We start from the raw sequence: 57671 nt of genomic DNA, 5'->3' as shown, positions 1-57671 counted from the left end.
GGTCGCCGGGGCAGCTTCAGTCCCATGTGTTCAAATTCCTGCTCCAGTCGGTACAGCGAGGAGTACATCATATATTTACATATTTTTAGGCGGCAATATGGCAGCAATGGCAGAAGGGGATGCAAAGCTCCCTGGAAGCACAGAGGGTTCTCTGGATGCGCACTCCACAACCGCCTCGGCACAGTTTTTGCAGACATAGGTGTAATACCGGTCTTCCCGCACCTAGAAACGGGCGGGCTCCATTTGCAGGGTGCGTCGGACCTCTTTACTGATTTTTAACATCTCAGTACCGCATATAGCGCAAATATGCTCCTCCTCCGGCAAATGGTGCTCCACCATCTCACACGAATATTACATCCGCTCAATGATGTCGGTGCGGTGCTTACAGGTGAGGGGCTTTACCTTAGTGACAGACTTATAGCTGGCTTGCTCCCATCTTTCGGCGTCATTAAACAATTGTGCAAACCGATCCACCATATTCTTCCAGGTATATCTATGAAAATCTCTCTAATCTGATAGACTCTACAAGCATTGAGAAAAACATTGAGAAACCATATGACTCATTAGATTCTTGGCGAGTCTGCATATTTTTGAGGTAATTCTCACTTACTGAGGCACATGCTACAAGACGGAGTATAATTTGGCGCTTATATATTTAGGAGCCTGAAATCATCCTTTGGTTTCTAACAGCAAAAGATTTATTATCCTTGCTTATCTTGTTCAGGGTCATGTCCATCATTATAGTTGTTGGACTGATGATGGTGGCCATCTAGACGTTCTGATGAATGGATATCTAGAATGCATTAGGACAAACCAGATTCTATATTAGCTCTTTGGTAGATCCAAATAGGTAAGTTACACAATTAAGTGACTGATTAAAATGTATGTTTTTAGAACAGGGCAAAATTTTGCGGCTTGTCAGGAATGCATAGAAGATTGATTGAAATTAGAAAAAAATTGTACAAAACACAAAAAATGGTTGAATGTTTTTATGATGTGGTGTATTATAAAGAAAAGAAGAAAAAAATGGATGTAATGGTAAGTGAAGACTGTGTTTGCGTGCACAGTGGAGAAAGAGTAAGGAGAGGTTTACATTAGGAAAAGAAAGATTTAAATTGCAGTAAAGGGAGGGGTTCATGTGATGTGTTTAGGGGTTGTTTTAATAATCTTAGGCCTTGTGTGCGCCGGATATGGGTATACGCAAAACAACACACTGGAGGCTCAGATTTCCAGCTTGTTGCAAAGTGGTGCTACAAATCCGGGCACAATTTTTATCTTTCTGGGCATTGGAGTGGCGATTGTTGGGGTACTACTGTGTATATATTCCATCGTCAGAAAAAAATAGAAGCAGGTCTGTTCAGAACCTCAGAAAGACAATGGTGCGGATGAAGTCTCTTGGATTGGATACAGGGGAATTTGTCCGCATATGTGTTTTTTGAGAGAATGTGGCTATGGCGCCTGGTGTTGCGGCGGCTAATCAGAATTATGGGCAAAGAGAGAATGGAGTGGTAGGAGTGAAAAGAAAAAGAGTGTTTTCTTTTCTCTGCACAATATGGATGTTGTTGGCTCTGATGCCAATGCCGACTGTTGCGCGAGCATCCACAGGAAAAGTCACACGAGAGAGGGCAATTGCAGTTGTGTTTGACAATTCAGGTTCCATGTACACGGGAGATGCCAACCAGAGCAAAGCTTGGTGTCGAGCCACCTATGGAATAGAAGTGTTTGCATCCATGATGAATCAAGGGGATATCCTAGAAATTTATCCGATGTCCCCTGTGGAGGTGGATGGAAAGTCATACTCTCAAAATAACCCATTGGTAATCGACAACGAAAACAAGGTATCCAAGATCCGAGACATTTACACACCTAAAGCAGGAGCAACCCCTATTGAAACGGTAACTGCTGCTTACGAAGGATTGAGTAAGTATACAGAAAGAGAACAGTGGTTGATCATATTGACAGATGGAGCCGTATTTTATGAAAATGGTCATGTGATTGGCGGAGATAACCAAAGTTCATCAGCTATGGTCAGCAGCACTCAAAAAACTCTCTCAGAAAAATTGACTCACTATAATAATCAAGTTAACGTGCTTTATCTTGGCATTGGAGAGGACGCCATTGAGATTAAAGTCGATGGGAGCAAACAGCATGGCTCTGCGGTATCTCGTAACACTGGGGATGTCCTGGATAATCTGACTTCCATGTGCAACCAGATTTTTGGACGGGATGCACTACCAAATACGGGGGAAAACATTAGTTTGGACTTGTCCATGGATAAGATGATCGTCTTTGTTCAGGGCAAAAACGTCAGTGATATTTCCCTCAAGAATAAAAATGAAAATTCTGGCCGTGTAGCCAATAGTTATTCGGTTCGATATGGTGAGAAGGGGGCAGGAAACTACAAACCCATTGTTATTGACAAAGATCTGCAGGGAATGATCGTGACCTATGAAGATTGTCCCGCTGGCGACTATGAGTTGGAGCTCAAAGGTTCGGCCAGTAACATCAGCGTCTACTACGAGCCTAACGTCGATTTGGCGGCGATCCTTGTGGATGAGGAGGGTGAACCAGTCTCGGGTAGCTGTACAGCGGGCACCTATTACATCCAGTACGGGCTAGTAGACGAAGACGGAAACTTTACCACCTCTCCGTTGCTTGGCAGCACAGACTATACCATCACCTATACCCTCAACGGGGAGGACCACACCACGGAGAGTGCTAAGGCTGGGAAGGTGAAAGTGGATCTTAAGGCCGGAGACACGCTGGATGTGCAGGCGGAGGCGTACTATCTGAGTGGGTACTATATCCATCGTAGCGGGGCGGATCTGGGCTGGCCCTCCGGGGGCTACCAGGTGGCGGCCAGACCGGCAGGGGAACTGACCATCCAGGTGACCGGAGGAGAGGACAGATACCTGCTCTCCCAGTTGGAGGACCAGGCGGTATACGACCTGAAGCTAAACTATGAGGATGCCACGTTGACCGGTGAAGCCCTGGATGCCGTCCAGATCAATGTGGACATGGGAGACGGAAATTTGAAACATGAGGTGGAGCAGACCCAGGACGGGCTGCGGCTGAAGCTGAAATACAGCCAGATACCCCAGGATACCCAGTGCGGGGACTATACCATACACCTCACCGCCACCTATACTACTCAAGATGGCCCACAGGCGATCAGTCAGGTGATAGACATTCCCTTCATCCTAGAGGATGATCGCCTCCACCTGGAGGCGGAACTGGAAATCCCACAGAAGTACTATCAGCTGTCCAAAATTGACCGGAGCGAGCCCATGATCCTCCATGTGACGAACCGGGGCCAGCCGCTGACGGATCAGCAGTTGGAGACGGTGAAGGTGGAGTGTCAGGCCGAGGACTTGACCCTGAACTGCACCCCCATGCCGGGCCAGTCCGCTTTCTCGGTGGAGCTGGCGGATCAGGAGGGCTATGCGTCCGGCAAGTATGAAGTTACCGCCCGAGCTACCGCTGAGGACTACTTCGGGCAGACCACCCAGGCGGAGGACGGCGGATGCATCGAACTGGGGCGGTTCCCCTGGTGGCTGCGCTGGGTGGTGCTGGCGCTGGTTCTGCTGGCCATTGTAGTATTGATCTGGCTGATCCTCAACCAAAAGATTCTGCCCCGGCAGATCTCGGTGCGCAGCGGAAGCACTCTCTTCAATGTGGACGGCAGCCGAGTAGCGGGCAACGCCAAGAGTGAGTTTACCGGCAAAAACCGACGAAACGGAGCGTTGACGGTGTCGGTGCCCAAATGCAGCGCCGACCCCCTGGTCAAGGGCGGTTTCAACTTGGAACTGGTGGCAGTGAGCCCCAGAAAAGTAAAGTCTGCAGCCAGACGGGCTGGAATTGTTCGGGTCAACCCCATCAATGGCACCACCATCCATACTATCCAGGTGGGCACCAGTACGTTCAAGAAGGATGCTCAGGGAAAATTCACTAAGGTTGGAGCCAGGCCCAAGCCCGCAGCGGCCACCAAGGGGAGCAAGCAGCAAAACCCGGTACTGTTTGAAGTGGGCAACAACGCCAATTGTGTCATCGCAGGGGAGACCGTAGCGGGCGCATCTTTCTCCTGCACCTGCAAGTTGCAGTTCCTTTGATAATCAACCATTCTAACAGTGAAAAATGGAGGGATCGAGATGAGCAGAGAAATCATCAAAGACAATGTGGTGGATGCCCCTACTCTGTTTGTAGGCGTAGGCGGAACTGGAAGCGATATCGTCAAAATGGTGGCCGAAATGTGCCGACCAGGAGAGGTGGAAAACATTAGCTTTGTGTGCTTGGACACCAATGTGAATGATCTGACCGGGGTGGCCAAGAGCAAGGCTGCCATCAAGGCGGTGCAGACCTCCAACACCCAGACGGTGGGAAACTACCTGGACTACGATCAGGACGCGCTGCAAAACTGGTTTCCCAAAAATGCGGTGCTCTATGACAAGACTGTGTCTGAGGGCGCCGGACAGGTGCGCGCCATCTCTCGCCTGGCCCTGAACAGCACGGTGAAAACGGGGAAAATCCGTCCCCTGTATGATGCTATCGACGAACTGTTTCGCAAGACCGGTAAGGCCATGAAGCAGGCCATGCGCTGCGTCATTGCCTCCACCGCCTCGGGCGGCACCGGTTCCGGCATTATGTTGCCCCTGGCTATGCTGATCCGGGACTATGTAAGGAACAAGTACCCAAACACGAGCCTCAATGTGCGGGCGCTGGTGATGCTGCCCGAGACTCTGGACAGCGTCATTGACTCCGCAGTGGAGCGGGATAGCCAGAGAAGAAATGCCTATGCCACCATCAAGGAGATCAACGCTTTTATGATGAAGGGCTCCGGCTTCTTCGACATCGATGAAGACCTGAAACGGTACAGCAACTTGCACATTGACTTCACCAACCCAGGTACCGATGAGCTCAGATCTCTGTCCCTGCTGCCCTTTGACTTCTGTTTCCTTCTGGACGGGCAAAATGCGGAAGACAGCACTCTGGTGAGTTTGCCCCAGTACAAGCTACAGGCGGCCCAGTCCTTGTATGAGCAGAACATCGGCCCTATGCAGAAAAAGGCGTTTTCTGTGGAGGATAACATCATCAAGGAGATGTCCAACCCCGGCAACTTCGGGCGCAACCGGTTCGGCGGTATCGGCGCGGGTGTGTTGCGCTATCCGTACGAGGACATTGCAGACTATGTGGCCTACGACTGGGCCATCTCCAGCATCGGCGGCGAGGGCCAGGCGGCGAAGTGGACCCGGTACGACAATGCCTTCGAAATCAAGCGCCGGGAGGCGCGCAAAAAGGGACTATCCGATACAGAGATTCCCAAGCGCAGCGAGGTGTACGTCAGTGAGTTGAAGGCCGGCACCGACCCCTTCTCCAAGGATTTGCAGAGCAAATTCCTGCGGGACGCCCAGAAGCGGGTGAGTAGGTATTTTGAGGCTCTGGCCGACCAGATGCATGAGTGCCTGAACAGTGACACCGCAATCCGCGGTGCCAAGGATATGGCCAACCACCTCTCGGAGGAGATCGACTATGAACACGACCCCTCCATGCAGGGCAAGGCTCGGGAGAACCTGGAGCTGTTGCGGGACTACGAGACGGTCATCAAGAAGAATGCCCAGAAGGTGGCGGAGAGCAATGCAGAAGCACTGCTCATCAACGAGGCCAAGACCATCAACGAGAACAAGCCCTACTGTCTGGAGTCGGTGATGAAAAACGCCTTCGGAGACATTTGCCATCCCAATGCGGCCCGGTATATGCTCTATTTGGTGAAGATGGAGATGGACAAGCGCGTCAACAGCGTGACCGCTGAGATCAACGATGTCATTACCACCAACCTGGAAAACTACTCTCCCGACGCCAACGACACGGGCTCCTTTGATGCCGGATATACTCGCAAGAAGAAGGAGAAGAACCTGGACGAGCTGTGCGCGGCAGAGAAGAGCGTAGGGCAGGACCCCTCCATTCTGGACAAGCTGGGTGGATACAAGGGGATCTATGCCAAGCTCAACGCTTGCTTCACAGACTACTATGCTAACATCACCGCCCTGGGTGATCGGACCGCCGAATTGGCCGCCTACAAGCTGGGGGCAGACTACCTGAAGGACCTGTGTGAGAAGTACGAGGAGTTCTACGAGACCTTCCCGGAGAAGGTGACGGCGCTGGTCCGCAAGCAGGAGGAGATCGTGGACACCCTGAAATTCGTCAAGGGCGACTCGGTGATGAACATCTGCGCTACCAAGGAGCTTCTAAAGGAGATCAGTCGCTCCAGTAACAGCAGCAGCGAGGAAGGCTCCATGATGGATAGCCAGCTCAATGGCCGAATTTTTGACGCAGTCAAGGCCAACGTGCGCTTTGCCCGGGAGATCCGCAGTGCAGATATTGTGGAGGATGACCGGCGTATTGATATCTTCGACAGCATCTTACTGGGCTACTTCAAGGAGGATGTGCGCCAGAACTGCGACAACATTGACCTGAACATTGTGGAGGCCATTGCCAAGGAGAACCGCCTCAAGGCCCGCATCAAGCTGCGGGAGCAGCAGGACGGCTCGGGAGACACCCAGGTGTTTGATAACGTTACCCACGAGGAAAATCTGCGCTATATCCGAGAGGTAATCGCCATGGGTGAGCGGCTGTCTGCCCCCGGCATCCAGCGCATTACTAACGAGGAGGCCAGAGAGGTCAAGCTGTGCGCTTATAACAAGAAGTTGCTGGATATGCGGGCCTACCGCATTCAGGATCTGGTGCCCAAGGGGGACGCTGTGGACACCATCTCCAAGTATGAGATCCACTTCTTCAATGCCCTCTACAACCTAACCCCCAACAAACTGAAAAAGTTTGCCGCCCCCTACTCTACGGAGACGGGGAGCAAGGATGCGGGGCTGTACCACACCGCCTACTTCAATTACTCCCGCCACATCGGGCCGGATTCCACCAAGAACATGATGATCTCCACTCATATTGACAAGCGGTGGGACTCAGTTGCAGTCATGCCTGAGATCGATTTTGCCTTCCAGGATCACCGGATGATGCGCATCCATCAGGCTATGATTTACGGCTTGGTGCACGGGGCCATCCAGCGGCATGATCTCTCCCTGGCTGCGCCGGGCAAGCGGGTGTACAAGTATGAGAATTCTGATGAGCGGTTCGTGGATCTGGTGGTGTCCAATGGCACCCTGTGCGATGAATTCTACGAGATCCTGGATGCGCTGTACATCAGTTCGGCCATTGTGGAGGATGTCCACTTCATCAAGAATAAGAAGCGCACCCGGGACGAGGTGAGAAACTCTAACTACCGGGATACCAACTTTGCCAAGGATCTGGACGAATTCTCCATTGAGGTGCTCCATCAAGGAAAGACTAGCCTGTTTGAAATCCCCTTGGCCTACTACAACTCTCTGCCCAACAGTCAGCGGTTTACCGGCGAGATCTCGGCCTTGGTAGATGCAGTCATCAAGACCTTCCGGGACGAGTTGGAGCACTGGGAGCGGGGCAACGACGCCAAGTTCATCCTCTGCCAGGTTTTGACCGAACAGTTTAAGCTGCTGATGAATAACTACCGGGACTATGACACACTGAGAAATAACATCGAGGCAAAGGACAATCCGGTCATCAACATGGCATATCGCAAGATCAAAAAATTGCTCCTGGAGGCGCCTGAGCCCGACGACTACGAGCAGACGCTGATGGAGATGAAAGCGATGGTCTTTTAAGATAACATGGCACCATTGTGTTTGGAAAGCTTGGCAAGATTTAGTGCGCGTTCTGAAAACCCATCCTGGATTGCCTCGAAACTGCACCAGTAGTTGAGCAAACTTAACGAATTATGCGGTGCTACCAAATCTGCCAACTTTACCTCTCTCCGGCCGGAGGGGCAAACTAATTAGCTACTTTGGGATACACGATCTCACAGCAGCGATGGAGGTGAGTTGAGATGTTTACGGTGGTCATTGCGGAACAAGAGCATATCAGCGCCATCGAGGAGTTCCATATGTTTTTGCAGCCCTTTTTGGCATCCACACAAGTTGCCTTTTGCCAGTGGGTCCCAGACGGCGCTGCGTTGGACGACATGGTGCCCCAGCTGCGCAAGACGGTGAATCGCCGGGAAGAATGGCGCGTCATCGTGGTGTGTGATGAAGGGGGACTCAAGCAGCAGAATCCCTTCAACCGGGTGGGATATACCCCGCCCCAGCATCAGCCGGGCCAGAGCCCGGAAGAGTACCTGGGCACGGTGTGGCAGCGCAAGCGTGAGGCCTTTGACCTGGCAGCCCAGCAGCCGCTGACCAGGTTGATGAGTTATCTCTGCCAAGGCCCTCTCATCAATGTGGAGAAGGGACAGACCTACCAGGACCCGGAGTTTGCCCTGTATCAGAAGGAGGCGGAGTACAAACAGGAACTGCGCAGGGCTATCACCGCAGGGTATGAACTGGAAATCGCGGTGCCCGCGCAAGTGCTGTGTCTGGCCAAACGAACCTACGTGGATGAGGAGCGTGCCCTGCGCACGCTGTGGACTTCCCACGTGGATCACCAGTACTCCCGGTTTTATGACTGGAATCTCTACTTTGATAAAATGCGCTACCTGGTCTTTGACATTCTGCCAAAGAACCATGAAAACTACACGTTTGACTACATCCGGTTTCTCTATGGGCTGCTGCTGCTGGCCAACCATGAGGTGCCCCAGGGCAGTTTACAGCCCCGGCGGCTCTATATCCTCAACAGCGAGGACGACGAGCAGCGGCTGCGGGAGTTGTTTGGCCGCTACGAGGGAAAATTGGCGGCCACGGACGAGATGCTTACTCAGAAGATACATCAGCTGGAGAATCGAACGAGGCGCCGCCTGTCTGACCAGGAGGCGGAGGCCATCTTTTGTGCCCACGTCACCGTTCCGGTGACCATGATCCGGGAGTTTGAGGAGACGGACCTCTACGTGGATCACCGGGGGCTGGGCCTGGCCACAGACTGCCCCACCAGTGAGCTGTCCGTGTGGAGCGCCGGGCACGCCCGGTCCAGGAAGGCTCTGCACCGGTTTATGAAACAGCCCCGCCGGGCGGTGAAACGGGCGGCGGATGATGTGCGCAACCTCAACCACGTGGATCTGGACCGTGTGGGGGAGCTCAACCGGTTTCAGCTGGAGGACGTGGCGGAGTACATTCAGACAGAGGAACTCAGCATGGTCACCACCCCCACCCGGAGTTTGACGGACATTTCCGACTACGAGGTGCAGCTGGACGAGGCTGCCCAAGAGGTGGAGAAAAAAATTGACGCCAGAATGACCAGAAAGACCACCATTGCCCTGGGGGCTCTGGCCCTTGGCCTGTTTTTGGTGGGATTTCTACCCTCAATCCTAAAAAATACGGGCGAGACGTCCGAGACCATGGGGGCAATCTGGCTCACCATGGGGGCGTTGGGACTGCTGGCTGTTATCGGATTGGTGGGCCTGTACGTGCTGCGCAGAGCGCTGAAGAGAAAGTTCAGCCAGTACAACGCAGCTATGCAGGGACTGGTGGAGGAAGTGACCTCTGTCACCCGCCTTTTCTCCAAGTATCTCAGCCACGGCTGTAATGTCATGCGTGGCTATCAGGTGCTCAACAAATTCCAGTCCCATGAGGACCCAGAGGTTGGGCAAATCAAGGTGTTGAAAAAGCACCGGATGGACATCCTTCGGTGCCGGGAGGAGTTGCATGAGGTGTTTGGGAAATTCCTGACCCAGCCCCCTGTGGAACCTCAGACACCGTATCAGTATGATTTTCACAGACCGGTGGACTATCCGTATCCCCTTCCCCATGAGGAGAACCGGGACGCCCAGATCGAGTTTGTGCAGCCTGGCCATGTGATTTCCGTACCGGTGGACTTTGTGCGGCGGGTCACCATCAGAATGGAGGAGCTGTATGATTGATTGGATCAAATTTCTGCTGGTGATGTGCGCTGTGGCCCTTCCGTTCCTGCTCTTTGTGCTCCTCAACGCCAAGGCCAATCTTCCCAAGAAAATCCGGAACCGACAGCTGCTTATGCCCATCGTGACCCTGGTGTACGGCATTGCGGCGGTGTTTCTACTGTCCTACATCAACCAGTGGATCGCCTGGATCCTCAGCCTGGTGCCGGGGTGGTTGGATCGCGTCCAGAGCTGGAGCGAAGCGGCCCTCAACGGCAACCTGAGCTTTTTGAGTGAGGCTGCAGCTTGGTTGGCGGAGGGGATCCGTACTCTGCTGGCCTCCAGCCAGCTCATGTTCTGGCTGTGTATTGTGGCCAACGCAGTGATCATGTTGGTGTTTCTCCTTGTGAAGAAACTCCTGTTGGCCATTTTCAAACGGGTGTTTCGCAAATCCACGGCTCTGGGAGATACGCTCAGCGGCCTGTTTTACACCAGAGAGGAGGAAAGTTCAGAGGTATGGTATGTCCGGCCTCACCTGGGCCAGGCGCGGACCTATTTGAAATTCTTCTACTATGGAGCGGTGGGCGTGTCCATTCTGGCCATGCTGGTCTCCGGGGTGCTGTACCGCAACCAGCTGCTGGGCGTTCCTTTTTACCCGGTCTTTGCCATTCTCATCCTGGGTGAGATGTACTTCTTTGTGGACGGACTGCTCAAAGGAGAAGAGGAAGAGGATCAGGTGGAGGGGGAGGATGACGATGCCAAAAACGTGGTCAACTACTCTCTGCTGCGCAAGGCGCTGCGCAAGCTCTTCGGAGATAAGCTCCAGGCCGAGGGGACGGACGCCACCCATATGGAGGTGGATTTTCAGACCAACGAGGAGCTGCTCCATGAATGGCAGGCAGGTTCGGATGAAATTGCCGAGGCGTACAGCCTGTTCATGCAGGGACAGGTGGCCAGGGGCGGGACGCTGGACCGCAATTATCTGGTGTCCGGTCTGGAACTGCTGCAAGGCAAGAGTATTCTGTTCAACAACCCCTTCTACTATGACCTGATTCCCTATGTGTCCTATTCCATGAACCGTACCCTGCTGCGCAATCGCAAGGTGTTGGTGGTGCTGGGCCGGCATGGCATCCAGGACGATTTGCAGCAGTGGTGTGAGGACGGCCTCACAGCGGTCACCAATGTGGAGCAGATGTGGCGGGTGGGGGTGCTTACCCACACCGCCCAGGAGCTGGACGTGGGCATTGTGACCCGATCCAGTGTTCACGACCTGAAGCTCCACGAGGCCAACGAGGACTTCTTCTCACAGGTGGAATTTGTCGTGCTGGTGGAGCCGTCCCGTCTGATCACAACCGCTCAAATCGGCCTCAACTCTTTGGTGCAGGCGTGCAGACGGGAAGGGAAAAATATCACCTTCTGCTCGGTGGACAAAAACTGTGACGGTCTGGTGGATGCCCTCTCTCACATCCTGATGACCAGTCTCAGCGAGGTGGCGGCCACCAACCGCTACGACGGTGTGTGCTCCTATATGTGCTGGGAGACCGACCGGGAGCACTTGCAGCACCGGATGCTGCCCAATGTATCCCGGTATCTGGGCGTGGGCACCGAGCTGTCCTTTGCGGGCCTAAAGCATCAGGTGGCCCACACGGCCTGGTATGGCGGAGAGGCATTTCCGGTGACGGATATGCACTGGATCGTCAAGCAGTATTACTATGATCTGCTCCACTACGCCGGGCTGCCCATCTCACAAAAGAGCATCGACGACTATTTCCAGACTTCCCCCAACCTTTGGAATGCCAGAATCCAAAAAAACCAATACATCACGGTGGAGGATGAGTCCTGCAATATGTTCGAGATCAAGCGGGACTTTTCCACCCGTGCCACTGAGCAGAGCTTCATCAACATCATCTCTCCTGAGTACCTGCTCAAGGACTACATGGCTGACAACGGCAGCATCTTCAACACCGATCCTAAGGCCATCCCCTATGTGGTGGCGGACTATGCCAGAACGGTGCGGAATGTGGTGCTGCGGCTGTGCCTGCGGATGAGCGCCGGTATGGTGCCTGAGGAGGAGGTGCGCCAGGAGCTGATGCTGGTGGAGCAGGCACAGGGCAAGCTGGAGGACACCTTCTGGGATCTGGTGTGCAGCATCAACCGCCCCATTTCCAGCGGCCAAGACGACACCCAGGACCGGATCCTGCGGCGGGAGGCCTATGGTAAGGCCCTGAAATTTGGGCCTGATGTCATCTGCGTGAAGAAAAAATTCTCCATGAAAACCGGGAAAATGGAGCGGTACTTCCACATTGCCGACCCGGACTTCAAACAGATCCTGCTGTGGGATCTGCAAAGCGCCAGCTACATTGCCGAGGATGAGCACGGAGAGCGACAGTACCTGGGCACCGAGCTTCGGGGTCAGATCTTCCAAAAGTATCTGCCCGGACAGTTTTTCACCTTCCATGGCAAGTATTACGAGATGCAGTCGGTGACCACTGACGGCCGGATTTTGCTCCGACGCGCCGCCGACCACATCACCAGCAGACGTTCCTACCGCCAGCAGCGCAGCTACGTCATCACCCGCTGCGTCGATGCCCAGGGCATGGGTGACCAGCGAGAGGTCAACGGGATGCGGGTGATCCGTCAGTATGCGGATTTGCAGGTGGACACGCCGGCGTATTGGGAGATGGACCGGTACAACGATTTCGTCCACGGCCGAAAGGTGCTGCTCAACGGCATTCCCCGGCGCACCTACTACAACAAACGCATCCTGCGTGTGGATCTGCCCCAGCCTGTGGATGGGGCGGTGTGTCAGACCATTGCGCTGTTGTTTGATGAGATCTTCCGCACCATGTTTGCGGAAAACCACCCCTATATCGCTGTGACCGTTGCCTCTGGGACGGAACTCCCGTTCACGTACCGCGTGGCCGGGCAGGACGGGGTGGAGCTGAACCCTAACAGCCTCTACTTCTTTGAGGACAGCCAGATGGATCTGGGGCTTCTGGAGGCGGTGGAGCGAAACCTGACCCGTGTGCTGGAAATCATCTGGGATTATCTGGACTGGCATATGGAGCAGGTGGAGCAGAGCCTCAAGCCGCCTCAGGAGCCGGAAGTGCCGGACTACACCCTACCGGATCCCCCGGAGGGGACAACGGCGGAGCCTGAGCCCAAGACCTGGATCGGACGTCTGTGGAAGAAAATCAAGGGCTTCTTCCGGTGCATTGGGGAGTTCTTCAAAAAGCTGTTCCGGCGGAAGAAGAAAACAGAGGAGCCCGCCGGACAGGAGCCGGAGGAGCCCACCGGACAGGAGCCGAGGGAGCCCGCCGGACAGGAGCCGGAGGAGCCCGCCGGACAGGAGCCGAGGGAGGCCGTCGGACAGGAGGCAGAGGAGCTCACTGGACAGGAGCCAAAGGATGCGCCGCTTCAGAGCAGAAGTATGTACTCCAGCGCCATGGACGAGAGCCAGCCTAACGACGCCAACGACACGTTAGAGTATGAGCCGGAAAAGGTGTTGAAACCCACGGAGATTAAGGCCATGGGGCGCAAGCCCTATCATGAGCGGTACTACCTATTGTACGGCGGGACACAGGTACCGGAGCAGCTGAACGTGCAGGAAACCTGGGACTACCTGAAGGAGCACGGCTATGCAGACGGCTCCTTGAAGCAGGCCAGAAGCGGGAAAGAGATTGCGGAGATGATTGAGAACAACTACAATCCCCGCAAGCCTGGTAGCCATTTCTGCGATTTCTGCGGGGTGGAGCTGATGGGCACCGACTACCAGGTGCTGTCGGATGGCCGGGAGCGCTGCACCACCTGCGGTAAAACCTCGGTGAAAACGGCCCAAGAGTTTGACCAGCTCTACCGCACTATCGCCCGGAACATGGAGGTGTTCTTCGGGGCCCGGATCATGAAGCCGGTGCGGGTGCAGATGGTCAACTCCAAGAAGCTGCACAAGAAGCTGGGAAAGACCTTTGTACCCACTGGGAAATTCGATGGCAGAATCCTGGGTGTGGCCATTCGGGACGGTGACGGATATTCCATCCTGGTGGAGAACGGTGCGCCTCGGGTGAGTTCCATCATGACTATCGCCCACGAGCTGACCCATATCTGGCAGTACCTCCATTGGGACGACAAGGAGATCGTCCGCAAGTACGGGAAGGATATGGAACTGGAGGTCTATGAGGGAATGGCCAAATGGGTGGAGATCCAATATGCCTATCTGATTGGAGAGCCGGCCGCCGCCAAGCGGGAGGAGATCAGCTCCCGCCTGCGGGAGGATGAATATGGTCGGGGATTCCGAAAGTACGTGGCCAGATACCCACTGTCAACAGGAATGCAACTAGAACATTCCACGCCCTTCGAGGATCATTCGAAACCGCTATGATGGGAGTTCTCTCACGAGAAGGGGAGTGCAAGTTACAAAATGTGATGTGCCTGGCGATTAGAAAAACGCCAGGCACATCACGTTAAAGTAGACATGAGGGTACAGAATTTCGGATGTTCGAAATATGTTGGAATGGTAGTACGATTGATTGCTGTTTGAGCCTATTTTGTCCTTTGCAGTTTACTCTGCTGGTTGAGGTTGATGAAGTGAGAAAAGCAGGTGCCTCTGTGCTAATGTCTTCATCAGGGGCATCGTACTTATAAGAAACGATGGGTTATATGGTGAACGGCATTAGATTAGCTCCAAATGCAAATAAATCGGAACATTATGACCTATCCTAGGAATAGAGAGAACCATGCGGCGTATAGAGTGCTGTGAATGAAGATGAGGGAGAAAAATGAAGAAAAAAGTTAGAATCATATTGGCAGTGAGTGCAATTATCATACTCTGTGCAGGAGTGGTGGGGGTATGGTCCTTGACTCGTGGGGCATCCGATTCTCCGCTGGAAGCAGCCATTGACCGACGGATTGAGGGTGAAAAAAACTTGGGAGAGGATTTGCCCCTTAGCATGCAATACAGTAACGTCGTGCTGGAGGCGCTTGAGTATCGGGTGTTATCGGAGGATCATGAATCTGGTACGGCCACAGTGTCCTTTACCTATGTAGATGTCATGAAACTGGGAGAGGAATGTGGTACAGATATTACGGATGCAGATTTGTTTTACACACAATGCATGGAGAAAATTGAGCAGGGAACGGCCCCCAGTGTGAACAAGGAGATTCAACTTCAATATACAATACAAGAAGCAACGGATGGTGAGTCTGTGTATGTGATTCAGAGCAGTCCGGAATTGGCTGATGCTTTAAGCGGAGGAGTTTTTTCGGTATATCAGGGGCTAGTGGGAGGTGAGTCGTGATATGAAACATCGATATGTTGGATATCTGAAGCAAATGTTAGCGCTATTTCTGGTAATGTGCTTGGGGATGTCGTTCATCCCCGAAGCTAAGGCATCACCGTCGGATCAATCCACTTATATGCTTCCGTTGGAATGTCACGGAGAATATACATATCTGAATGTTCTTCAGAACAAGGATACCTGGCTGGTAGAGGCGGAAGGGTTGTGTGCAATGTCAGATTGTCAGCTAGAACAGTCAAGCCGCAAGGTGACTCTGTCCCGAGGGGACACTGGGATTATTCTCTATACCACAGGCTTGGATGATTGTGTGGTGCAGGGGGAGCAGGTGTACCTCCCGCTTCAAGATGCCACAGTAGCCACAGGCGTCTGCTTGGAGGCAGGGGACCCTTATCTGGAAGCCACTATTTTGAAAGTTCCAAAGGAGTTTGAAGCTGTCATTGAGGCGGTATTGAACGACAAAAAAGTAGTTCTGGGTCAGATGCAGGAAGATCTGGGGCCAGCATGGACCGTCATGTCTACGGCCGCACATGCATACTCGATTATGCCGTTTGTAAACTTTTCGGTGTTTGTGGACGTGTTAGCCGGAGAATACGAGATTTCCGCCTACGAGGAAGCCTTTGCGCACTTGTTGGCAGAAGAGGGAACGCTGCACAGCGCTTTGGAAAAAGTGGCGGATTTCAATCAAGTTACAAACGACACCGAGGCAGTGTTGGATTTGGCACAGACATTGATTGACGACCAAGGACCACTGTCTGAATACGCCAAGGAAAAAGAAATCAAAGGCGAAGTTCTGGAGCAGGTGGTGAAGGAATATCCACGAGGAGGGTACGAAGCAGGCCTGGAAGATTGGTTGGAAACCTATACTAAAACTGCGGCTGAGGCCAGTTTGTCCTATGTCTTAGACGCCTGCACCATGTACTCTGCAGTGATGGATGCCGAAGAATCCACGATGGCGGCACTGAAGGCAACCTTTGAATATTCATCCAGCTACAGTGCGCATGAAGCGTGTGACAGAGTTTTGACTTATCGGTATGGAACCATGGATGAAAAGGTTTCTGACTTTACCAGGGGGTGGGCGTATGATGTGACATCTGAGCTATTTCAAACTACTCTGGAAAAATTTATTACCCAAGGCGGTGCAGGTGCGAACCTTCTGGCTGTTGTGGCATCCAAAGCTATTGACTATATGCTGGGAGCCTCGGACAAGGCGAACTTTACCTTAGCTTATGAAACATATACGTTTGTTCAGAAGGAATTGAGAAACTATCTATATTTGTTGGATTATGCTTCAGATACAGATATCCCCTACATGAAACGGGCAGCCGCGATTTTGTACATCAGGTGTGCCATGGAAGCGTATGAAGGTGCTGAATTTGACGAGGATTTAGAGGAGGCACTGACCAATGCACAGACGCTTTTCGCCAACTATCTGGTGAACCTCTTGTCATATTCCCAGGAGGAGTATGCACCCACCTATGATAATCAGGCGGCCATTAACTGGCTGAATCATAATGCGACTACATTTGATGTTGAGAATTTTCTCACAGAAGCTGGCCTGTTATACTCCATTCAGAGAAAAGACCACTCTAAATTGGATGCCTCTGAAAAGTACGGTGTTTCTCTGTTTTACGATTTGGTGAAATTTGACCAGAAACTACCTAAATTCAAAAAAGTCAACCAACAGCTGTACAAGGACTATGAAGAGTATCAAAATCAACTCATCATCGAGAAATTGGATGCATATATTCCTGCTGCCTATGCAAATCAAGAAACATACCAGTACACCATCGAGACTGCACTGTCCTACCAAGGGAATGATATCATTTCTTTTCTACAAACCTCTACGTGGTACATGGGTGGTGTCGTCCGTAAAGACTATAATGGTTATGTTATTTCACTAGCTACCGGAGAATTTGTTCCACTGGCTCAGCTGGTGGAGGCAGATGAGGAGAATTTGCAGGCAGATTTACAATCCATTGTATTGTGCCTGGCACAAAGAAATCAGATGTCAGAGGACGTTCAGGAAACTGTTTCCACCTGGGGATTGGAGGAGTATGAGTATTATGTCAGGAATGGAAAGGTTTATCTTCTGTTTGATACCTATAAACTGGGGAGTGGAGCAGATAGCCCTTTGCAGGTGTTCCTGTGCCAAGTAGGCGGAATTCCAGCCAGAGTAAAAGAAAGAGGGGAGATCAAAGGGGCGGCCTCTTTCTTGGGTGGATATGTTGGAGAGCTTATAGAACTTTATGGCGAGGATTACACGTTAAGTTCTTACCAAGGAGGAACTTTCATTCAATTTGCAGGAACTCCTTGGTACTTTTTGAAGGGACCTGATATTCCGGAAGATGTAAACTATGGAGGATATTACACATCAGAGCTAATTAATAACTATATGACAATATATACCATAAGTGCTGGAGAAGAGACGCCATTATTGGATGGATTGACCAGCAGCATGACATATCTGGAATTAGTACAGATAGTGGGGAACGACACTATACTGAATAAGCCGGAGTACTTCGAAAGCGTTGATAGTGGGGCTTGTTTCTATTCGATTTCTTTTATATACAAAGGGTACTTGTTTGGGTATCAATGGGCACAAGATCCAAACACGACTAAGTCTTTAATGGCTACAGTCAGTGTCGCTAATTCTTGACTGAGAGAAAAAACAGCTACTTTTTTGCAGATAAGGAGGTAATGGCCAGTGAACAGAAAACAGATGCTTATTGTAGGAGCTGGTGTCTTTCTTTGCGCTGCTGTACTCATTTCTGGCATTTTTATAGTGAAAATTCGAAATGAAAATAATATCAGCGAACTTCAGGCGTACTATACCCCAATTGAATCGGAGGATGTGGTAGAGGAAAATGGAGCTGAGTATGTTGATTCCCGCCTGCTGCTTACGTCCAAGGAAGGCATCTCCTATCCAGAGATCGAAGAGCTGGTTAGGAGCCATGAGGGAGAGGTGATCGGCTATATTTCTCAGACCGGAGATTATCAAATAGAAATCAAAAAGGAATGTACCTACCAGGAACTACAGAGTGTCGCACAAGGTTTGGAAGAAAGTGATATTGTTTCCACGGTTTCTCTAGAATATGTTTCTAAATTGGGGCCCACAACCGTCTCTTATCGAGATGACCCGTGGACAGATGATTATAGCATGAATGGTGACACAAATAATACCTGGGACGAAAGTAACCCTTCTGGGTTAAATTGGTGGGCAGAGGCCATCGAGATGCCTTCGGTGTGGGATTCGAATTTAGAGTTACAGCCGGTAAAAGTAGGATTGATAGATAGTATGTTTGATATTGCGTGCAAGGAATTGGAAGAACCGCTCTTCGTGAAAACCTGGAACAATCCGGTTGACCAGGAGAGCAATTGCACAGTAGGTCAACTTTATGTTCAATTTAGCGGACAGGACAAGCAATCAGATACCTTTCATGGAACTCATGTTGCAGGGATTATTGGGGCAAAAGATGGAAATAGTCAGGGGATTACAGGGATTAACCCTTCAGCACAGCTCTACGGATATGCTTTGATGAGTGAGGAAGCAAAGGACATCCAAGAAGCAAATTGGTCAAGCGTTTTTCAATTAAAATGTAGCTTAGCAACGCTACTGAATGAAGGGACAAAGGTTATCAACATTTCTATGGGGTATGGTGATGCCCTGCGTGGAGCTCAGGATGGAGACAAGGCCTTACAAGAGTTTTTGAAAATAAACTCCTCATCCATGGAGACATTTCTTAGAAAATATATAGATGCTGGACAGGAATTCCTCATCTGCAAATCTGCCGGAAATCAGAGTAGCGTGGGGAAAAAATATGATGCTTCTTACGATATTTTTGCCGCAATTGCAGATGAAGTGGTGGCGCATCGCATTATTGTTGTTGGAGCAGCTCAGTGGAGCAACGGATACTATGTACCTACGTATTTTACCAACAGAGGACCTCGTGTGGATGTCTATGCCCCGGGAAAAGATATATTGAGTTGTTTTCCCAACAACATTACAACATGTCTGGACGGAACATCTATGGCAGCACCAATGGTGACAGGAGTGGCATCTTTGGTTTGGGCAGTGAACCCAAGTCTTACTGCTGAACAGGTAAGGTGCATTTTGCTAACTTCCATGTATAAAACTACATCGACCATAGATAAAGCAGATGTGGAGCAGACGGGGCTTGAGAAAGATACTGATCCGGTAGCCATCATCAATGCGAATGTTGCCGTGAATATGGCACAACAGCAGTCTGAATGGGACACTAGTAAGGGTAAGAAATTTGGGTCGATTTCAGGCCTCGTATATCTCCGTGGGGGGAATGATGTATATGGGAAGCTCGATGTTTCTCAAGTGAAAGTGACAGATAGTTCGGGAGCAGTTGTCTCATCGGTCCAGTTGGAACCGTGTGCAGAGGCAATGTGGAACAAGGAGACGGGAAAAGCTGATATAGTGCAAGTGATGTCATACTCAGTACTACTTCCGCCGGGGGAGTATCGTGTATTTGCTCAATCTGAAGCATATGGTGTGGAAACTCAGACAGTTGTGTTGGAAGAACATGAAATGGTCATAGCTAACCTGTGTTTTGTTGATCCAGATTATCTTGTGACGGATGCACTTCGTATCGAGCGGAATGGGTATTCTTACGCAATTCCTCAGATTAATTTGAGTGGACAGTCAATTGCAAACTTAAACAAAGAAATTTATGACATGTATTATTTTACTGGAGGATGGGATCTGGAAGGCTGTCTCGATGTTATTGATGAGGGAAGAAAACCGCGTACCATCCAAATTGATTATCAGTGGATTATGAAGAATAATTTGCTATCTCTCGTAATAGAAGCCCAATTCTCTGAGGAGTTTCCGAATTCTATGGGCTATATGGTGTACAATATTGACACTAATTCTGGCATGCTAGCTTCCAACGAAGCTGTCTCTGCTATATTTGGATATTCAGAAGAAACCTTCATGAATATGACAGAGCAGGCGGTAGGATTATATTATTGGAAGACATATGGATCTGATCATAGGGCTTTTTATGATGAACAGTATGTCAAGAATTTTAATAACGGCCTGAAAAATAGCTTGTCTTCTGCTATTCGAGAGGGTTGGACACCATACGTCAATGGACAAGGAAAACTTTGTGCCTATGTTATGGTTGCTGATATTTATATGCCGACTAGTTTTGAGGAGGTTGTGATTAATTTGGAGGAGGCTGAGATTTCCTCAAACTGTACACAGCAAGCCACACTGCAGTATCCGCCTATTTCTCAGGAAAAAGCATATGAGGTTGCCTGCGAGTATTGGAATTTTCATGAGGGAGATATTGCAGAGGAGATAGGGTTTCTGCTGGATGTGGTTCCCAGCGGTGAAGTGTTCTTCAAAGACGAAACTACAGGAGAATACTACTATAAGTTTATGCTCAGTTGGCAAGTTGTTGATTTCGAAGGGAATACTCATTGGTCGACTTGTGATGTGATCCGAATTAATGCAGAAACTGGGGAAGTGATTCCTGCATATCCCATACAGTCATGAGCTGAGCGATTCAAAGTTGAAACGGCGCCCGTGCAGAGATGTGGCCTGTATAAAATCAGGCTTGGGCCAATGTGTTTGATAAGTAGTTACTGAGCCATAGTAGATATACAGTAGTAGATATACAGAAACTTGTTGGCAGAAGCCATCATGTAAACCTAGTGATTTTCTTTCGGAACGATTGTCATCTATGAAAGTGATAGCGGTGCACATTGCCAATCCCAACCATGAGCTGTGGGCCGAGTGTAGGGCCTAAACCCAATAGCCCTAACTACTAGATATTCTGGCAAAGTTCCTGCAAGGACTGCATGTTCTGTTTAAACGCAAGACTATCCCAAACTTTGTATAAACCTCCTGAGTGGTGAGAATAGAAGCACCACACAGGAGGTTTTACATATGGTTAGAAAGAATTGCGCCATGCGATATGGAAGAAAACGCCGGTCTAGAGCGGTTCTATGAGCTGTTGCAGATGGCGAACATGATGGCATGGACGATATCCAGAATCAGCTCAAGGGGGCCGTTTCTGAGTTCATGGAGAATGGCCTAGAGGTAGCGCTGAACGACGAACTGATCTTCATTAAGTACGAATATTAGAATAAAGACACAGAAAAAAGCCGCAACGGCCACAGCAGAAAAACACTATGTACCAGCTTTGGAGCTGTGGATGTGTTGGAACCTTGAGACTGAAAAGGGGAATTTGAACTATAGACACTGAAAAAGGACCAGACCATCAGCTAGGGCATTGATAGGGAAATCCCGTCCATGTACTACGGCCAAGGGTATGACCTCAAGAGATATAGGGGCCCATATTTATGATATCTACGGCATTCCTGTCTCGGACAGCACGGTCCGCTGTATCACCGACAAGATCCTGACCGTGATTCATGCATGGCAACAGTGCCCCTGAGACTTTTGAGCTATTATACTGACTCGTGACTCGCTCAGTTCACTGGTACTGCATTTCAAATGGCAAGATCACCGGCTCTCCCAAAGGGACATAACAGCAAGCAAGTTCCTGTTTTGAGAAAAATGAATACCAACGCAGTTCATATGCTCGCCACTTGAATACTCATTTTTCGGGATACAACTTGAAGGATATTTGGTTCCAACCTATGGTTCGCCCTAAGACGGTAATAGCTGCTTGATGACTGATATCACCCCCGTTAGAAGCACTATACTGAGCTAAAACCACAGGTCGAATATTGTGTTCAAAAAGGCTTATGGCTGTGGCCAACACGCAGCAGTCTGTATCAATACCGGCGACATAAGCTTCCGTTATATTGTGCTTCAAAAGCAACTGCATTGCTTCATTTGTACAAGCTGAATAGGTCGTTTTTTGGACAATATATGTTGCCTTCTCTTTTACAAAGGGAATGAGGTCAATTTCCGGTTCCGCCTTGAGTCGGTCCCAATGCATAATGTCGGTAAATCCACTGCTTTGGGTATTAATAAATTGGGTTGCGATGATGAATCCCTCATCAAAATCATTCATTAGCTGCTGGATTTTTGGAAGGACTATTTTGGTCTTGTCTGAAACAAAGCCATTTTGAACATCAATTACAAATAAACATTTCATATATTAACCTCCAATTAATTTTTCCTGATCAAGAGGATGATTCCAAAAAGGATAATGAAGAAACTAGCGGCAACCCCTGCATTTGGATAAATGTTATTTCCATATTTAATGACTGTTGGGGCTATTTCTATAAAGGCAATGACAAACAGTAATATTTCAGTGCTTTGGCTTAGATGTTTTTGGCGGAGTTCTGAATCAAGACGCTCACGTTCTAATATGTATTGCATTTTGCGCTGAAGATGCTGGATATTTCCAGCTAATCCACTTGTTTCAACCAGGCCTTTCTGAATGTCAAGGATGCGCGTCGGCATACTGGAATCGTCAAAATCGAAGAGACGATTTTCAAGCAAATCAAGCTCATAGTGTTGCCTTTGTATATCAATTATATCTTTTTTTGTCAGTGTACTGAAGTCATCCAAGCTCTTGTCCAAGCAATATACATAGAACCAGTCACTCTGCAATTGAACTTCAAGTGCAGTATATTCTTCTTTGTCTACATCTTGAAGTTGCCCCAAAATGGAGACTGAGGCCCAGCTCATAAAGGTATTGATGTGACGATGCCTTTCGTAGTCTGTGGGGGCTTCGTTCATCTCCAATTCACTCAATATTGTGGGTAGGTCCAATCTAGAGCCAGCAGCGCATTCAAACTTGCTAGAATCTTCAAGGTAAAGTACAGATGGATCTAAAAGTGCATATACATTACTTTTTAGCCAATGGGGATAGTTCTTAAAACGAGTTGAATTAATAATTGTTCTACTCACATCGAACATGGAGAGGGTCATGATATATGATAGGCCTCTGTGCTCAAATTGTTCACTTGCACTTTTTCTCAAGGTAATCTTTATGGGCGTATTTTTGCGTACAATCCGTCTTAATTCGGTGATGACATCCCAAATCACAGGAGAGGCACTATGCTTCCATTCAAAAAAAGCGCGATGGGCGTTTTTTCGGTTTTCACCATAAGAAATGGAGAAATTCTCAAAGTTATTCTGAAAACTAAGTTTGGTTTCCTTAACAACAATTACACAGATGCCATTTGAGTAAAGATAGGCAGAAATATTTTCCTGAATATTAAACAGTAGGGAAATGCCTTTTAGTATGGAGCTTTGGCGTGGTGTAAACTCAAGTTTCCCGAAACGTGGCTGGAAGCGTTTCTCAATAAGCGTCAGATCGTTTGCCGATAAACTTCTTCCGAGGTCAAAAGGTATTATTCTTATAGGATATGCGAAAATAGGGCATTCACTCATTGCTTCATCCCCTAAAATATAATTTGCGGCCTGTAAACAACATTCTGTGTATTATCACCAAATATTTCACTTACCGTATTTCAACCTTTGCCTCCATTTAATGTCTACTGAATGCCCACATTCATTTCCGAAGTGTTGCATCACCATTCGGCCCTTTTGCGGCTTGCTTAATGTCGGGGTGGTCAACCCAGATTTTCCAGCTTTGCAATAGCGAAAGCATTCCCGGTTCTGGTAGATCTTTTCTGCTGAGATGTACGCAGGATAGGAGATTCCTTCCAATAAAACTGATCTGCAATCTTTTATTAAATTCTTGGCTTTATCCACAATAAACTGGCGATTGATATCTTACTCATAGAAGCGGTCAAAGACTATTGGGTAACATCTCGTAGGGCATCGTGGAGTTCTCGGCCTTTCGGATTATGCCCTGCAAAGATAGATTCTATCTGTTCACTGGTTCTGCGGCGAAGGCGGCTGGCAATATATTCTCTGTCGCAGAGACCATCTGCAAAGCCGATTAATACATCGTTGGTGATACTAAAAATACCGTTCATTTAATTATTCATCAGATCCAGCTTGCAGACATCGACAACGTCGTTCTGGTCAATGAAGACCACAAAATCGTTTTCGTGCCCCTGCGGATAGGAGCTGTTGATGTAGGGATCCATATTATACAGTATACAGTATACCGTAAAACATAGTGAATGGCAAAGGTAGTATCCACCAAATGGAAGATCTACATGAAGATCACAGCTTTTTGTTTGGCTTTTGCTTTCTTTATCTGGGAGAATTCTTGCTTGAGCCAGGCCAGCAATTTTATGGCCTTGCGTTCTGGAAAATGCTCTTTGCACCGGCCTACATCTCTTGGCACTGGGTAACCCTTCCTTTGCATCTTCAATACTTTGCAGCCACTTGGTGCATAGTATTGAAAGAGACTGCAAATAGCGAGAATCATTAATTTATTGGATTGGTGACATCAGATGTGGAGAAAAGTATACCAAAATCTATGCTGTTTTGAATGGCCTTGGTAATTCGGTTTGGCTCTAGCTAATAGGTGGAAATATCAATGATTCTACGGTTGCTATAGGTTTAATGTCCCATTTTAATATGCCAAAGAGTACCATTTCAAGGAGAGCCATTTGATTGAGCGCTTTTTCCTCAAATTAAAGCAGTTCAGGTGTATTGCTACCCGATATAACCAATTTGTACCCCTTTTTCCCTTAATTTACCTGGCGGTCATCTTTGTTGTGATGAAATAGCCCATTCGTGTGGACTTTTAGAAACACCCTAGTATTTGTGTAGATAATTTCCACTAATAATTGTAATGATGCAATGAAATAATGCTGCATTAGCGTTCCCAGATGTGAATTGGTTATAATCTCCGTTGCCGTGGACATAAAGTCAAGCTGCGATGCAGTGTTGCAGTGAGGGTGCTTGATAATACGGCATATGAATTATTGTCCATACTAACTCTTGATTTATTAGAGCGAAATCATTTAATGCTGACAGAGCCTTAGAGAACAGCACTGCATCCATAGCGCTCGCTTCTCGTAATATTGTTTGGTATCGATGAGTATTGAGAGAACAGAGGTTTATCGAGATACTATTTACTAAAGCCATCCGAAAGTAAATAGATATTTTCGCAATCAAGGAAAATCTGCTCTGTATGATTATAAATTTGTATAATATCCTCCAGACGGTCAACGAAGACACCTGTTTTTGGGTTGCTGATTTCGGCAAACTCTTTGATAGACTGGGTCTCCATAGTATGAGCGCTTTTCTTCATGCGTGAGCCCTGGTCGACCAAGAATTCGTCCACAGGCCCCTGTTTTATTCCGGGAATAATGCCAATCAACGACCCGACCGTTTTGCTCGCAGTGCCAATACCGGTTAGAAGATTCTTCTCCATAGAGGAACCGCTTAGTTTTTCCAAGTACACAGAGCACTTGCCAAAGAGGTCGCGGTATGCCTCAGACCTCTGCCTGATCTCGTCTCTGATGCCAGAGACATATTCCTCTTTGAAGTTGCCGCTAAGCATAACTTCCATCAAAGAGGCCATAGAGAACGTGTAGAGAGAAAGCCTGTAGTATTTGAACTTCTTCAGTAAATCTTGTAGGGCAGATTTGACCTGTGTATTGGCAACAATCAGTTTTTTGCCCTTCACAACGTCACGGATTTTTTTCTCATAGCTCAGCATGTTCTTTCGGGCAGTGCGCTGGATATCCAGAACCATTTTGTGGTTGCTGGTGACAAAATGCTTATTGTCCCAATTCAGCTTGTATTTGGATGCAATGCTGGAAAGTGTTTCGACATCTGCTTCTATTTCAGATTCTTTTTCGATCTCTAGGAATGATAGAATCTGTTTCTGCATCTCCATGATTTCGCCAAGCTGTTGTTCGATAGAGAACAGGGCAACAGCCATCATCATTGTTGCTGGATTGATGGAGACGACCGCCTGAGATGTTGCAGTCAGCGGGCCGGCCGACTGAAGCTGGACAAACTTAGAGCCGCCGTCCGCAGTTTTTAAAGCACCCCAGAAGTTTCCGTTCTGAGCAATCTTTAAGGAGTCGCCCACTGCTTGATTGGCCACACGATACAAACCAGATGTGTTAAAGCTGTACGTTTGGGTCACTGTGTTGAGGGCGGGAACGAGGGAGGCTACACTGGCCCCCAATGTGGCCAGCTGTGCAATGGGGACGCTCATCGTAGTTGCCTTGGTCAGATCTGCACGAGCATCAGCCAGGAGATCGCCGGTAAGTTCCATCAGATTGGTGCCACCAACTAAAATTTCTCCAGGATCATTTAGTTTTATGATTTCATTCACGTAACCATCTCCTTTGTCTTTAGCAGTGTATCGTTATATATAGATTTCTAAGATAGAAGTGCTCTCAAAATTTAATGTATAATTACATTATACCAGATGAAAGAATTGGGAACAACCAGGATCATCCAGCCTTGCTGTTAGAGCGGGGCGGGTGATTTTTTGTTTTTACCTTTCGTTTTCACCCCCAAACCGTGCGGTAGATATATGTAGGTTTCTATCACTGATGAAAATGGAGCGTGAGACATGAAGAAAAAAGTACATCCAAAGGTCCGGCGGGGAGATCTCTTCTATGCAGAACTGGGGGAGACCGTAGGTTCAGAGCAGAGGGGGAGAAGGCCAATCCTGGTGATTCAAAACGATGTGGGCAATGCAAACAGCCCCACAGTGATCGTGGCGGTATTGACCAGCAAGGTCAAGAAAATGTATATGCCCACCCATCTGCTGGTGGGGAGAAAAGAGGGACTGCCGGAGAGGTCTGTGGTGCTGTTTGAACAGATTACTACCATTGATCGGACGCGGCTGCGGGAGTATCTGGGAACTTGCGATGCAAATATTATGAAACAAGCGGATCGGGCTATCAAAGAAAGCCTGGAACTGCAGTAAAGGAGAGAATTATGAAATATGAGCAGAAATTGGCCATGGTGCCAGTGTGGGAAAAGAGCACCCTGACACTGGATGAGGCGTCTGCCTATTCCGGGCTGGGGCGGAATAAGCTGATTGAACTATTGAATGACCCAGACTGTGAATTTGGCCTCTGGAACGGACAGAAACGACTGGTTAAGCGGAAAAAGTTGGATGACTACCTGAATCGGTCTTTCTCCATCTGACTTGTCAAGGATGCAATCAGAAGGGAAACGGGAAATTCACACATTGGAACTTCTCCGTCAAATCAGGTATTCTCCATGTGACAGCATAGAACAGGAGGGAACAATCATGAACTACAAAGAAAAACTGGCGTTGGTGCCCATTTGGAAGAAATGCTTGCTGACCTTGGATGAGGCCGCAGCGTATTCAGGAATGGGAAGGGGCCGGTTGATGAAGTTGTCCGATCAGGACGACTGTGAATTTGTCGTTTGGAATGGATACAAGCGGCTGTTTAAGCGAAAAAAGCTGGAAGAGTTCATTGAACAGATGGGCGATTTAGAAAAGAAAGGTGGTTGATGATGGCAAAACGTGTACAAGGAGTCGTGCGGGTGGACAGCCGGAATGTGCGGCTGAAAACCGGAGAGACGGAAAAGGCCAACGGGGGATATGAGTATCGATGGAGCACCCCCGATGGTAAGCGGCATTCCATCTACGCCAAAACGCTGAATCGGCTCAGAGAGATGGAAGAGCAACTCATTATTGATAAACACGAAGGCATCCGGGTGGATGCCAGGACCATGACCGTCAATCAATGCTTCCAGCTGTGGAAGGAACTGAAGCGAGGAGTCAAAGACAACACCCTGAAAAACTATATTTATATGTATGAGACCTTTGTGATGAACACCTTTGGGAAAAAGCGGGTGATGCAGGTTCAGCGATCTGATGTGAAGCGGTTCTATAACACTCTGGTGGACCAGCGTGGGCTGAAAATATCAACCGTGGACAACGTCCACAATGTTCTCCACCAGGTGTTTCAGCTTGCAGTGGACGACAACTACATCCGGCAGAATCCCACTGTTCGGATGCTGAAGGAGCTTCGTATCTCCCACGGGCATGAGGTGGAGAAGAGAAAGGCGCTGTCCATGGAGCAGCAAAAACTCTTTCTGAGTTATATCAAGCGAACCCCACGGTATCGGCACTGGTATCCTGCCTTTTACATCATGGTCAACACCGGCATGCGTGTGGGAGAGTTGATTGGACTGCGATGGCAGGACGTGGATCTGAAAAACGAAATCATCCATATCAACCACACCCTGGTGTACTACAACCATCGGGATGAGCGAGGGGCCTGCTATAGTGTCAACAGCCCGAAGACCAAAGCCGGGTGCCGGGAGATTCCCATGGCATCCGGGGTGAAAGAGGCATTTAAACTGGAGCGAATCCACCAGCAGGAGGTGGGCCTGATCAGCTGCTCACATATTGATGGGTATGAGAACTTTGTCTTTCTCAATCAATTTGGAAAGGTTCATAGTCCAGGCGCTCTGAACAAGGCCATCAAACGCATCGTCCGGGACTGCAACGACCAGGTGCTGCTTCAGGACGGCCTGGAGAAGGACCCGGTCTTGCTGCCGGACTTCTCCTGCCATAACCTCAGGCATACCTTTGCCACCCGTTTGTGTGAATCTGGCATCAATATCAAGGTGATCCAATCGATCTTAGGGCATATGGACATCAAGACCACGATGGATATCTATGTGGACGTGATGCAGGAGACCAAGAAGCGGGAAATAGAACAGTTTGATGGATATATGCAGCAGTAACAAAACAGGGCTTGTGAGGACTCAGCTCACAGGCCCTGTTCATTCTATAAAAATAAGGAGAAAACATCATGTTACATAGTCTGGCGGAGATGAGGCCGGAGTTGGCCAAAGAGTGGTCTCAAAAAAACACATTAGCTCCCACTGAAGTCACCATCGGCTCCAACAAAAAAGTGATCTGGCAGGGAGCATGTGGTCACGAGTGGACAGCCTCCATCCGAAGCAGAGTGTCCGGGAATGGGTGTCCGTATTGTGCCCACCGAAAGGTGATGGAAGGGTTCAATGACCTCAATACCCGATTTCCGGAGCTGGCCAAGGAATGGTCCCCACGCAACCATCCATTGAAACCCACGCAGGTGACTGCTTTCACAAATCGGAGGGTGTGGTGGAGGTGTAAGCATGGCCATGAGTGGTTTACGCTGATTTCTACCAGGTCAACCCTGGGAAGTCCGTGCCCCTACTGCAGCGGGAGAAAACTGCTCCCTGGGTTCAATGATCTGGCCACCCGTCGGCCGGAACTGGCCAAAGAGTGGTCGGAGCAGAATGGAGATTTCACCCCGGATCAAGTGAAGGAACATGCCAAGGACAAAGTGTGGTGGAAGTGCAGTGCCTGTGGGTACCAGTGGAAAGCGTCTGTTATATCTCGGGTGACAGGGGGACAGTGTCCGGCGTGTGTGAAGAGGCGGGAGAATAGTTTGGCAGAGACAGACCCGGAACTGACGGCCCAGTGGGATGAGAAGAAAAACGGGGTACTGCGTCCCACGGAGTTTTCCAGAGAGTCCACCCGAAAAGTGTGGTGGAAGGGTCCATGCGGCCACAGCTGGCGGGATGGAATCTTTCGCCGGGCGGTGGAGCATCGGGGATGTATCCACTGTGAGCAGGAATTCTGGGAGTTGCTGCCCCAGCTGATGATCCTGTACTATGCAGGGCAGAGGGGCCTGAAGGTACAGAGGGGAGCCTCAGAGGCCATTGGCATGGATCTGGATGCATACATCCCCGAGTTGGGTCTGGCTTTTTTGTTCCCGCGAGGGCACTCCCAGCGGATGAGACGGGAGGTGATGGTCAAGACATACCTGTGTCAAAGGCAGGAAATTATCTGCCAGGTGATTCCGCCCCTGAATCCCTTGGAGACCTGTGCGGCGATTCGAAGGGGATTCTCCAAGGTGCACCTTTTTATACATACGGATATTTCCGAAGATATTGCGGTTGTGAAGCTGGCCTATCAGAGAAGGAGAAATACCGCTGACAGCCAGCAGCACCAGAAGAAATCATAGGGGTTGCCCCATCAATTCTCCAAATCTTTCTCACGGGGTGGGGCTTCTTTTTCGATAGATAGGGTTAGTTATAAACTGCTTCCGGAAAATCCGGCACGGATATCACCAAGTTTTATTCAGAAACGGTGAGATAAGGGGGGAGCGCTGTGGAAATCCCCACAATGAAGCCTCTGGACTAAAAAATCCAGTAAAATCAAGGGTTTTCGGCATCTCAAATCCGAGTTGACAACAAATTGACAACAATTTTTCATATAATTTTGAAGAATTGTGAAGCAGAATGAATTGTTGTAAGGATAAAACACAATACAGTACTTGCTGTATAGAGAACACTTTTTGAAAGTAATTTCAGAAGGTGTTCTCTTTTTTGTTAGGTCTGCTTGTGTCATGACAAAATTAAAACCGAAAGGAACAAAGACAATGATTAGTGAAGAGACAAGAGCATATTATGACCTGAAAAAACGTAACGATGTAAGGGAGAGTGCTAAAAGGATTCGCAGACAGTTCCTGCGATATAAAGATGCCGAAATCATCTATAGTTTGCAACACAAAAAAACATTGCAGAGTAAACAGAAAATAATCGTACTCCTTTCCCCTGTATTTTAGCTTCTTCACCTCGTTGGAAATAAAAAGCGGTAAATGTCTATGGCTGTAAAAGGAGCCTGTAAAAGGAGCGGCTGCTTTCTTTTGGCTTAACATTCGTAAAAATATGTGACATCTCATAAAATCCATTGGCTTTTCACGATTTTTGTGCTATACTGTCTTCCATAAACAAGGCGGGAGATGAAGCGTATGGCTGTCCAGTACAACCGGCTGTGGAAATTGCTGATTGATAAAAAGATGAAAAAATCCGCCCTGACAGAGTTGGCAGATGTGTCCTCCTCTACGATAGCAAAGCTGAACCGGGACGAATATGTGAGCCTGGAGGTTTTGGAGCGGATCTGCCGGGCGCTCCGCTGTGACATCGGGGATGTAGTGGAGCTGACGGAAGAATCGGAGAAATAACGGGACGCCTGCAGCGGCTTCTGTGGAAAGGGTGGTACGATGAAAGGGGAACTGAGAAAGCCGGCGTCTGTCAACGCCATTCTGCTGATCGGTATTTTTACTTTTGTCTTTTTAGGGGCGGAATATCTGTTTGTCAATATGATTTCTCTGTCGGTGACGGAAGGGAGAACTGTCATTGCCCAGAACTATGCGCTGGGCGCCAGCGCCGTCGGCTTTTTCTTGTATCCGGCCATGGAACGCTGGGGCGGGAGGCGCTATAAAAGCGCGCTGACCTTTATCCTGGCGCTGGGTGCGATTATCTGTACCTTCATTGTCCAGCAGCATATCTCCTATGCGGCGACCATGACGGCAGGGATGGTGCTCTTCCTGCTGCTGGGCGTTTTCGGCAGCGCCGTCCACTATCTGGCTGCCGTCACCATAGACGGCGACAATGCATTGGCACGGCTGGCGGGGATCGCCTACGCCCTGGGAATTCTGCTCCAGTATGCAAACAACAACCTTGTCAACCTGGAGGTTGCGGAGGCGGCGTTCCTTTCGGTATTCCTGGCGGCTTTGAGCCTGCTGGTCATCCGAACGAGACAGGCCGGCCAAAGCCGCATCGAAATGACGGAGACTGCGGCTTTGGCCTCAAAATCAGAAACAGACATTTCCCTCACCCGGAAAAAACGGACGGCGGGCATTATGCTGGCGCTGCTGGTAGTGCTGATGGCATGTGTGTTCAGCACACTGGACAACGCCGTGACCCTCCGCCATGCGGGCGGGACGGATATCGGGCAGTGGCCCCGCCTGTTGCTGGCGCTCAGCGGCCTCGCCGCAGGCTTTGTCTTCGATATCCGAAAGCGGAAGTATATGGGGCTTATCATGTACTGCGTGATGATGATGTCGGTTCTGTCCATTGTGGTACTGAACCTGGGCGCTCCGTTCCTGATCGGACTGGTGGTCTTTTACCTGTCCTCGGGCTTTTTCGTTGTCTTCTTTACAGCGAGCTTTATGGAGCTTTCCCGGCATATGCGCCTGCCGTCGCTGTGGGCGGGCATGGGCCGCGCCATGAATAACGTGAGCGCCGCCCTGATCGCCAGCGGATCGGTGGCGCTGCTGTCCACCGGCAACAGCCTGGCCGCCATTGTCATCGCCCTGGTGCTGTTCGTGGCGGTCAGCGTTGCTATGGCCGTGTATACCGCCCGCATGAACGCCGTCATGGAGCCCAAGGAGCCGCCTGCTTCCCAAAAGTCGGACGAAGAGCGCAGGGAGGCGTTCATCGCAAAATACGGGCTGACCGAACGGGAATGGGATGTATTTTCCCAGATGATTTCTTCGGACAGCAGCGCCCAGGAGATCGCCGACTGCCTGTTCCTGTCCAAGCGGACGGTGGAACGGCATATCTCCGCCCTGTACGAAAAGACGGGCGCAAAATCCCGCATCACTATGTACCTGCTTTACCGTAACGATTAACATACAGGATAAAAGAACACCCTGCTTTCTCTCAGGAGAGGCAGGGTGTTTTTGTGTGCGGTAACGAATTGTCCTGATAAAAAACATCGTTTTCCCCACTTGAAAAATGAAATTTACGCCATTCGGCATCCGGGAAAGGAAAAATCAGGAACGAAAAGTACACCTCAACCCCTATTTGGAACGATTAGAAGTTGTGCATATATAAAGCCTCAAAATAGTTGCTTTGATTTATATAATATGCACAAATGGCGGTTGACCGCCATCGGTTTTTTGAAAAATGGCGGTTCACCGCCACCTGTTTTGATACGATTGGCGGGATTTACGCATAGACAATCCGGCCTCTTTTCACCTAAAATGAGGGCGTAAGAATCCACTTCCCGGCGTCTGCCGCGGTTCCCCAAAAATTCAGGAGGAGAAGAAATGATGGAATACGTTCAAAGAGAACTTCCCTATGTGCGCTCCTTTGTCCTGCGCTCGGTGTACGGCGTGCTGCGGCAGGAAGGGATTACTTTTGGGGAGGAAGAGCCGGGAAGGGTTATTGCCGAATGGAGAGAGGACGGAACAGACGTCTCCCTTTCCATAACGGCGGAGGAAAAAGCGTTTGGAACCGAACTGACGGTTTCGCTGCGCCGCCCCTGCGACGGGATACCGGAGCAGAGAGCGTACCGGCTTCTGCAGGAGATGCTGGACCAGATCGTCCGGCATTTGGAAAATACCCTGATGACGAAAGGGGAGGAAGACGCTTAAAAAACGCCGCTTCAGGGGACAGGAGGTGTGAGAAATGACGGGGATAAAATGGAAGAGAATGCTCGCCGCCTTGTGCTGCGCTTTCATCGCCATATCCGGCGGGTGTGCAAATCCCAGCACTTCTTCGGGCAGTTCTGTTTCCCAGGAATCCGGCATACCGGCGTCGCAGGATATCCTGCTTTGCCCGTCAAACCCGCAGGCGGCCGTCTCCGCTTTGGAGGAAGCGGTCGCGTTGGGAGAAATCAGCGAAGAGCGGATCAACCAAAGTGTGCGCCGGATCCTTGCCATGAAGGTGAACCGCGGGGTTTTGAAACTGGAGGGCTGAGAAAGCCCTGCTGTCCGCACACCAGCTTCAGGAGGAAAGAGAATGAACGAACAAACCGATTTGATTCAATATACCAAAAAGCGAAGCCTCTGCAGGCGGCTGCTGCCGCTTCTGCTGGCGATGGGGTTGCTGCTTGTCGGCTGCTCCGGCGGGACGGAGCCTTCGGAGCCGTCTTCCGATACAGGCAGCTCCACAGCGTCCGCCAGCAGCACGCCTGCCGCTTCGGCGCCGGAGCCGGAACCTGAGCCGGAAACGCTGGAGCAGGAGCTTTTGAAAAAGCGGGGCGTCGCCTTTGACCAGTCGGATTACAAAACCTTTACCGGCGCAGAAGGCGTGCTGAGCCTGCAAACCGTCTTTTCGGATCTCAACCCCAAAAAGGCCGGCGGCAATCTGTCCAGCGTCTTCCTGTCCGGCGGAAAAATCTATCAGTACCGCTGCGACGCGACCCTGCCGGGGGGACAGAACTGCCGGGAGGTGGGAACCCTGCCCCTTGCGGAACAGCCCGTCTACCTCCAGGCCAACGATTTCAACGGCGCCGACCTGGAGGTGGTCTACCGGGGCGGCAAACGGTATTCGGTCAAGTCTGCCAGCAACAACGGCCCGTACACTGCGACGGAGAGCAAGTATCTCCATCCTGTCCTGACGCACGCCTGGCGCTACAGCGCAGACGGAAAAACGCTGACCGAGGACGTCGGGCTGCGGGACAGAGCCCAGCGGATTGTGCACGTTGGAGGCAGCTATCTGCTGATCGCAGACGGGAAGCTGGAGGCGGCGGCAGAACGACAGCTCCCCTCCGAGAACTTTGAAGGGATTTATTTTGACGACGATGAGGACGGCTATATTGTTTACGAGGTGGCGGACGAGGCCGTGGGGGACGGAGAAAAAGCGGTTGCCATCTTAAATGGGAACATCCTGGCGACCGATCAGGCGTTTTACCAGATCATGTACGACGATATCTCCGAGAATGATCTGAGCTATGAGGAAAAGACCACCAACGCCGACGGCACCCCCGCCGCCTATCTCCCAAAATTCGGCGGCGGCAACCGCTACCGGCTTGTAAAGCTGGAGCTGCTGAGCCGGTATTACAGCGACGTGCTCACCATCGCCCATGATGATATCATCACGGCGGACTACAAGCTTCTCCCCGCCACGGAGGCGATAGGCGAGGACTATGAATCGGGCTACATCGCATACCCGCCGGATGTGATGGAGAAGCTCCTCGCTCTGGATGGCTATTGAAATTAATAAAAATCGATCAGGAGGCGTTCTGCTATGAAAAAGAAAAGCGTATTATCCCTGCTGCTGGCGGCGGCGCTGGCGCTCTCCCTCGCCGGCTGCGCCGGGCAGGGGCAGCCGGGCGGAAAGGAGCCTGTCGTCAACAGCGACGGGACCATCACGAAAGAAGAAAACGACGTAAAAATCACTGAGACAGCGGCCAGGTCCATCGAAACCGAGCTGTATGAAACGGCGGATTTCAGCCTGCAGATCCCCAAGGGCTGGACAGTCACCAGCGGCGGTACGGCCATGTACCATTCCATCCGGGTGCAGGATCCCAGCCAGCCCCTCAACCAGATGTTTGTCCTGCTGAAGGCGGAGGGCCTGCTGCACAGCCAGGAGGGAAAGGACGCCTATGCGTATAACGTCACCATGGGGAACACATGGGCGCAGATGCTTTCCCAGGCGCCGGTGCTGACAACCCCCTCCACCGAAAACTTTTTCAAGCTGTTTTCGGAATACGCGGCGTTTGCAGAGCAGTGGGAGCCGAGCTATGCCGGCTATACCTTCCCCCGGTTTGACGGCTTTGCCGTGACCGACCGCTTTGCCTCGGCCAGCCTCCTGTCCTCGTATGCTCTGGGAGAAGAGACGCTGCGGGCGTCCTTTACCGAAAACGGCAAGGAAGGCGAGGGGATGTTCGCCGCGTCGGTGGTGGACTTCGGAAGCGTTGATATTGCCGCAGGACTGCCGGTAGGATATATCATCCCCTGGGCGGACGGCGGCTACTACATGGCATACAACGTCATGGCGGTCACCGCCGCGAAGGATACCTTCATCGAATGGGAGAGCGTCCTCACCAAATGCCTTGGAACGCTCGCCTATTCTGAGAGTTTCGTAAAAGCCACTGAGCAGGCCGGTGAAGAAAAGGTGGCGATGTCAAAGGAAATCAGCCGCATCACCAACGAGAGGCTGGAAATCATCATGGCGGCCTGGGAGGACCGGAACGTCGAGCAGGACATCACCAGCCAGATGCAGAGCGACGAAACCGGCGGCTACGAGCGCGTGTACGACACGCAGACCGGCGAAATCTACCGGGCGGAGGCCGGATGGTATGAAAGCACCGGCAGTGACCGCTACAAGCCGGTGACTGAAACCAAAATGTATGCAGAGCCCATCAGCGGTTACATCGAATAGGGAAGCGGCGGAAAACCGCAAACAAGGAATACATGACAAGGAGGGAAACGGAATGCGTCAGGTGAAAAGGCTCCTTCCCTATGTCCGGCGGTATGTGCAGATGGCCGTTTACGACGTGCTGGACGCGGAGGGGGCGGAATACTGGAAGAATGAAAGCGGCGCGGTGGTCGCCCGGCTTTCGGTTTACGGGAACGTCAGCACCTTCAGCCTTTCGACAGAGATACAGGATGTGGGGACCGGACTGACGGTTTCCATGCGTGAACCCTGTCCCGGCCTGTCGGCCCAGGGAGAGGAACGGGCGGTGACCGCCGTAGCCGATAAGGTTGCCCAGTACCTTGAGAACGAGCTGATGATCAACCGCCGCTGTTTCGTGCAGGATCGGCATTATGCTGTGTAAGGAACAGCGGCCGGCCCCAAGCGTGAAATTCTGTCCGAAATGCAGGGCGCCGCTCTCCCGCAGAGCGCTCCAGTGCGATAAAGGGCAAAACGCCGTCTATATCGTTCTGCTGGTCTCCTGCGGCGTGCTGGGAATACTGGACTGCAGGCGGAAAAAGGTGGTGGTCGAGGAATAAGGCTGAGAGATAAAACAAAACCGGCAAAAGCGCCTGCAGGCGGGGCTTCATGCAAAACCTGTCCCAGGCAGCCGGCAGGAAAAATTTTTAGAAGGGGCGCCCCTTCTATCCTTTGCTTACACCAAAGGATAAACAATCTTATTTGACAAGGAGGAAACAATCATGAAGCGAAAAATACTTGCAGGTTTGCTGACGCTTTGCATGACGGCGGGAATGGCCGTACCGGCAGCCGCAGCCACTACGCCTGCTGAACAGGAGCCGGGCGCGGAGGGACCGCAATACACACACGTAGACCACGTTTTGAATGAGGATACGCCTAGAACCAACATGGATATACTGGTTATGCCCGGCGAGAGTTTCACCGCACAGCCCAACATGGACATTCACAAGGGCAATTGCGGGTGTGTCACGGCGGACTATCAGTATTGGAAGTATATAACTACGGTTCAATTCTTTAATGCAGACCTGTATTTGGGATATGTTAATATTCCTAATTCTAATTACAGTGCTCATGAACCGAGGTATGTAAGTGATGGCTATTTAACAACCAGCACGCCGGATTTGTCAAAGCTGGAACCCATAACAAAATATTATGACAATGCGATAAAGATTGCCATTGAAAACAAGTTATTAGAGATCGACCCATCAGCCTATGGGGAAGAAGAATATAGTAATTTACAGTCCGCTTTGGAAGCGGCATGCGAACTTCCGGGGCATACTTTCAATGCAGGATATGTTAACAATACTGGTTTACCCATGCTTTTAACAGCTTGTTATGCCGGCGGCAAGGGAGCCGAAGGCGAGGAAGTGGGCACAGAAGGCTGCGGACACGTCGGTCATGGGCCTGTACGATCGATGTATGGCGGAGGTTTCTCTCAGTTCTATGTTACCTTTTATGAGCCTTATTACAATATAAACTATGAAGGCGTGGAAAACTATTTTACCGAGGAAGAATTGGCGGATTTGCCTGACCGCTATTATATCCAGCGGGAAGAGCAGCAGATTGTTCTGCCAAATCCTGTTCGGCCCGGCTATCATTTTAAAAACTGGAGAGAATCAGGGTATGATACAATTATTGGTTTGGGTGAAACAAAAACGGTAAAAGACGGTAAAACCATTATAACCTTTGATTTTGAAAACGGTTTAAGATATGGGGCAGAGGACAAAAACTTGGCGCCAATCTTTATAAGCGGCTGTACGGTTACTTTCAATCCCAACGGCGGAGCATTGAAGGACGGGGAAAAAGCTGTCCGTGAAATTGACGAGACAGGCACAGAAGACAGCAAGTTCTTCGATGTCAGCACAGTAGCTCCTGTGCGTGAGGGTTATACCTTTGCGGGCTGGTCTTTCTCGCCGTCTGGCGAACGTAACAGCATAATTGCAAACACCGCAAATTCTGACTGGTTTGCCGATTGGGAAAGCTATTACCGCAGCTTACAATACGGTGAAAACCCCGCTTCCACCAGTATCTATGACATACAGCTTTATGCTGTGTGGGAGAAAAATGTTACCGAGCTGACCGACTCCGACACCAACGTTTCCATCTCCCTGACCGACGGTGTGCCGGAGGACGCGACCCTTTCCGCTGATACTATCGCGCAGGAAAGCGTACTGGAAAGCCGTCCGGAGCTGAAAGAGGAGCTGCCGGGCCTGCTGTCCATTTACGACATCAGCGTCCGCCAGAATGGGGAAACCCTTGAAATCAAGGACAATCCCATGACGGTGAAAATCCCGCTGAACGACCACCTGAAAGGCTACAAATACTATCAGGCGGTGTATCTGGGCGACCCATTGGAACGCTTTGACGCGGTGGTGGAAGGAGACTTCCTCGTGTTTGAAACCGACCATTTGAGCCAGTACGCAATCCTTGGTTCTAACCCCACCGACCCAACTGACCCCACTACTCCAACAGATCCCACCGATCCGGCTGGGCCGACTGACCCGACCACCCCGACAGACCCCGCTGACCCGGCTGACCCAACCGACCCAGCCAAACCCGAACAGCAGGGCAAGCCTTCTGGGCAAACAGAAAACCCCCAGACCGGGGACAGCAGCGATATGGCGCTGTGGATCAGCCTGATGCTGGCCTCCTGCGGCGGATTGCTGGGGATGCTGTTCTACAAACGGGAAAAAACAGCGGCCGGGAAATAAGGCTTAAAGATAAAACAAAACCGGCAAAAGCGCCTGCGGGCGGGCTTCGTGCAAAACCCACAGCCCGCCCCGGCGCAGCCGGTATCCTTTTCAAGAAGGAATATCCCTTCTTTATGCTTTGGTATTCACCAAAGCATAAAGAACTTTAACTGCGGCAAAGAAGGTTATTCGTTCCGCCCTGGCTGCCTGAACCGGCGCACCGGGGAACGGATGGCATAGAAATATAGAGAAAAAGGCGGTGATACCCCAAAGAGAATGATCAAACCGTTTATTCACATGAATGTTATCTTGAAAGGAGAAAAATCAGTTATGAAATTGAAGCGAAAACTGCTTGCAGGACTGCTGACGCTTTGTATGGCTGTTGGAATGGCTGTGCCGGCGTTTGCGGAGAACGGCCCCTCGTCCGGGGACATGAGCGCTGCATGGGTGCAGCTGTATGATAGCAGTGTAGAAGAACCCGATGGCTATGTACTTTATAGCAACGGCGGCGAGGCTGACACGGTGGAGGGCGCTGTCTATGACAAGGCTACCAACACCATCACCCTGACAAACTACAACCACCCGGAAATGACCCTTGCCACCAACGAGATGGGCGACGATTTGAAGCTTCATCTGGTGGGTGACAATCATATCGCCGAACTGGTTGTATGGGGCTTCGGCTGGGGCGGCAATCTGGAAATTACCGGAGACGGCTCCCTGACCATCAATGAAAACAAAACGTCTCAGACTGCGGCGATCCGCTTTATGGCCGAGGGAACACAGGGTCTGCTCAAGGTCGGCTCAAACGCTTCTGTGACAGCGTATAAGAGCGCAGGTGAAAACACTTATTCTGCGGCCTTTGTATCGACAACATCCTCAACCCTTCCCTTCACAGGTAATCTGGAAACAGAGCTTGCCCTGACCGCCAATTCCGGCATCGAGGGGGAGACCACCGAATGGGAAAATGTCATATATGAAAGTCATTATGTTGCTCAAGACTGGAAGGTTCTCACCAAGGGCGAGGACGGAAAGAAATACGGCGTTAGTTACGGAACAATCTACACCGACAGCGATTTAACAAACGGCAAGCCTGTGGGCTATATCCACGAGCTGGTGAAGGTGGAAGGACTTCCTAGCCAAAATGAATATCTTGCCGTTCAAATTGCTACCGTTGACGGACTTGAAAAGGACGCTCTGCCTGAGGGATATACCGACTCAGGGGAAACCATCAGCGCCAAAATAGGCGATATCAGCTCTATGACAGTGCTGATCAAGGACGGGCAGAGGTTTTATTGGGGAGTAGACCCGAATCATTCCCAGTGGTTGGTCTATCAGACCGCCGTTGATAACGTAACTGCGGAGGATTGGGGTCAGACAACCCTGACAAAAATTGTAGTGCCTGTGGCTGGAGAAGGCGTCAGCGGTGCGACCGAAGAAGATATTCCGGCAGGCTATACCACCAACGTGGTAAAGACCGGCATGTATAGCTACTACTGCACCAATGATGTGATCAAAGTATCCCCGTCCGGGACTTCTACCGATCCGGGCACTGATCCTGGAACAAAACCTGGTGAGGATACTGGCGTCAAAGATCTGACTGCTTCCGAAACCGGCGTTTCCATCTCCCTGACCGACGGCGTGCCAGAGGGAGCAGAGCTTTATGCCGACACCATTGCACAGGAAAGCGTGCTGGGAAGCCGTCCGGAACTGAAAGAGGAGCTGCCGGGCCTGCTGTCCATTTACGAGATCAGCGTTAGAAAAGACGGTAAAGCTCTGGAAATCAAGGATAACCCCATGACGGTCAAAATCCCGATGAACGACCACCTGAAGGGCTACAAATACTACCAGGCGGTATATCTGGGCGAAGAGCTGGAACGCTTTGATGCAGTGGTGGAAGGTGACTTCCTGGTGTTTGAGACTACCCATCTGAGCCAGTATGCTATCCTTGGCTCCAACACACCGTTTGAAACCAGTACGGTTCAGGACGGAGAGCAGACCGGCGCGGGCGATCAGTCTTCCGATACAACGATTCCGCAGACCGGGGACGGCAGCAACATGATGCTGTGGATTGGTCTTCTGGCTGCATCCGGAGCCGGCGTCTATGGCATGACGCTTTACAGCAGAAAGAAAAAGGAACAGAATATATAACATTTTACGGCCGCCATCAGACAGATGGCGGCCGTTTTAGAAGGAAGGTGGGACTATCAAACGAATTGTGATTTTGGAACTATCAGACCAGGATAATGTTGCTTTAGAGGAAATTTCAAAGATTTTGGAGCGTCATCCTGATTTGAAGCTGATTGAAATGGTAGTTGAACCGACATTGATTTTTAACCACCTCATAATTGACACAGGAAAAAGAAAGGTATACTATAATCAGCAGGAGGTATTACTGACAACAAAAGAGTATGAACTACTTTACCGACTGGCCTTGTATGAAGGGCGGGTGTTGTCATACAGGCAGCTTTATGAGGCTGTATGGGGAGAAGATCCAATGGGAAATGAAGCCAATGCGGTAAGCTGTCATGTATACGGCCTGCGCAGAAAATTTCGTGAGATAGCACTCAGCTTACCTTCTGCTATCCGTTGTGTTCGAGAAGTTGGCTTTTGTTTTGAGGATATTACGGAATAAATAGGGGAAACGACCTGATAGCAGGTCGTTTCCCCTATTTATTTGAGCCATAAAGTCTTTTCTTACGGTGCAGTATTCAAAGGGCGGTAAAATTTGACATTATACAGCATTTTGTTGTTTGTTCTTGTCTAAACTTGCGACCGACTACGAAAATTCTACGGAAAATCTCGGAAAAATCTACAAAATTAGACGGTATAATCCCTATATCAACAATTATGAACGGGGATAAACATACCGGGCGGTTGTCCTATCCCCGCAGGGGGATAAAATGCCGGGGATAAAAAAGCAAACGGAAGCGTGATCTCAATTGGAGCGAATCTGAAATGAGGGCAACGAGCGAAAAGTATCGCCTTAATTCCTATGACGGCGAAGAACTGCCGTTTGAGAACTATATGAAACTTGACAATACAAATCCGGCTCCAGATGAAGTTGCAAAAATGATTAAAGCACTCTTTTCAATCGAGGAGTAATTTACCGAAAGAAAAATATGAAACCATTATATTGAAACGACGATGGATATCTATGCTGAAGCTACAGATCAGAAGAAGCAGGAATCATTTAACAACTTATCGAAGTTGGACATCTTTTGAGAAGGGTTCTCGGTGTGAGTCCTGACAACAAAAATTCTGCGAGGACAGCAGATTGACAACAATTTTGCTTTTTTCCTGATGTAATATGAATGAGTATGAAGTTCGGGAAAGTAAGCAAAACAAAGGATTTGAATGAATATGACGATGTACGAATTGTTGGGAAAACTTTTCCCCACCATGAAGCCTCTGGATATGCCCAAGAAGTCCGAGAGCGCCGCTGTGGCCGCTCCTGCTGCCTCTGTGAAGGTGGAGGAGAAGATCGACTTCTCCAAGGTGGAGATCGAGCCTCTGTTCTCCGATTTCGTGGACTTTGCGACCTTCTCCAAGTCTGATTTCCGTGCCGTGAAGGTGCTGGCCTGTGAGGCTGTGAAGAAGTCCAAGAAGCTGCTGAAGTTCACTCTGGACGACGGAACCGGCACCGATCGGGTGATTCTGAGTGGAATCCATGAGTATTATGAGCCCGAGGAGCTGGGGGCAAGACCTGCATCGCCATCACCAACCTGCCTCCCCGTCCTATGATGGGCATCGATTCCTGCGGCATGCTGATTTCCGCTGTCCACCACGAGGAGGGCGTGGAGAAGCTGCATCTGCTGATGGTGGATGACCACATCCCCGCCGGCGCCAAGCTGTACTAAGCATCCCAACCGAATTTGAGATGTTAGAGAGCCCCGTGAACAATTTGGTTCACGGGGCTCTTGCCGATGTATGGAGAGTAGGGTATGATGGGGGTACGTGTAGAGTGGAGGGATGATGTTTGAAGAGAGAATATGCGGAGGCATATGTCAGGTGGGCAGACTCCGATGGGTTTAATCTGGACTTCACGTCTTTGGATGGTATCATTTGTGGGGGATTTACCGCCATTTTTTTCATTGCAGCCGTGAGTTCACATCGATTTGTATGTTCCACTCTGTTAGTTGTATTACTTTTGGGGTATTGTGTGCTAATAGCGATTCTAAAACAGAAGTTACAGACGCTTACTTATTTCCAAAAGTTTCTCAACATTGGTGTCAGTGGATTGTTTACCAGAGTCATGTTTTTGCTGATGGCCTTGACCATTTTGGAAGTGACAGGGATGTACGGGATTTGGTACTATCTGCTTCTGGTTGGTGTGTGGCTGTTGATCAACATATTGGACTTTGGAATTACTTGGTGGCGTGTTCAAAGCGGAAGATTTTATAGGGCACAAGAGCGAGCGAAGAAAAGAAACAGGCGGGTGGGGAAGAAAACGGTACTCGGTGGGTCCTTGGCTGGGCTTGCGTGTATTGGAGCACTATCTGGAAGGATGGGGCAGCGGTTGGGGAAAGTGCTTTTTGCGAATGTGGGGCAGACAATTGCAGTCAATTTTGCGGTTTGGCTGTTCCTGGCCATCGGTTTAATGCTAGGGATGGGGTGCAGCGAATTGTGGAAGGCCTACTATGTGAAGAAGTACGACATCCAGGGGAAGAGTATCCCTGCATATATGCCAAGGCCTGGTCAAAAGCAGACGGCACTTCACAGCATCCTGCGCACTTTGGGAACCCTTGGGCGTATTCTCCTGATTATAATCGCATTTTCGGTGGGAATTACCCTTGTCATGTGCTTCTTCATGAGATGGCTGCCAGAATGGCTGAGCCACAGGTAAAGAAACCAAAGGATCAGTCTAAGAAATTTCTTAAGATTTCGATTTACACTGGATTAATGGCGCGCCAAATGGTATGATGTCAAAGATAGGCTCAGCCGTTGTGCAGGGGAGCCGTGGGGATGTGCACCCAGGACACCCGTGGGAAAACACACGGTGAATGTGTTGTAAATCTGACATACAAGGGAGTTTTTCTATGCTAGTATTGGAACTGTTAAAGTCTCTGTTCCTAGGCGTGGTGGAGGGCATTACGGAGTGGCTGCCCATCAGCTCTACGGGACACCTCATTTTGGTGGATGAGTTCATCAAGCTCAACGTCACCACAGAATTTATGGATATGTACCGCTATGTAATTCAGTTGGGCGCTATTCTGGCGGTACTGCTGCTGTTTTTCCATCGGCTCAATCCATTTTCTCCCCGCAAGTCTGTCCGCCAGAAACGGGACACTTGGAACCTGTGGGGCAAGGTGGTGCTGGCCTGCATCCCCTCTGCGGTGGTGGGCCTGCCCCTGAACGACTGGATGGATGAGCACCTCATGACCCCCTGGGTGGTGGCCGCTGCTCTGATCATCTATGGCCTTGGGTTCCTCTATGTGGAGAACCTGCACCGGACCCCCTCTGTTCGCAGTACCGGAGACATCACCTGGAAGACCGCTTTACTTATCGGCCTGTTCCAGACCCTGTCCATCATCCCCGGTACCTCCCGTTCTGGAGCCACCATTCTGGGCGCCATTCTCATTGGCTGCGCCCGACCCGCCGCCGCTGAATTCTCCTTCTTCCTGGCCATCCCCACCATGGTGGGCGTGAGCATTTTGAAGCTGGGCAAGTTCTTTGCCGAGAAGCTGATGGCAGGGGAGCCCGTCTTCACCGGGGAAGAGGCCGCCATTCTGGCTGTGGGCTTTGTGGTGTCCTTTGTGGTGTCGGTGGTATGCATCCGATTCCTCATGAACTTTGTGAAAAAACACGACTTCAAGATTTTTGGCTGGTATCGCATTGTGCTGGGTGCGCTGGTGCTGTTGTTCTTCGGCGTGCAGGCGCTTCTGGCCCACTGATTGGTACAAGAGAGACGGTTTCTCCCATGGGAGGAACCGTCTCTTGTCATTTGACTTTATTTCTGAAACTGTGGTATGATAAGGGCCAATTCCAGAGGCGGTGTGAGAGACGCCGCCCAAGAAGGCGAAAGTGGTGAAATTAGAATTGAATCCAAATCATGGGCTACAACCCAGAGAGGAGTCAAGAGAGAGTCATATGCAGCGCAATGGGCAGGGCGAGGCCCAGCATGCGCTGCGGGAGCTGGTACGTCGCTACGGCACCAAAGTGCTGGGAGACCCCAAGATTGGCCAGCTGGCCCGGACCAATCCGGCCCTGGCCCCCTATGGAGCGATGTTGGAGGCCTTTGCCAGAGCGGGCCTCTATGCAACATACCTGGACCATGTGGAACAGGGCAGGGAGAAGGACGCTGCCATCCGTGCTGCGGCGGACCGCCTGGCCCCCGTGGATACACCCCAGCGGGCTGCTGCAGAGTGGGCGTGTCGCGTCAACTGGCGGGTGGTGGAGCGCCGCCGTCCCAGCCCCAGCGCTCCCGCCCCACAGCAGCGCACCAAGCAGCGGCGGAGTGCACCGTCCCGGTCCATCTCCCTTCCATCCTTCAAACTCAGAAGGTCCAAAAAGAAAAAAGAGGAGAAGGACGGGCATCCCTTGTGGGCCACGGTGCTGTGTATAGTACGAATGCTGTTGGGCCTGGGGGTGATGGCGGTGGTGCTGTACAAGAGCGGAGCGGTGTCTCTGCTGGCCCAGATGGACGAGAACTTGTGGCGTCATCTACCTGAGACGGTGCAGCAGTTTATTCTCCACGCTCCGCCCGTAGCCTGGGAGCGCTGGCTGGTGGAGAGCTTGGCCCAGCGGCCACCCATGCTGGAGTTTGCCAAGCTGGTGTTGCACCAAGCCTGGTATCCCGCTGGAATCGCCTGTCTGATGCTGTGGGGCGGCTACTTGACGGTATTTGCCCCTCTGGCGGCCCATCAGGGCCAGGGGCTGATTCGGCAGATGTTGGGCGGAGCAGTGGCTCTTGTGGTGCTGGCCATGTTGTCTCTATTTGGCGTGTCAGCGCTCTATGCCATTGCCTTTCTGTGGTGAGAACCCCAGCTACTTCTATCATGATGATAAGTCCGGTGCAGAACGTGACGTTCTGCACCGGACTTTTGCTATCTTCATGTTTTTTTGGTGGTAACATTTCCTGCACGATAGAAACCGATAGGGCGGAAGGAGGAGAAAAGAGAGAATATTTTTAGGAAAAATATAAAATTGTATAATAAAGCCAATTGAGCAAAGTTGCCTGTGGGTATCCAGAGGGCTGGATTATATTTCTTTTTGAAAACAATCAAAGGGACATAACACGTAATGTACTGGGAATTGAGTGAAATCTACAAAATTGTATTGTTGGCTCCTCACAAATCTGTAAAAAATGTGCACTTTTCGTTGACTACAAATTTAGGAAGTTGTATGATGAAATCAACCTTATAACATAGGAGGGGCATATGAAAAAGCAAGTTCTTTCAATGTTGCTGGCGGCAGGCATGCTGTCCAGCTACGTGGCAGTTCCTGGCATGGTGCAGGCCAAAGCGGCTTCACCTGGGGACAGTCTCGTGGCCAATTACCAGTTCAATGGTAACTGGCAAGATTCCGTCCATCCCGGCACCGTGGGTACTGGAGAAGGCTCCAGCCAGCCCACCCTCGTCACCGATGATACCCGGGGCGAGGTGATGAAGTCGGGCAGCGGGAAGAGCTGGGTCAAGACCGACAACCCGCTGTACGGCGAAGACCTGTCCGGGGGGTTCACGGTGAGCGCATGGATTGACGCCAACGCCGTGGACACCTGGCTGGGCATTTGGAGCTTCTCTTCCGGCACAGGCAACGCCGATGGATTCTATGGCATGTCCAGCAACGGCAGCATCTACTTCAACGACAATCCCGGCGCCGCCACCTATCAGGACATGAAGGAGTTTGGCGGTACCGTCACCAAGGATGGCGGCTGGGAGCATGTCACCGTGGTGATGGACAGCCAGCAGATTCGCATGTATAAGGATGGGGCTCTGGTCAAGGAGCTGACTCCCTCCACCCAGGGCGTCAACCCGGGGAAGGGTACCGACTACATGCTGGACGTTGTCTCCACCACCCAGTTTATCTATCTGGGCACCGCCAGCCCCCACTATTGGAACTCTGGGGACTTCAAGATGGATGACTTCAAGGTCTATTCCAAGGCCCTCAGCGAGGACGAGGTACGCACCGAGTACCTGTCCGACGAGACCGAGGCCGCTGCCATTGTGGCGGGGGACAAGGCCGCTCTGACCGTGGCTGACATGGCCAGCATGGACCTGACCCTGCCCACCGTGGGCAGCAGCGGCTACACCACCATCTCCTGGGTCTCCAGCAATCCCGATGTCATCGCTCCCGATGGCACCGTGGTACGCCCGGAGGAAGACACCCAGGTGACCCTCACCGCCACCATCTCCCTGGGTCAGGTGTCTGACACCAAGGAGTTTACCGTGACGGTGCCCAAGCAGAACCCCAATGGCGATCTGGCCATTTATCGGGACCAGCTGACCCTGGGCGCTGGCTACATTGCCGGAGACCTGGAGCTGCCCGACTCCATCGGGGCTGCCTCCATCACCTGGACCTCCAGCGATGAGGAGTTTATCACGTCTGAGGGCAACGTGACCCGCCCCCAGAACGGCAACGCCGCCGTGACCCTCACCGCCACCCTGAGCCTGGATGGGGCCGACGATGTGACCAAGGACATCAAGCTGGTGGTGCTGGAGCAGGGCGCGGACATCGCCTCCTATGTGAGCAATGACCCCGATCTGTCCACCGATGGCCTGCGTGGCCAGACCGGCGGCATGAAGATCGCCCAGGAGGAGGCAGACGGCACCTTTACTGTTCTGCACAAGGACCAGCCCATCATGTACACCACCCTGGGGGCCAAGGCCTATGTGTCTCCCGTGCTGCTGCGCAAGGCAGATGGAGACCGCTTTGCCATGATCGCCGGGGATGGCGGCAACAACTCCACCATCCTGGTGTACGACTCGGACGATCTCATCGACTACACCAACGAGCGCACGGTGTCCCTGCCCGGCGTGTCCAGCATCGCCAAGCTGGCGTGCGTGTACGATTTGACCACAGAGGAATACCTTTTGTATGTAGAGGATAAGGCCGGGACTGTGTACCAGTATACCTCTGAGGATTTGTCTGTGTTTGAAAAAGCAGAGAGTACAAATTATACCTTCTCTAGCCTGTCTGGTGTGCCTTCTGACGCTGTGTGGGCCACCTCCATCCCCCTGACCCAGGCGGAGTATGACAAGCTCACCGCCAAGTACTCCAACCCCTACAACACCTCCATCACCCCGGTGACCCAGGAGGTGACCGTGGAGGAGAACGGCGATGCCCAGCAGGCTCTGGATGAGGCTGTGGGTGAGCTGATCGCCCAGTACTCCAACGGGGAAGAGCGCACCTACGATGTGCGCTGGAACACCTCCGATCTGGACAAGGTGGACACCAGCCGTCCCGGCGTGGAGTACACCATCCGGGGCACCATCGGCGGCAGTGCCTACTACACCGATGCCCAGGACCCCCTCATTGAGGAGCGGGCAGACCCCAGCATCACCTACGACGAGGAGCGGGACCTGTACTACTTCACCGCCTCCTATCCCGTCAACGGCAAGGACGGGGCGGACGGCTATGACCGCCTGGTCATCCGTGTGGCGGACACCATCGAGGGTCTGGCCGACGCCCAGGAGTATGTGATCTGGGACGAGAGCGAGAGCCAGGGCTTTGGCCAGTTCATCTGGGCCCCTGAGCTGCACAAGATCGGCGACTCCTGGTACTTCCTGAGCACCGCCGCCCGGGTGGAGAGCGGGTACAGCTTTGATCTGCGCCCCTTCCTGCTCAAGTGCAACAACGCCGATGACATCACCAACCCCGACAGCTGGGGCGAGCCGCAGCGTATCAACCTCAAGGCCGGGGATACCACAGCCCTCAACGCCATGTCTCTGGACATGACTTACTTTGAGATGGGGGACAAGGCCTACTACGCCTGGGCGGACTTTACCCGCAATGCGGACAACCCCAACGGCGTGTCCAGTATCTACATCGCCAGTGTGGACCCCGCCAACCCCACCCAGCTGACCAGCAACTGCTCGGTCATCTCGGTGCCGGAGTACTACTGGGAGCTCCAGCGCTACACCGTCAATGAGGGGCCCTCTGTGCTCCAGAACAATGGCAAGGTGTACATGGCCTTCTCCGCCTCCGGCACCGGCGCGGAGTACTGCATCGGCCTGCTCACCGCGGATGCCTCCAGCGACCTGCTGAACCCCGACTCCTGGACCAAGACCCCCTATCCCATCATGACCAGCGGCGACTTCAACGACGAGCTGTGCGGCCCTGGCCACAACTCCTTTACCGTGGATGAGGACGGCAACCCCGTCATCGTCTACCACGCCCGCAACGCCGCCGAGCACGCCAACCACAGCGGCGATCCCCTGTACGACGCCTGCCGCCACGCCTACGTCAAGCCCGTGTTCTTTGACTCGGAGGGCGTGCCTGTGCTGAACATGTCCGACGACGAGTTTGTGAAGGGCGGCTCTGAGATCACCGTGACCCTGAAGGTGGCTGGCGAGGCCCAGGAGGCCCAGCCTGTGCTGGAGTACAACTTTGACGAGGACTGCAACGGCCAGACCGCCAAGGACAGCGTGGGCGACAACAACGCCACCCTGGAGGGCGGCGCTGTGTACGCCCAGGACCCCGACTACGGCCAGGTGCTCTACTTGGACGGCGACAGCAGCGACGGCTGGGGCGGCAATGACAGCTATCTGGCCTTCCCCGAGGGCTTCTTCGACGGCATGGACAGCGTCACCATCTCCATGGACGTCAAGGAAGTGACCCGCTGGGGCAACTTCTTCACCTTTACCATTGGTCAGGACAACCAGAAGTATTTGTTCCTGAAGACCATGCCCACCAACCTGAAGCTGGCTATCACCACCAGCAGCTATGGTGCGGAGCAGGTGGCCTCCTGGAGCGGCGCCTATCCCGACAACAGCCGCACTTGGGTGAACCTCAAGCTGGTGGTGACCCGAGACAGCATCAGCATCTACCGGGACGGGGAACTGGTGGCGGAGAAGCAGAACACCGGCATCAGCATCTCCGATCTGGGCGACAACCTGAAGGCCTATCTGGGCAAGTCCTTCTATGGGGAGGACCTGTACTTCCGCGGCTACTTCGACAACGTAAAGGTGTTCGACTATGCCATGTCTGAGTGGGAGGTCAAGACCTCTTATGAGCAGGACGAGGCGGACCGTCTGGCCATGCTGGAGGACGTGCAACGGGTGGCCGAGACCTTTACCATCCCCAACGCCGACGACATCCGGGGCAACATCACTCTGCCCCAGGAGCAGGACGGCGTGAGCATCACCTGGACCTCCTCCAACGAGGACGTCATCAGCACCGCTGTGGTGGAGCATGAGAACTACGACGCCACCCCCGCCGGTGTGGTCACCCGTGGCGAGAAGGACCAGACCGTCACCCTCACCGCTGTCTTCTCCAAGGAGGGCCAGACTTCCGTGACCAAGACCTATGACGTGGTGGTCAAGGCCAAGGCGGAAGAGGTCACCGAGGACGACTATGTGGGCTACCTGTTTGTCCACTTCACCGGCAACGAGGCCGCTGCTTCCCACGAGCAGACCTACTTCTCCATCAGTGAGGACGGCTTGAACTGGACCGACCTGAACAACAACCAGGCGGTGCTCACCAGCAACATCGGTGAGAGCGGCCTGCGGGACCACTTCATCGCCCGGGCGCCCGAGGGCGACAAGTACTACATGATCGCCACCGACCTGAGCATCTACCACAACGGCGGCAACTGGCCCGGCGCTGGCGGCAGCGGCAGCCACGGCATTGTGGTGTGGGAGTCCACCGACCTGGTGAACTGGAGCGAGCCCTGGATTGCCGAGATCGCCCCCGAGAACGCCGGATGCACCTGGGCCCCGGAGTTCATCTATGATGACACTACCGGGGAGTATGTGGTGTACTGGTCCGCCACCTCCATTGAGCTGGACGAGGAGGGCAACATCGCCCAGGAGTATGAGAATCACGCCATCTACTACAGCAAGACCCGTGATTTCCGCACCTTCACCGACCCCGTGCTCTACCACGCCGGCGGCACCGATGCCAACGGCAAGCGCATCAAGGTCATCGACTCCACCATGATCGAGAGCGATGGCAAGTACTACCGCTACACCAAGAACGAGAGCCGGGGCATCATCGAGATTGACGTGGCCGACTCCGTGCTGGGCACCTTCACTCCCATTGAGTCTGTGGACTTGAGCAGCAATCTGCCCGCCGCTCAGGGAGCTGTGGAAGGTCCTATCATCTTCAAGCTCAATGAGAAGAATGCAGAGGGTGAGGACCAGTGGTGCCTGATGGTGGACCGCTTCGCCAGAGGCCAGGGCTACTATCCTCTGATTACCACTGATTTGTCCTCCGGGGAGTTCACCATGCTGGACGACAGCCAGTACTCCATGCCCAGCAAGTACCGCCACGGCTATGTGATGCCTCTTACCGCCAAGGAGTATGACGCTTTGCAGCGCGCCTATGGCTCCGAGGACTATGTGAGCACCTACCTGCTGGAGCAGACCCTTGAGGCTGCCAAGGGCATCGACATGGACGCCCTGACCCAGGACAGCGCCCAGGCTCTGGCCCAGGCCATCGCCGCCGCTGAGGAGGCCCTGACCACCGTTCAGACCACCCAGGAGGCGGACGCCGCTGCCCAGGCCCTGCAAGAGGTCATGGACAACCTGACCTATCAGGAGGATGTGGTGCTGGAGTCCATCCAGGTCACCGCTCCTAACAAGACCGAGTACACCCAGGGCGAGGAGCTGGACCTCACCGGCATGACCGTCACCGCCACCTACAGCAACGGCACCACCCAGGATGTCACCGCTCAGGCCAGCGTCACCGGGTATGACAAGGACCAAGTGGGGGCTCAGACCATCACCGTCACCTACACCGAGGACACCATCACCGTCACCGACACCTTTGTAGTCACCGTGACAGAGGTGGAGCAGCCCAGCAATGTGGACAAGACCCTGCTGGAGAAGACCATTGCCTATGCAGAGAAGCTGGACACCACCGGGGTCACCGACTCCGCCGTGGCCGCCTTCCAGAAGGCGCTGGCCGAGGCAAAGGCCGTGATGGCCGACACCGATGCCACCCAGGAGCAGGTGAACACCGCTTGGGACAACCTGCTGGAGGGCATCTGGGGTCTGGGCCTCACTCAGGGCGACAAGACCCTGCTGGAGCAGCTTATCACCAAGGCCGACGGCATGATGGCTGAGGCCGACAAGTATGTGGAGACCAACTGGAAGCATCTGGTGGACGCTCTGGAGGCCGCCAAGAAGGTTATGGAAGATGGGGACGCCATGGACGAGGACATCCAGCCTGTGGCTCAGGCTCTGCTGAATGCCATCCTGGCCCAGCGCTTCAAGGCGGACAAGTCCATCCTGGAAGGCCTCATCGGCAAGGCTGAGGGCATGGACCTCTCCGGCTGCACCGCCGAGTCTGTGGCCACCTTCCGCACAGCCTTGGTCAATGCCCAGGCTGTGATGGCGGATGCCACCCTGTCTGAGGAGGACCAGAAGACTGTGGACGAGGCCGTGGCCGCGCTCACCGCTGCCATGAACGGCCTCACCGCCCAGGGCGAGACTCAGCCCTCGGACAAGCCCGAGACCACCGACAAGCCCCAGGCTACCCAGAAGCCCGACTCGGAGGGCGGAAGCGTTCAGACTGGGGACCAGGCCAATGTGGTGCTGCCCGCAGCGGTGGCTCTGCTGGCTCTGGCAGGACTGATGTTTGTTGTCGGCTTTGAAACAAAGAAACGGGGGTAAAGACAGCGTATGAAACAAAAACGGTTTGTGGCAGCCGCCACGGCAATGCTTATGTGCATTGCCGTGGGCGGCTACGCCGCCGTGGCAGGGCAGGAGACCCAGCCCCAGGTGAAAGTTCTGGATAAGAGTGTATCCGGCAATCCCATGCTGGGCTTTGACGAAAACGGCGACGTGCTCTACGGCGGCGACCCCTCCATTTTGGTGGACGGGGACACCGTATACTGTTACGTGGGGCATGACACCTCCACCGGCGAGTATTATCACATGCCGGACTGGCGGTGCTACTCCTCCACCGATATGGAGAACTGGACCTATGAGGGGGAGATCCTCAACGCCGCGGACATTTCCTGGGCGGCGGATGACGTGTCCGCCTGGGCCTCTCAGGTGGCCAAGGGCAGCGATGGCAAATATTATCTGTACTACTGCACCGAGGCCGACCGGGCCAATGGCGGCGGTAAGTCCATCGGCGTGGCGGTGGCCGACCAGGCCACAGGCCCATTTGTGGACATTGGCCACCCCCTGGTGCGCAACATCGACACCCCCAACGGCCCCCACACCTGGGAGGACATCGACCCCACCATCTGGATGGAGACGGATGAGAACGGGGTGGAGCACCGGTATCTGGGCTGGGGCAACAACCGTTTCTTCGTCTGCGAGCTCAATGAGGACATGATCTCCATCCGGGACCGGGACGGCGACCCCGACCACCTCTCGGTGGGCTACTACTCGGAGGACGGCACCCCCAACGACATTGTCATCGGCAAGATGAACGGCATCGAGATCTTCAACGACCAGGACAAGTTTGAGGGCCACAGCTACACCGAGGCCCCCTACTACTACCGGCAGCAGGATGAGAATGGCAACTATTTTGGCCCCTATTACATGTTCTTTGCCACCGACTGGCGGGAGCAGATGGCCTACGCCACCACCGATGACATTATGACCAATGAGTGGGAGTTTGGCGGCATCCTCATGGAGCCCTCTGCCACAGGCAACACCAACCACATGGCAGTCTTTGACTTCCAGGGTCAGACCTACTTTGTCTACCACGACGGCAGCCTGCCCCACGGCAGCGGCTTCCGCCGGGTGGCCTGTGTGGAGAAGATGGAGATCAATGCCGATGGCACCATCGACCCCATCGCCAAGACCGCTGTGGGCCTCACCGGCACGGTGAGCACCATCACCGACTACACCGGGGCCTATGTGGCCAACGAGCCCTTTGAAAACTCCCTGTCCGACTCCTTCTACCCCATCACCGACTGGAGCACCGCCAGCCTCACCGCCCGGGGCAGCAAGGACATTCTGGTGGACTTCTTCCAGACCGGCACCGAGAAGGAGTGGGAAATCAATCCCGGTAAGGCGGACAAGAGCGTGGAGGAGTACGTCTCCATTGAGTCCAACAACAAGCCGGGGCTGTACATCACCGCCGGGGACAGCTCCGGGGACACCATCCCCGTGGTGCTGGCCCAGGACGCCGGTGGCACCCAGGACGAGGCTCTGCGCATGACCTTCCGCACCCTGGAGGGCTTTGCCGGAAAGGGCGTGAGCTTTGAGAGCGTGAAGTACCCCGGCTACTACCTGGTCAGCCGGGACGGCGATCTGCTGCTGGCCCAGGACGTGGAGGACGAGGAGGCCACCTTCTTTGTCTCCACCGAGGACACCGCGGTCACCAGCCAGCCCGCCGACGTGCAGAAGACCACCCGGATGTACACGGTGGGGGAGACCCTGAACACCGACGACATCCGCATCCTGCTCCAGACGGGGGACGGCCAGTATGTGACGGTGGACACCTACACCACCAACGCCTCTGAGGTGGACATGAGCACCACGGGTAAGAAGGAACTGCGGGTCACCTACCAGTACGCAGGCAAGCAATATGAGGCCTCCATCACCATCACCGTGGTGGAGCAGGACTACCGCTGAGAGGAGGAAGACAGGGATATGAAACACAATAAATTCATCTCTGCCCTGTTGGCCGGGGCTATGGTGTTCACCAGCACCTCTCTGCCGGGTTACCTCCAGGCCAGCGCCCAGGGCGTGGCTCTGGAGGACGGACTGGTGGCCGCCTATTCCTTTGACGGCGAAACCCTCGCCGACGAAAAGGGGGGCAGCGGTGCCTCCGCCATTGTGACGGGGCTCAATGCCTACAGCGGCGCCCCCGTCTATGAAGCGGGTAAGGAGGGCAAGGCCCTCCGGCTGGGGGACTACGGCTTGAAGCTGAACCGGGAGGACCTGGGGGACAACTTCACCGTGTCCCTGTGGCTGAACTGGGACGGCTCGGTGGTGTATAACCAGAGCGTCCTCTTCCTGGGCTATCATAACCCGGAGAAGTGGCTGGCTGTGGGCGGAACAGAACACGACGGCCTGACCAATAGCCGCTTCTGGGCCAACGGCAACGGCTATTCCTGGACCACACTGGGCAGTGCCGACCTCAGCGGGGGCTGGCACCAGCTGACCCTGGTGGGTTCCTCCGGCGGCGTGGCCGCCTACCTGGACGGGGAACTGTGCGGGTCTGGGACCAGCAACGGACCCCTCACCGGGGCAGACCAGGACATCTATGTGGGTGTCAACAACTGGGACGAGGAGTTTACCGGGCTGGTGGACGAGGTGAAGGTGTACGACCGCACCCTCAGTGAGGCGGAGATCTACCGTCTCTATGACAGTGAGACCTCCACCGAAACCCTGTTGGACCAGACTGGCATCACCGCCACCTCCAGCTTGAGCATGGTGGTGGGGCGCACCCAGTCCATTGAGGTCTCCATGCACCCGGTGGTGGCAGCAGCTGCCCCCACCGTCATCTATGAGACCAGTGACGACACCGTGGCACAGGTCTCCCTGGACGGCGTGGTCACTGCTGTGGCCTCCGGCAACGCCGTCATCACCACCACCGTGACCCTGGGGTCTGTAACCAAGACCGCCCAGACCAACGTGACGGTGGGCGGCACCCTGGATGACCGCCTGGTGGCCTCTTTCGACTTTGAGAACACCCTGGACAACGGGGTGGAGGGCGGCACCGATGCCCAAGCCCTGGGGTACAAACTGGGCAGCTACACCGGGGAAGTGGTCTATGAACAGGGGCGGGACGGCCAGGCGGTCCGCCTGGGCGACTATGGCCTGAAGCTCAACCAGCAGGACGTGGGGGACGAGTACACCGTGTCCTTCTGGGTGAAAAACCATTCCGCGCTGGCGGAAAACCAGGTGCTGCTCCTTCTGGGCTATCATGACCCGGAGAACTGGATGGCCCTGTCCGGCAGCCAGAGCAACACCTCCAAGCTGAAGTTCTGGGGCAATGGCGGTGGATTTAGCTGGACCACGCTGGCCACCACCTCCGTGCCCGCCGACACCTGGCACCAGATCACCATCACCGGCACCCAGGGCCAGGCCACCCTGTATCGGGACGGCGTGAGCCTGGGTACCGTCCAGAGCAACAACCCCCTGACTGGGTCCAATGCGGACATCTACCTGGGCGTGAACAACTGGGATGCCCTGTTTGACGGCCTGGTGGATGAGGTCCGGGTGTACAACATCGCCCTGTCCCAGGAGGAAGTGCAGGAGCAGGCCATGGATGAGTTCCAGGCTATGTTCCAGCAGAGTGTGGAGGGGACCCTTGAGGCCGCCCAGCTGCTGGGGGACAACGACAGCGCCCAGAATGTGCGCTATGACCTGACCCTGCCCCAGACTGCCGGAGGCATGGATGTGACCTGGACCAGCAGCAATCCCGACGTCATCGCCACGGACGGAACTGTGACCAGCCCGGAGGTGGACACCGATGTGTCCCTCACGGCAGTGTTCCAGAACGGCCTGCTGCGCTATGAGGTGAGCTTTGACTTCACCGTCACTGCCTTTGACCGCTTCCAGCTGGACACTCTGCTGGAGCAGGCACGTGCGGTGGACACCACATTGCTCACCCCGGAGAGCGCCCAGCGTCTGGCTCAGGCCGTTGAGGCTGCGGAGGGTGTGGAGAACACCTTTGCAGCGGTGGACCAGGCGGTCCGGACCCTGCGCTTTACCCTGGACCACCTCTACTACCGGGATGAGGCGGTGAACCCCTTCGCCTTCATCCAGGAGGCAGAGACCCAGGTGGAGCTGGAGGCAGGGGAGACCGCCCAGGTGTTCACCCTTCCCGACAGCGTCCAGGACTATGTCACCGTGACCTATACATCTGAAAATGAGGACGTGGCCACGTATCAGGACGGCGTGGTGACCGCAGCGGGCTCTGGAAAGACCATTGTCACCGCCACCGTCACCGCCAAGTATGACGGCTTCCAGATGGCCTATTCCACTGCCGTAGAGGTGCTGGGCCAGCCGGAGCCCACTCCCGAGCCCGGCGATGTGGACAAGACTCTGTTGGAGAAGACCATCGCCTATGCCGAGACCCTGTCCACCGACGGTGTCACCGACTCCGCCGTGGCCGCCTTCCAGAAGGCGCTGGCCGAGGCTAAGGCCGTGATGGCTGACGAGAACGCCGACCAGGCCCAGGTGAACGCCGCTTGGGACAACCTGCTGGAAGGTATCTGGGGTCTAGGCCTCACTCAGGGTGACAAGACCCTGCTGGAGCAGCTCATCACCAAGGCCGACGGCATGATGGCGGACGCCGACAAGTATGTGGAGACCAACTGGCAGCAGCTGGTGGACGCTCTGGCCGCTGCCAAGGACGTGGCCGCGGATGGGGATGCCATGGACGAGGACATTCAGCCTGTGGCTGAGGCCCTGCTGAATGCCATCCTGGCCCAGCGCTTCAAGGCGGACAAGTCCATCCTGGAAGACCTCATCGGCCAGGCCGAGGGCATGGACCTCTCCGGCTACACCGCCGAGTCGGTCGCCACCTTCCGCACCGCTCTGGCCACTGCCCAGGCTGTGATGGCAGATGCCACCCTGTCTGAGGACGACCAGGCCAAGGTGGACGATGCCGTAGCCGCACTGAGCGCCGCTATGGACGGCCTCACCGCCGAGGGCGAGACTCAGCCCTCGGACCAGCCGGAGAATGTACCCCAGACGGGCGACTCCGCTCAGCTGATGGGATATGTGGCCGCTCTGGCCACTGCTGTGATGGCGCTGGGCGCTGTCACCGTGGTGCGTCGCCGCCGCCGCAATTGAATCGGTTTAGGCTGAGAAATCAGCCAAAATAAGAAAAAGGGATGGATGTGTCGCAAAACGTAAGTTTTGTGGCACATCCTTTTTTACTCTCAACAGCAAAAACGAATCCAGTATGTGGAACTTCCGCAGCGTTTTGGGCATGCAAAAGCCAGCCCACACCAC

At 52.7% G+C, this 57671-nt stretch carries 34 protein-coding genes and 1 pseudogene; 31 read left to right on the top strand and 4 right to left on the bottom strand.

All coding sequences use genetic code 11. The features are described 5' to 3' along the window. Positions 1–351: 351 nt before the first annotated feature. Entirely contained in the window at positions 352–477 is a 126-nt protein-coding gene (locus tag B5F98_RS13420) for a hypothetical protein (RefSeq protein ID WP_275532868.1), read from the bottom strand. 1958 nt (positions 478–2435) lie between these two features. Here B5F98_RS13420 and B5F98_RS00165 point away from each other — a divergent pair. The 7 genes from B5F98_RS00165 to B5F98_RS00135 all read left to right on the top strand — a co-directional run bounded on the left by B5F98_RS00165 (position 2436) and on the right by B5F98_RS00135 (position 20686). Further along, positions 2436–4109 (top strand): hypothetical protein, encoded by a 1674-nt coding sequence (locus B5F98_RS00165; protein WP_143482692.1) that lies wholly within the window; start codon positions 2436–2438, stop codon positions 4107–4109. Positions 4110–4148: 39 nt separating this feature from the next. Then, entirely contained in the window at positions 4149–7706 is a 3558-nt protein-coding gene (locus B5F98_RS00160; RefSeq protein ID WP_087369107.1) for a tubulin-like doman-containing protein, read from the top strand. Positions 7707–7927: 221 nt separating this feature from the next. Further along, the gene (locus B5F98_RS00155; RefSeq protein WP_087369106.1) at positions 7928–9889 is read left to right on the top strand and encodes a hypothetical protein; all 1962 of its coding nucleotides are present in this window, start codon (positions 7928–7930) and stop codon (positions 9887–9889) included. Next, a complete protein-coding gene (locus B5F98_RS00150) occupies positions 9882–14243 on the top strand; it encodes a hypothetical protein (protein WP_087369105.1) in 4362 nt (1453 codons plus the stop codon). The genes B5F98_RS00155 and B5F98_RS00150 overlap by 8 nt, the downstream gene beginning before the upstream one ends. Positions 14244–14640: 397 nt before the next feature. After that, on the top strand, positions 14641–15159 hold the full coding sequence (locus B5F98_RS00145; RefSeq protein ID WP_087369104.1) for a hypothetical protein: 519 nt from the start codon (positions 14641–14643) through the stop codon (positions 15157–15159). A gap of 1 nt (position 15160) precedes the next feature. Further along, positions 15161–17815: a hypothetical protein gene (locus B5F98_RS00140; protein WP_087369103.1), complete on the top strand. Its 2655-nt coding sequence runs from the start codon at positions 15161–15163 to the stop codon at positions 17813–17815. Between the two features lie 48 nt (positions 17816–17863). Next, positions 17864–20686 (top strand): S8 family serine peptidase, encoded by a 2823-nt coding sequence (locus tag B5F98_RS00135; protein ID WP_087369102.1) that lies wholly within the window; start codon positions 17864–17866, stop codon positions 20684–20686. A gap of 1066 nt (positions 20687–21752) precedes the next feature. On the opposite strand, the gene B5F98_RS00130 is transcribed toward B5F98_RS00135, so the two are convergent. Further along, on the bottom strand, positions 21753–22259 hold the full coding sequence (locus B5F98_RS00130) for an isochorismatase family cysteine hydrolase (protein ID WP_087369101.1): 507 nt from the start codon (positions 22257–22259) through the stop codon (positions 21753–21755). Positions 22260–22273: 14 nt separating this feature from the next. Beyond that, the gene (locus tag B5F98_RS00125) at positions 22274–23506 is read right to left on the bottom strand and encodes a hypothetical protein (RefSeq protein ID WP_087369100.1); all 1233 of its coding nucleotides are present in this window, start codon (positions 23504–23506) and stop codon (positions 22274–22276) included. A 724-nt stretch (positions 23507–24230) separates the two neighbouring features. Here B5F98_RS00125 and B5F98_RS12565 point away from each other — a divergent pair. Beyond that, complete coding sequence (locus B5F98_RS12565; protein WP_143482690.1) at positions 24231–24461, top strand: hypothetical protein; 231 nt, start codon at positions 24231–24233, stop codon at positions 24459–24461. Between the two features lie 645 nt (positions 24462–25106). Here B5F98_RS12565 and B5F98_RS00120 read toward each other — a convergent pair. Continuing rightward, on the bottom strand, positions 25107–26327 hold the full coding sequence (locus B5F98_RS00120; RefSeq protein WP_162613538.1) for a hypothetical protein: 1221 nt from the start codon (positions 26325–26327) through the stop codon (positions 25107–25109). A 243-nt stretch (positions 26328–26570) separates the two neighbouring features. On the opposite strand from B5F98_RS00120, the gene B5F98_RS00115 reads away from it, so the two are divergent. The 23 genes and pseudogenes from B5F98_RS00115 to B5F98_RS00005 all read left to right on the top strand — a co-directional run bounded on the left by B5F98_RS00115 (position 26571) and on the right by B5F98_RS00005 (position 57509). Continuing rightward, on the top strand, positions 26571–26930 hold the full coding sequence (locus tag B5F98_RS00115) for a type II toxin-antitoxin system PemK/MazF family toxin (RefSeq protein WP_087369099.1): 360 nt from the start codon (positions 26571–26573) through the stop codon (positions 26928–26930). Between the two features lie 11 nt (positions 26931–26941). Then, the gene (locus B5F98_RS00110) at positions 26942–27154 is read left to right on the top strand and encodes an excisionase (RefSeq protein WP_087369098.1); all 213 of its coding nucleotides are present in this window, start codon (positions 26942–26944) and stop codon (positions 27152–27154) included. A 106-nt stretch (positions 27155–27260) separates the two neighbouring features. After that, positions 27261–27488 (top strand): excisionase, encoded by a 228-nt coding sequence (locus B5F98_RS00105; protein ID WP_087369097.1) that lies wholly within the window; start codon positions 27261–27263, stop codon positions 27486–27488. Between the two features lie 2 nt (positions 27489–27490). Next, on the top strand, positions 27491–28732 hold the full coding sequence (locus B5F98_RS00100; protein ID WP_087369096.1) for a tyrosine-type recombinase/integrase: 1242 nt from the start codon (positions 27491–27493) through the stop codon (positions 28730–28732). A 692-nt stretch (positions 28733–29424) separates the two neighbouring features. Further along, positions 29425–30003, top strand: coding sequence for a zinc-ribbon domain-containing protein (locus tag B5F98_RS13165; RefSeq protein ID WP_242961559.1), 579 nt, complete (start codon positions 29425–29427; stop codon positions 30001–30003). A 789-nt stretch (positions 30004–30792) separates the two neighbouring features. Further along, positions 30793–31005, top strand: coding sequence for a helix-turn-helix transcriptional regulator (locus B5F98_RS00085; protein WP_071442138.1), 213 nt, complete (start codon positions 30793–30795; stop codon positions 31003–31005). Between the two features lie 39 nt (positions 31006–31044). Beyond that, a complete protein-coding gene (locus tag B5F98_RS00080) occupies positions 31045–32457 on the top strand; it encodes a helix-turn-helix transcriptional regulator (protein WP_087369093.1) in 1413 nt (470 codons plus the stop codon). 45 nt (positions 32458–32502) lie between these two features. Beyond that, a complete protein-coding gene (locus B5F98_RS12560; protein WP_143482688.1) occupies positions 32503–32823 on the top strand; it encodes a hypothetical protein in 321 nt (106 codons plus the stop codon). A 54-nt stretch (positions 32824–32877) separates the two neighbouring features. Further along, entirely contained in the window at positions 32878–33204 is a 327-nt protein-coding gene (locus tag B5F98_RS00075; protein ID WP_087229370.1) for a hypothetical protein, read from the top strand. Positions 33205–33238: 34 nt separating this feature from the next. After that, positions 33239–33529, top strand: coding sequence for a glycoside hydrolase family 3 N-terminal domain-containing protein (locus B5F98_RS00070; protein WP_087369092.1), 291 nt, complete (start codon positions 33239–33241; stop codon positions 33527–33529). 120 nt (positions 33530–33649) lie between these two features. After that, positions 33650–34768 carry a hypothetical protein gene (locus B5F98_RS00065; RefSeq protein WP_143482687.1) on the top strand — a complete coding sequence of 373 codons (1119 nt, stop codon included), beginning with the start codon at positions 33650–33652 and terminating at the stop codon, positions 34766–34768. Positions 34769–34801: 33 nt separating this feature from the next. Then, positions 34802–35938, top strand: a complete 1137-nt coding sequence (locus B5F98_RS00060) for a hypothetical protein (RefSeq protein WP_087369090.1) — start codon at positions 34802–34804, stop codon at positions 35936–35938. 52 nt (positions 35939–35990) lie between these two features. Further along, complete coding sequence (locus B5F98_RS00055; RefSeq protein ID WP_087369089.1) at positions 35991–36335, top strand: hypothetical protein; 345 nt, start codon at positions 35991–35993, stop codon at positions 36333–36335. 337 nt (positions 36336–36672) lie between these two features. After that, on the top strand, positions 36673–38661 hold the full coding sequence (locus B5F98_RS00050; protein ID WP_087369088.1) for an InlB B-repeat-containing protein: 1989 nt from the start codon (positions 36673–36675) through the stop codon (positions 38659–38661). Between the two features lie 255 nt (positions 38662–38916). After that, positions 38917–40788 carry an LPXTG cell wall anchor domain-containing protein gene (locus B5F98_RS00045; RefSeq protein ID WP_143482685.1) on the top strand — a complete coding sequence of 624 codons (1872 nt, stop codon included), beginning with the start codon at positions 38917–38919 and terminating at the stop codon, positions 40786–40788. 67 nt (positions 40789–40855) lie between these two features. Continuing rightward, positions 40856–41272 carry a winged helix-turn-helix domain-containing protein gene (locus B5F98_RS00040; protein WP_071442147.1) on the top strand — a complete coding sequence of 139 codons (417 nt, stop codon included), beginning with the start codon at positions 40856–40858 and terminating at the stop codon, positions 41270–41272. A gap of 731 nt (positions 41273–42003) precedes the next feature. Then, positions 42004–42497: pseudogene (locus B5F98_RS00035) on the top strand (lysine--tRNA ligase); the annotation flags it as partial. 119 nt (positions 42498–42616) lie between these two features. Continuing rightward, positions 42617–43483 carry a hypothetical protein gene (locus B5F98_RS00030; RefSeq protein ID WP_087369086.1) on the top strand — a complete coding sequence of 289 codons (867 nt, stop codon included), beginning with the start codon at positions 42617–42619 and terminating at the stop codon, positions 43481–43483. Positions 43484–43676: 193 nt separating this feature from the next. Beyond that, positions 43677–44531: an undecaprenyl-diphosphate phosphatase gene (locus B5F98_RS00025; protein ID WP_087229391.1), complete on the top strand. Its 855-nt coding sequence runs from the start codon at positions 43677–43679 to the stop codon at positions 44529–44531. Positions 44532–44727: 196 nt separating this feature from the next. Beyond that, the gene (locus tag B5F98_RS00020; RefSeq protein WP_087369085.1) at positions 44728–45615 is read left to right on the top strand and encodes a hypothetical protein; all 888 of its coding nucleotides are present in this window, start codon (positions 44728–44730) and stop codon (positions 45613–45615) included. Positions 45616–46016: 401 nt separating this feature from the next. After that, positions 46017–52412, top strand: coding sequence for a family 43 glycosylhydrolase (locus B5F98_RS00015; RefSeq protein ID WP_087369084.1), 6396 nt, complete (start codon positions 46017–46019; stop codon positions 52410–52412). Between the two features lie 9 nt (positions 52413–52421). After that, positions 52422–54335 carry a family 43 glycosylhydrolase gene (locus tag B5F98_RS00010; RefSeq protein ID WP_087369083.1) on the top strand — a complete coding sequence of 638 codons (1914 nt, stop codon included), beginning with the start codon at positions 52422–52424 and terminating at the stop codon, positions 54333–54335. Positions 54336–54353: 18 nt separating this feature from the next. Continuing rightward, entirely contained in the window at positions 54354–57509 is a 3156-nt protein-coding gene (locus B5F98_RS00005) for a LamG-like jellyroll fold domain-containing protein (protein WP_087369082.1), read from the top strand. Positions 57510–57671: the final 162 nt, after the last annotated feature.

This window comes from Pseudoflavonifractor sp. An44 (genome assembly GCF_002161675.1).
Taxonomy (GTDB): domain Bacteria; phylum Bacillota; class Clostridia; order Oscillospirales; family Oscillospiraceae; genus Enterenecus; species Enterenecus faecium.
Note: the sequence above shows the minus strand (reverse complement) of the source record. Positions and strands in the feature narration are given on the sequence as shown.

Coding starts and splice junctions, on each gene's coding strand:
- B5F98_RS13420 (WP_275532868.1), bottom strand. CDS start 477: ATGGTGGATCGGTTTGCACAATTGTTTAATGACGCCGAAAGATGGGAG.
- B5F98_RS00165 (WP_143482692.1), top strand. CDS start 2,436: ATGATCGTGACCTATGAAGATTGTCCCGCTGGCGACTATGAGTTGGAG.
- B5F98_RS00160 (WP_087369107.1), top strand. CDS start 4,149: ATGAGCAGAGAAATCATCAAAGACAATGTGGTGGATGCCCCTACTCTG.
- B5F98_RS00155 (WP_087369106.1), top strand. CDS start 7,928: ATGTTTACGGTGGTCATTGCGGAACAAGAGCATATCAGCGCCATCGAG.
- B5F98_RS00150 (WP_087369105.1), top strand. CDS start 9,882: ATGATTGATTGGATCAAATTTCTGCTGGTGATGTGCGCTGTGGCCCTT.
- B5F98_RS00145 (WP_087369104.1), top strand. CDS start 14,641: ATGAAGAAAAAAGTTAGAATCATATTGGCAGTGAGTGCAATTATCATA.
- B5F98_RS00140 (WP_087369103.1), top strand. CDS start 15,161: ATGAAACATCGATATGTTGGATATCTGAAGCAAATGTTAGCGCTATTT.
- B5F98_RS00130 (WP_087369101.1), bottom strand. CDS start 22,259: ATGAAATGTTTATTTGTAATTGATGTTCAAAATGGCTTTGTTTCAGAC.
- B5F98_RS00125 (WP_087369100.1), bottom strand. CDS start 23,506: ATGAGTGAATGCCCTATTTTCGCATATCCTATAAGAATAATACCTTTT.
- B5F98_RS12565 (WP_143482690.1), top strand. CDS start 24,231: ATGGAAGATCTACATGAAGATCACAGCTTTTTGTTTGGCTTTTGCTTT.
- B5F98_RS00115 (WP_087369099.1), top strand. CDS start 26,571: ATGAAGAAAAAAGTACATCCAAAGGTCCGGCGGGGAGATCTCTTCTAT.
- B5F98_RS00110 (WP_087369098.1), top strand. CDS start 26,942: ATGAAATATGAGCAGAAATTGGCCATGGTGCCAGTGTGGGAAAAGAGC.
- B5F98_RS00105 (WP_087369097.1), top strand. CDS start 27,261: ATGAACTACAAAGAAAAACTGGCGTTGGTGCCCATTTGGAAGAAATGC.
- B5F98_RS00100 (WP_087369096.1), top strand. CDS start 27,491: ATGGCAAAACGTGTACAAGGAGTCGTGCGGGTGGACAGCCGGAATGTG.
- B5F98_RS00085 (WP_071442138.1), top strand. CDS start 30,793: ATGGCTGTCCAGTACAACCGGCTGTGGAAATTGCTGATTGATAAAAAG.
- B5F98_RS00080 (WP_087369093.1), top strand. CDS start 31,045: ATGAAAGGGGAACTGAGAAAGCCGGCGTCTGTCAACGCCATTCTGCTG.
- B5F98_RS00075 (WP_087229370.1), top strand. CDS start 32,878: ATGATGGAATACGTTCAAAGAGAACTTCCCTATGTGCGCTCCTTTGTC.
- B5F98_RS00070 (WP_087369092.1), top strand. CDS start 33,239: ATGACGGGGATAAAATGGAAGAGAATGCTCGCCGCCTTGTGCTGCGCT.
- B5F98_RS00065 (WP_143482687.1), top strand. CDS start 33,650: ATGGGGTTGCTGCTTGTCGGCTGCTCCGGCGGGACGGAGCCTTCGGAG.
- B5F98_RS00060 (WP_087369090.1), top strand. CDS start 34,802: ATGAAAAAGAAAAGCGTATTATCCCTGCTGCTGGCGGCGGCGCTGGCG.
- B5F98_RS00055 (WP_087369089.1), top strand. CDS start 35,991: ATGCGTCAGGTGAAAAGGCTCCTTCCCTATGTCCGGCGGTATGTGCAG.
- B5F98_RS00050 (WP_087369088.1), top strand. CDS start 36,673: ATGAAGCGAAAAATACTTGCAGGTTTGCTGACGCTTTGCATGACGGCG.
- B5F98_RS00045 (WP_143482685.1), top strand. CDS start 38,917: ATGATCAAACCGTTTATTCACATGAATGTTATCTTGAAAGGAGAAAAA.
- B5F98_RS00025 (WP_087229391.1), top strand. CDS start 43,677: ATGCTAGTATTGGAACTGTTAAAGTCTCTGTTCCTAGGCGTGGTGGAG.
- B5F98_RS00020 (WP_087369085.1), top strand. CDS start 44,728: ATGCAGCGCAATGGGCAGGGCGAGGCCCAGCATGCGCTGCGGGAGCTG.
- B5F98_RS00015 (WP_087369084.1), top strand. CDS start 46,017: ATGAAAAAGCAAGTTCTTTCAATGTTGCTGGCGGCAGGCATGCTGTCC.
- B5F98_RS00010 (WP_087369083.1), top strand. CDS start 52,422: ATGAAACAAAAACGGTTTGTGGCAGCCGCCACGGCAATGCTTATGTGC.
- B5F98_RS00005 (WP_087369082.1), top strand. CDS start 54,354: ATGAAACACAATAAATTCATCTCTGCCCTGTTGGCCGGGGCTATGGTG.